We start from the raw sequence: 57,671 nt of genomic DNA, 5'->3' as shown, positions 1-57,671 counted from the left end.
TGTGAAAATTGAGAATTTCTTGTTTCATCAGGGTTTTCATTGTAGCATCTACCGATGAGAGAGGCTCATCGAGCAAAGTAATGGAAGCCTTTTGAGCCAAAGTACGCGCTAAAGCCACCCGTTGTTGCTGTCCCCCTGATAATTGTGTTACTTTTCGGTCTTTGAGAGTTGTCATTTGAAAAGCGTCTAACAAATGGGTGATATAAGTAAGATCTTTTTCTTTTTGGGCAAAGGCAATGTTTTCCCAGACAGTCATATTAGGGAAGAGTGCATAATCTTGAAACATTAGGGCAATATCGCGCTGTTGAGGTGGAAGATTGATGTCTTTTTCAGTGCGTAGTAATATTTTATCACCTATACGGAGGTAGCCGTAATCGGGTTTTACCAATCCTGCTAAGATGCGAAAAAAGGTAGTTTTACCTATCCCAGAAGCTCCCGATAAAAATACCAAATCGCCTTCGCGAAACGTTTTTTGTATCAATAAATCGGCGATGCCGTTGGAAGTGTAGAGCGTATGTGAAATATCAATTGTAATCATTAGAAGATTGTTTTCTTTTTATTGATGCTGAAAATAATCATCAGCAGGATAAACGAAATAGCAAATAGTATTAGGGCATATTGGTTAGCAAGATCATAATTGAGAGCTTGCACTTGGTCGTAGAGTTCGATAGAAGCTACTTTAGTTTCGTGAGGAATGCTACCACCAATCATCAGTACAATGCCAAACTCGCCAATACAATGGGCAAAGGTGAGTGCCAATCCTGTGATAATAGAAGGTTTGATATTAGGTAATAACACCCGCCAGAAGGTTGTCCATCGGCTTTTGCCTAAGGTGTAAGCCGCCTCTTTGAAACTTTTGGGTAAAGCAGTGAAGCCGTTTTGCAGAGGCTGAATCATAAAAGGTAGATTGGCAATGATACTAGCTATTACAATCCCCTCGAAAGTGAAAGCGAGTTGAATATCAAAGGTTTCATTTAAAAACTTTCCAAACCCTCGTGTAGGACTGATGAGCAAGAGAAAATAATAGCCCAATACGGTAGGAGGAAGCACCATAGGCATACATACCAAAGCCTCGAATATCACTTTTCCCTTAAACTTGCTGTAAGCTAACCAATAAGCGATAGGCAAACTAAAAACGAATAAAACGGCAGTAGTAATTATTGCCATTTTACCCGTTAGTAATAAGGTTTTTACAAATTCTTCCATTATTTTAATTCGTAACCGTGTTTTTTCCAAATAGGTTTTGCTTTGTCACTTAGCAAATAATCTAAAAAGGCTTGTGCAAGTACGGTATTCTTATCTTTTATTACTACACCAGCTTGTGCAATAGGGGCGCATTCTTCATTTTTTAGCACATAATAATTACCTTGTTTGCCTTTCATTTCAGGAGCTAAAATAGTAGAAAGGGCTACAAACCCCACTTGGGCATTGCCCGTAGAGACAAAATGTGCTGTTTGATTGATATTTTCGCCCCATACTATTTTAGATTCTATATTCTTGTATAAGCCTAATTTTTGCAAGGTTTCTACTGCATTTTTACCGTAAGGAGCTAATTTAGGATTTGCAATGGCTATACGGGTTATTTTGGGATTCTCTAAAGTAGCTTTAATCCCTTTTTTTACATTGAGAGTCATACTCCAAAGAGCAACTTTGCCATAGCAATACACCACAGATTTGCCGTGACCAAAACCTTTGTTAATCACTTCTTCTGGAAATTTAGTGTTAGCAGCTAAAAATAAATCGAAATTAGCACCATTTACTATTTGTTGAGTGAGCGTACCCGAAGCTCCAAATACAATATCTATTTGGGTGCCTTTGTGTGATTTTACATATTGTTGTTTCAGTTCTTCTAATACGTAACGCAAATTAGCTGCGGCGGCTACCGTAATTTTATCGGCAGCAAATGAGTGCGTATGAACGAATAACAATAATAGTAGTGTGGAAAGTGTTTTAAAAAGATGTTTCATATCAGAGTGGTTTTTACGTTATGTATAAAAAAGCATTTCGTTAATCAAAAAAATCAGCCTCCTATTTTTATCATACTGCGGTTGATAATCTTACTGTTATCAACAGTATTCATCTCAGTAAACTGACCACCTTTTTCTTTGTGCTTGCGCCATACGCCTTCTTTTATAAGGTTGCCTATATCTTCACCTGCCCTATAAAGACTCAGTAAATCAAATTCTTCCGCACCAAAGAGGCAGTTTTTCATCTTGCCATCAGAAGTGAGCCTTATGCGATTGCAACCACCGCAAAAAGCGTTGCTCATTGTAGTGATAAAGCCAAAACAGCCTTTGCTATCCTCGGAGAGTTTGTACTTACGCGATGTATCGTGTTTGTCGTCGTGGAGCTTGATACAAGAGTATTCTCGTTCAATAACCTGAAGCATTTCGTTTATTGGCATCACTTTGCCTTTTTCCCAAGAATTGCCGTAGAAAGGCATAAACTCTATAAAACGCATTTCAATGGGATAGTTGTGAGAGAGCATTGCCAGCGAAAGAAGCTCATCGTCATTCACCCCTTTCATAATCACTGCATTGAGTTTCACTTTAAACCCTAAGCTGATACTCTGCATTATATTGTCCCACACTTGAGGCAATAGGTCACGTTTAGTAATCTGCTTGAAGCGCTCGCTGTCTAACGAATCAATACTGATGTTTAAGAGTTGTACTTGGTTTTGTTGCAATAGTGAGAAGTATTTGTCTAACAATACCCCATTGGTAGTAACTCCTAAGGAGACCTGAAGGGTTGCTAATTTTTCGATAATTTCAGCAAAATCGTGTCGCACTAAGGGTTCGCCCCCCGTAATGCGAATTTTAGAAATACCGAATTGTTCTGTGAAAATTTTAGAGATGCCAAATATTTCATCACTACTCATCAGTTTAGAAGAAGAACTACTGCTGAAAGGTTCATCAGGCATACAGTACAAACAACGAAAATTGCAGCTATCCGTTATGGATAGCCGCAAATAGGTATGTTTTCGTCCGAATGAATCAATTAGATTAGTACTCATATTCTTCCTCTTTTTCGTTGCCTTTCAATAGTTTACCCGTTTTGATAAGTGGGATATAGCGGAGGAAGAAGAGCAAGCAAGCAAAAATCACTACTGAACCAATAGCCGACCAAGTAGCAAAAGGCATTACATCAATCTCGGTGTTGTACAAGTATAAGGCTTTGTTGATACTACCAAACAAAAGCCACATTTGTAAGCCTGTGAGCAAAATGTAAATAGCGATAATGAATACTAACATATCATTGACACGTGTGGTCACTTTTGATATGGGTTTCTTTCTGATTGCCATAATTTGTTAATTATTAGTTATTAATACTTAAGAATGTGCTTTGTGGTTGATTTGCTTTTCATAAGTGTAATCTTCCACAAATATTTTGTTGTCTTTAATTACCACACCCAATTGAGGTAGTGGGCGTGGTGGAGGACCTTGTAATACCTTACCATCTTTGGCATCAAAAAATCCGTGGTGGCAAGGGCATTCTATCATTTGGTGCTCGTGGTCATAAATCACAGCACAAGATAAGTGAGTACATTTTTGTTCGTACACGCGCCAATCGTTCTCAGCTAAGCGAATGAGCATATAAGGGTTTCTATGATCACCATCTACATAGAATGTTTTTTGTCCGCCTATTGCCAATTCTGAGGTGTTGCACACAAAATAATCCTTGATTTGTTTTCTTTTGTGAAAAAAGTTGAACACAGGAATAAATACACTTGCTACCGCCATAATACCTGAGAAAAGGGTAATCACTTTCAAAAAGTCACGACGCGCTACATAGCCTGCTTCTGTTTTTGAAATAGGAAAATCAGCTTTCCAATCGGGTATGTTTTTATTTTCGTCTCCCATTGTTTAATGTTGTTTTTTAGAAATTAGAATACTTTTATTTCTTCACTGCCCTTAGGCATCATTAGGTTTACTTTAGTAGTTACTACTTCTTCACCAAAGATAAACTTCTTAATAGGAGTACTATTAGGGCGTTTTTTAGCCACGTTTTCTTTGGTATCGAAAGTGAGCGCACCACTTGGGCAAACAGTAGCACACATAGGTTTTAAACCTACACTGGTACGATCGTAACACATATTGCACTTCATCATCAAAAGCGCATTTTGGTCGGGGATTTGAGGTACCCCAAACGGACAGCTGAGTACGCAGTTCGCACACCCGATACATTTAGAGACATCAGCGGAGTGCACTATGCCAAATTCATCTTTTACGATAGCATCGGCGGGACACACATTAGCGCAGATAGGGTCATCGCAGTGCATACACACCTGTACAGTGGTTTGCACAGTTTCACGTCTATCTACATAGTGAATATGAATCATTGAGGTTTCTCCATTGGTTTCGCATTCTGCACAAGCCATCTCACAAGAGTGACAGCCTATACAACGCTGCATATCCAAGAAGAACTCCATATCGTTGAATTTCTTAAATTGATCTGCCATTGAATTTTGTTTTTACTCTTTTGTATAGTTTAGATTTACTCTCTTAGTTAGGAATAGGGGTATCACCTTCAGCGAATAGCACATCACGACTGCGATAAGCGTATTCAGCTGAGTCCTTAGCTTTTTTCTCACCTGTTTTTTCTATTTTGCAGGCACATACTTTGAACTCAGGCATTTTGGAGATAGGGTCGAGCCCTTCAAGTCCCACAGTAAGCTGATTGATAGAGTTTACTCCTCCCCAGTGATAAGGTACAAAAATAGAATCTTTGCGGATAGTTTCCACTACATTAGCAGGGAATACAGCTGAGTTACGACGGGTACTGATACGCACTAAGTCGCCTTCTTCTATGCCGTATTTAGCTGCCAATTCAGGGTGTATTTCCATTAGAGGCTCTGGATAGATATCTACAAGTTTACCGATACGGCGGGTTTGAGTACCGCTGAGGTACTGACTTACCACACGCCCTGTTGTGAGCACTACTGGATAATCAGCATCGGGTTCTTCTACTGGTGGTTGATATGGCGTAGGGTTGAAGTGTGCCTTACCGTCATTAGTTTTGAATTTCTTATCTTCCCAAAGGCGTGGTGTACCTGGGTGATCAAGACTTGGGCAGGGCCAGAAAACTCCCATATTCTTTTCTACTTTTTCGTAAGTAATACCGTAGTAATCAGCATACGAACCTTTTGAAATATGGCGAATTTCATTAAATATATCCTCGGAAGTAGGGAAGTTAAACTTATCTTCTTGACCAAGGCGTTTTGCTAATTCTTTAAGAATTTCGATATCGCGTTTGGCTTTTCCTGGAGGGTTTACAGCTCCAGAAATACGTACTACACGTCCTTCTGAAGTAGTGGTAGTACCTTCTTCTTCTTCTTGCAAAGAGCCCGCTAATACGATGTTAGCGTGACGCAATGTTTCTGAGAGGAAGAAATCAATACCTGCATAAAATTCTAGTTTTTCTAAGGCACTTTTTACGTATTTGTTATTAGGTAAAGAGATGATAGGGTTGAAGCAGATAGAGAGTAACCCTTTGATTTCACCTTTGTTGATAGCATCAATAATCTCGTAAGCACTGAGTCCTTTACGCGGTAGTTCTGATTCAGGGATACCCCAGAAATCGGCTACTATCTGGCGGTGTTCAGGGTTTTCGATGTCGCGGTTACCAGGAAGCTGGTCGCATTTGTGTCCGTGCTCACGACCTCCTTGTCCGTTACCTTGCCCTGTGATAGTACCATAGCCACAGTAAGGTTTTCCAATACGACCTGTAGCCAACACTAAGTTGATACAACTCAATACGTTGAGTACCCCTTTGCGGTGCTGCTCAATACCGCGAGCGTGTACGAGGAATGAAGTTTTAGCTTTTCCCCACATCTCAGCAGCCTTGTAGATGAGCTCTTTAGGTACTCCTGTAATTTCTTCTCCCCATTCAAGTGTGCAGTGTTCTACTGTTTTAGCAGTTTCTTCCCAGCCAGAGGTATAGTTATCAATAAAATCGTGGTCTAACCAATCGTTGTCAATAAGTACTTTTAACATAGTACTCATCAACGCAGTATCAGTACCTGAACGCAACGGAAGGTGTACATCGGCAGTACGAGCCAACGGAATCACACGTGGGTCGATTACTATGATTTTTGCCCCGTTGTCGCGGGCTTCCCATATACGATAAGTAAGCACAGGGAAACATTCGGAGATATTAGCCCCTGTTATAATAATCACTTCAGCGTGAGCGAGGTCAGCCCAAGAGTTAGACGATCTGTCCATCCCGAAAGCCTTTTTGTTACCAGCCCCAGCACTTACCATACACAAACGTCCGTTGTAATCTAAGTTAGCTGTTTTAAGAGCTACACGGGCAAATTTTCCTACCAAATAACTCTTTTCAGTAGAAAGTGATACGCCTGAAAGCATTGCAAAAGCGTTTCTGCCATATTGTTCTTGGATACGCTTGATTTCGCTCACTACAGTGCTATAGGCTTCTTCCCATTCAATAGGTACAAATCCCACGCCTTCTACGCGTTTAATAGGTTGCAATAGGCGGTCGGGGTGGTTGTCTTGCATATAACGTTGAACCCCTTTTGGGCAAAGGCGACCCTCATTAAAAGGGAACTCACGCCAAGGTTCAAAGCCTACTACTTTTTTATCTTTTACTTTTAGCTTAATGCCACATTGTAATCCACAAAAACAACAGTGTGTTTTTACAAATTCATCAGCGGTTTGAGAGGCACGTGCTCTAGCGCTCTCTTTGGTCATATAGTGTTTATGAGGTCCCCATTTAGCTATAATTTCATCTACGGATACGGGTAACGTTGCCATAATCTTTTAGTGTTTTCTTTTAAAATTAGTGATATTAGGAATTAACCGAAGAAACTACCCGCTTCTTCACGGGCTTTGAGGTGTGCTTTGGCAAGCATACAGCGTTTGCCTTCAGGGCTGTACTCCAAATAGCTCATTCCCTTTTCGTTTTCTAATTTGAAACCGAGCTCTTTGGTTACTTCTTTAAGATCGTTAATCTGCATTTTGCAAGCGTATTCTTCTTTAGTGTGAGGACAAACTTGCATTCCTTCTTTAGCACCTTCTATGCGGTATACATTTGCCCCTATTTGAGCAGGACGCTGGAAGATATGGAAGAATTTACCAAAAGGAATCCACATTAGAAACATCGCTACAGTGATAGCGTGGGTAATAGCCATAAACTGACTCATTTTTCCTTCTAAAAATGAATAGTCAAACCAAATACCTAAACCGGTTACTGATACAATGATAAGTAGAATAAGTGGCACCCAATCGCGCTCAAACCACTGAGTAGCCATTTGCCCCTCGTCTATGAAACGACGGTGCATCATTATAGCACTACCTATAATAACCATTATAGCTGTCCAAACAAGGATGTGGAAGAGAAATAAAGCTACAATAGTACCGAGTTTGAACTCCATTACGGTGAAGCCCATAAAGTGGGTTTCATACATATCGGTAGTGCCGGGTACTAAGGTGAAGTGCATCCACCCAAAGGTAAGCCCAAAGGTTACTCCAAAGGAGATTAAGCAACCTACAGCTAATAAGAAGTGCCCTACCCAACGCATCTTGCCACGAGGCATAATGAACTTTTGAAGCAGTAAGTTCTTGAACGACAGTTTCCCATAGTTCTTCAACTGAGACCAATAGTTTCTACTGCGCAAAAGCTGCCAAGTGCGTTTCCAATACATTTTGGTAGGAGGGCGTTGCAACCATATCGAGTGACGGTAAGCAATCCCAAAGGTCATACTGATGGTACCAAAAAAGTATATCATCAGGGCGGCATCGTAGTTCTGCAAGTTTACAGAGCCTATCACGGTAATAGCTATTACTCCTAAAGTAGCAATAATAGCATTGCGAAATGCCTTTTTGTTTATTTTAGTAAAAATACGGAACATAAATTTTGTTTTACTCTAGGGGACAAAAATACGACTAAAAAAGTGAATTACAAATATTTCCAGTAATTTAGAATCATTCGTAATTCACTTGTTTTATGTAAGTTGTTGTAATATAAGGTTATTACCTCTTTTTTAACAATTTATTTAACTTGGTCTCTCACAACCTTTACGGGTATAGAAGTACCAATTTATCCACGTTGCAATCACGCATAAAGCAAATACACACCAAAAGAAAGGTTCCGAATTACCAAACCAAGCACGTGATTGAGGAATCATTATATTGAAGATAAAAGGACCAAAAGCAGCTACTGCAGCTGTCCATCCTATTACTCCTGCTGATTTACGTGGTGAAGCAGCAAAAATAGTAGGGTATTGCTTGAAAGTAGCAGCATTACCTACTCCTGTAAAGAAGAAAATCACCATAATGATAGTGAAGAACATCGGGAACTGGTCTGCTGAAGTAGGGGTAAGATAACCTCCCAAGATAAGTATAGCAAAGAGAATCGCCATTGCAATACCAGTGATATGGGTGAGGATAGCCCCTCCAAATTTATCAGCTATTTTACCAAAAAGCACACGCATTGCCGAACTAATTAGAGGTCCATAGAAAGCGTAATGCAAAGGCTCGAGAGTATTATCCAAAGGCACATACATATTTTTAATCATCAATGGGAAAGCCGCTGAAAGTCCTGCGAAAATCCCAAAAGTCATAATATAAGTGACAGTGCAATACCAAGTGTGTTTATCACCAAAAATATCCAACTGCTCTTTAAAAGAGGCTTTTACAGGGATACTCTTCAATGATACCCAAGCCCATATACCTACAAGAAATAACGGAATCACATAGATGAAGGCTACGTTCTCTAAAAAGATAGTTTTGCCAGTTGCTATCACTGTTTCTCCTCCTCCTAAGAAGGAAAAAATACTAAGGCTGATGACGATAGGAGAAAGCAATTGTACCAAACTCACCCCAAAGTTTCCTACCCCTGCTTGAATACCTAAAGCGGTACCTGATAGGCGTTTAGGGAAAAATAAAGAAGTAGAAGGCATATAGGATGAGAAGTCACCACCTCCTATACCGAGCAAGAATCCTATTAGCATAAAATAGCTATAAGATGATGAAGGATCCATTACGGCAAAACCTAACATCAATAAAGGGATAATCTTTAATAAAGCACTGATAGATACTACTTTTTGTGTTCCGAAGATAGGAATCAAGAAAGTGTTGAGGATACGCAAAAGCCCTCCTGCTAAACCAGGCATCGCTGCCAACCAAAACAATTGGTCATCAGTGAAATGAAACCCAATTTTAGGTAATTGTACCACTACGGCACTGTATAGAAACCAGCACGCAAACGACATTGTAAGCGCGATAGTAGTAATTGTAAGCGTTCTATTCGCTATTTTTTTTCCTGTGGAATGCCAAAACTGTTCGTTTTCAGGCTCCCATTGTGATAACCATTTACTCATTTTTATTAATTTGTCAATTTGTTGATTTGTCAATTAGTCAATTACTAATTATTCAATTTTATCTCGCAACTCTGGGGCTGCTTTTTTGTTTAGTTTATTGATAGTGCGGTGCATCCAGTAGAGACAGACAGCCGAAGTGAGGAATACAAAAATCCAAGAGCTTGTCCATAAACCTGTAAAGTCAAGAAGATACCCAAAGAGGATAGGTCCTATAAAACCTCCTAATCCACCGATGAGTCCTACCATACCTCCTACAATACCTACTTCATTAGGAAAATATTCAGGAATGTATTTGTATACCGCTGCTTTTCCAATACCCCACATAATACCAATGAGGATTACCAAGATAGTATATACCCACAAGTGTGCTTCAAATTTAATGAGTGTTTGTCCTTGGGCAAGCACTTCTTTTTTCTTCACTTGTTGGTTCTCTTTCACGAGGGCTTCTTGCCACGAATAACTTTTTGGGAAAATGTAGTTACCATCTTTAATTTCAGGTTTTTCTGTAAGTTGTATCACTTCACCTGTAGCAAGGGTAATAGCATTTCCTTCTACTTTTTCAACAGTAGTATTTTTCTTGGCTGCTACTCCTTTTCCTGGAGTAAGAATTTCCATTTTAGGCAACATCAAGAGTCCTCCTATGATAAGAGAAGAAAGTAATACCCAGTGCATTACGGCACGCGCACCAAATTTATCGGATAAGTAACCTCCAAGTGCTCTAATCACCCCACTGGGCAAGCTAAAGGCTGAAGCAAGCATACCTCCTAATATCAAGGTTGTGCTGTATACGTTGATATAGTAAGGTAATAGCCATTGTGAGAAGGCTACAAACAAACCGAATACTAAGAAATAGTACAACCCAAAACGCCATACACGAGTAGATTTAAGCGGAGTGATCATTTCGTGCATTGATTTAGGTGCTTGTGCAGCTTTTTTATTTTTGGTAAAGAACAAAAATATCAAGCCCATTAATAAAATTACACACCCGTAGATTATAGGTAGCCAACGCCATCCATCTAAGTTCTCATTGTTGTTAGTGAGCCATTTAAGTAGTGTAGGTGCTAAAAAAGTAGTAAGAGCTGCCCCTGCATTTCCCATACCGAAAATACCGAGTGCACGACCTTGCCAGTTTTTAGGATACCATACTGACGTAAAAGCAATCCCTACAGCAAAACCTGTTCCCACCATACCAAAAAGAATACTCAAAATGAAGTACATCCAATATGAATTTACGAAGTACATCAAAAAGAATGGGATAGCACAGAAGATAAGCAATGTACTAAACACGGGTTTCCCTCCGTATTTATCGGTGAGCATCCCCATCAAAGGGCGGAAGATAGAACCTGAAAGGATAGGCAATCCTAAGAGCCAGCCTGTTTGTACTACACTCCAATTGAAGATACCATTATCTACTAAATAAGTTACCAAAACACCGTTCAGTGTCCAGCAGGCAAAACAAATAGTAAAAGCTAAAGTGTTGAGCGTAAGCACAAAATGCGAAGTACGCAAAGAGGTTGTAGAATTCATTAATAATTAGTTTATTTATAAAAAGATTAAATTAGGCGGCAAATGTAAGTGTTTGAAAGAAAATGAAACTATGATAATTATCAGTTTGTGATAATAAAGTATTTTTTTATACGATTATTAATTCAACAACTTTTATAAAACTTCTTAAAAAGAAAAAATAACAGATTGTTAAAAATGTTAATTATTAATTGGAAATTGTCAATAGTTTTTTATCTTTGCCCCGATTTATATTCTCCTATAATGTATCTCCCATTATGAAATATACTTATACACTATTCATACTACTCTTTTTCAGTGTTTTAACAACTCAAGCTCAAGTAACTCCCACTACTACCGAAGGTACTCAAACCGAGACGACCGTGCGCAATGGCATTGGGCGTGTGGGGTTAGAGCAGCCTAAAAGTATTGTGCATCAGTATACCTATAACCCTACACTTGATCGCTATGTGTATACCGAACAACTTGGCAAATACGACCTTAGAACACCTATGTTCCTCACTGTAAAGGAATACGAGAACTTAGTTTTACGTGAGCGTATGAAAGCGTATTACGATGAAAAACTCGCAACTTTGGGTGATACAGCTTCTGGTACTATTGATAAGAAAAAAGCACAACGCAATTTGTTGCCTGAATTGTATATAAATTCCGATTTTTTTGAAAGTATCTTTGGGGGGCGCAATATAGAACTCACACCACAAGGGAGTGTAGGGGTAGATTTGGGTGTACGCTATACCCGTAATGACAACCCTGTGGTAAGTCCGCGATATCGTAGTTCTTGGGGATTAGATTTTGAACAGCGCATCAGTTTGGGGCTTACAGGGAAAATAGGTACAAGATTGAGTCTCAATGCACAGTATGACACTCAAGCATCTTTTGATTTTCAAAATGTCTTTAAATTAGAGTACTCACCCGATGAAGATGATATTGTACAGAAAGTAGAGTTAGGAAACATCTCTATGCCGATGTCTAACTCACTGATTACTGGTTCACAGAGTCTGTTTGGGGTGAAAACAGAACTGAAGTTTGGGCGTACAACTATTACTGGGGTATTCTCTGAACAGAAATCTGAGCGTAAAACGGTGAGCGCACAAGGTGGTGGTACCATTACCGAATTTGAATTTTCGGCTTTAGACTACGATGAAAACCGTAACTTCTTCTTAGCACAATTCTTCCGTGATAACTACGATCGCGCCTTAGAGAACTATCCTTTTATCAATAGTAAAGTACAAATTACTCGTTTAGAGGTATGGGTTACCAACCGCAATAGCCGTATGGGTAATATTCGCAATATCTTGGCATTGCAAGACTTAGGAGAGCCTAAAGAAGTAAATACCCGTTTGAAAGATAAGGCAGGTTCTACCTTTTTCAATGCTACTACAAATAATATGCCTACCAATGCTGCTAATAAATACGACCCTACCCGAATAGGAACATCTAATTCAGTACTTACCAATGCAATTCGCGATGTAGCAACGGTACAACAAGGTTTTGGAACAAATGCTTCGTATGTAAGTCAAGGTTATGACTATGCTATCATTGAAAATGCACGAAAACTTGAAGAAGGAGTTGATTATAAGGTAGATAATAAACTTGGTTATATATCTCTTGTTACAGCTTTGAGCAGTGATGAGGTGTTAGCAGTAGCTTACCAATATACCTATGGTAGCCAAGTGTATCAAGTAGGTGAGTTTGCTAATGATGGTATTTCGGCAACTACTAATCAGATTTATGGTGGCGGTAACAATGCTATTACCAATAATCTTTTAGTATTGAAGATGCTCAAAAGCAATCGTTTGAACGTGAATGACCCTATTTGGGATTTAATGATGAAAAACGTTTATTCGGTAGGGACAGCAAGACTTTCGGCAGAGGATTTTCGTATGAATATATTTTATTCTAATCCGTCGCCTATTAACTATATAGAAAAGGTGGATAATGTAGGTTGGCCTGCGAGTTTAGACGATCGTATTTTGCTCAATCTTTTTAATTTCGACCGCCTCAATAAATACAACGACCCTCAACCAGGGGGTGATGGTTTCTTCGATTACCTGCCTGGCATTACTATCGATGAACAGTACGGCAAAATCTTCTTTACTAAAGTAGAACCTTTTGGTAGTTTTCTCTACAACACTTTAGGAGGAGGAACAGATTACGGCAACCCTCTTTCTTACAACAACAATCAGAAAAAATACGTTTATACTTCGCTGTATAAAAACACTAAATCGCAAGCCCAAATGGACGGCGACAAGAACAAGTTTGTGATGAAAGGTCGCTACAAAGCCTCCTCACGTCGCGGCATATCCTTAGGGGCTTTCAACGTGCCACGTGGCTCAGTAGTAGTAACGGCAGGTGGACGTATACTTGTAGAGGGGATTGATTATTTGGTGGATTACCAATCGGGTACAGTGGAGATTATCAATGCGAGTTTAGAAGCCTCTAATTTGCCCATACAAGTATCAGTAGAGAACAACCTTATTTTTGGCGGACAGACCACGCGCTATATGGGTGTGAATGTGGAACATAAATTTAATGATAAGTTCGTTGTAAATGGAGCAATTGTAAATCTACGCGAACGACCTTATACTCAAAAAACAAGCTATGGGCAAGAGAGTGTGAATAATACAATTTTTGGGGTAGGAGCTACTTATTCTACTGAGTTACCTTTTCTTACTCGTTGGGTAAACCGTATTCCTACTATCAAGAGTGATGCACCTTCTAACCTCTCACTGCGTGGTGAGTTTGCTTATTTGAGAGCTAGTACCCCTAAAGCCGATGATTTTGATGGCGAAACAACTGTATATTTAGATGATTTTGAGTCAGCTCAAGCCACTATTGATATACGTTCACCTCTGGCTTGGAAATTAGCAAGTACACCTTTAGAGTTTGGACAAGGTAGTGGTACAGCTTCACGTACTCTTTACGGAAGTAGTCCTACCGATACTGATAACTTGCGCAATAGTTTTGGTCGTGCTAAATTGGCGTGGTATACTATTGACCCTGTGTTCTATTCTGCTCAAAAACCTTCAGATGTAAATAGCAACGAAATTTCTAAAAATAGTACCCGTCGTATTTTTGTAGAAGAAATCTTCCCTCAACAGCAATTAGCACAAGGGCAATCTTTAGTCCAAACTACGCTGGATTTGGCTTACTACCCTAATATAAAAGGACCTTATAACAACAGCCCTTCTTTCAATACCGAAAATAAATGGGGAGGTATTATGCGCGGTATGAGTTATTCAGATTTTCAAGAGAGCAATATAGAGTTTTTGCAATTTTGGGTAATGGATCCATATTATTCAGGTGAATATAGTGGTAATGGAGAGTTAGTTTTCAACTTAGGAAATATCTCTGAAGACGTTCTTAAAGACGGTCGCAAGCAATATGAAAATGGCTTACCTGGACTTTCGTCTACCGCTAGCACTAACCCAACTTCTTGGGGTAAAGTACCTGCCGCTCAATCATTAGTTTATGCATTTGATGAGAATCCTTCTAACCGCAGTTTACAAGATATAGGACTTGACGGACTTACAGATACTGATGAAAGAAATATTTATACCAATAACCTTGCTACTTCGCCTAACGACCCTGCAATGGATAACTACGAATATTTCTTGGCGCGTAGCGGAGGTATCCTCAATCGTTACTATAACTATAATGGTACTCAGGGCAACTCACCCGTAAATAATACCGATAGCAATAGAGGTTCTACAACCATACCTGATCACGAGGATATCAATGGTGATTATACGATGAATACTGCCAATAACTATTTGGAATACCGAGTGAATCTTCACCCAGGAATTAAAATTGATGATCCAATTAACGACCCTTATGTAAACGACATTCGTACAGTTTCAGTAGAAGCACCTAACGGACAACAAGTATCGGCTCGATGGATACAGTATAAAATACCAATTGCCAGTGGTAAACTATGGCGTGAAGGGGTTGGAACGATTATTAGTACAACTTCTAATACAACAGAACAGATAAGCATTATCAACTCAATGACCCATATGAGGATGTACCTTACTGGTTTCCAAAATGAGATGCTCTTGCGCTTTGGTACACTCGATCTCATTCGTGGCGATTGGCGTTACTACAACTATCCACTCAATGAAAATATTGGCGTTACTTCGGAAACTACTGTCGAAATCAACTCAGTAAACCTTATTGAGAATGAAAATCGTCAGCCTATTCCTTATCGTATGCCACCAGGGGTACACCGCGAACGTATCAATACCAATAATACCTTGGTAGAACAGAATGAACAAGCTCTTTCATATATAGTGCATAAACTGAGAGATCAGGACAGTCGTGCTGTGTATAAAGCCTTGCGTTTTGACTTGCGACAATACAAATATATCAAGATGTTCGTACACGCCGAAGCCTATAAAAAGAATCCCTTGACCGATAATCAGGCTGTGGCTTTTATACGAATAGGTACCGATTTTAACAACAACTACTACCAAATAGAAGTCCCCTTGCAGGTAACTCCTGCAGGAGCAAGTGCCGATTACCTAATATGGCCTAAAGAAAACGAACTGAATATCCCAATGGAAGTGCTCACTAAGCTCAAAGCTATTAAACTGAGAAGTGTAGGAGGACTGAGTGATGAAACGTATTACGATCATAATTTTAATGTAATTACTAGTCCTTACACTACTCCTCATATCGCGGGGCAAAACCGCTATGTCATCAAAGGAAATCCATCCTTAGGTAGCGTGCGTGCGGTGATGTTGGGAATTAAAAATGCATCGGGGCACCCCCTCAGTGGTGAATTTTGGTTCAACGAACTCCGTGTTGCCGAATTAGAAAATCGCGGTGGCTGGGCTGCCGTTGGTTCATTGGATGCTAATGCTTCTGAATTACTGAATATTTCGGCTACAGGACGTATGCACACTGTCGGCTTTGGGGCTGTAGACCAAGCGCCTAACCAACGTGCGCTCGAAAGTACCCGTGAGTATGACGTGATGATGAATATCAATGCAGGGAAACTCTTGCCTCCTAAGTGGAATATGCAAATACCCGTAGGTTTGAATCACTCTCAAAAGCTCTCAACACCAGAGTATGATCCTGTATATCAAGATATCAGATTGAAAGACCGCTTGGATGTTGCTCAAAATGAAAATGAACGTGAAATTATCAAGCGGCAAGCCGAAGATTATACCTTGCGACGCGGTATCAACCTTATTGGGGTGAAGAAAAACTTAGCTGAAGGGCAAAAGAACCATATCTACAACATCGAAAACTTTACTTTCAACTACGCTTATAACGAGAAAAACCACCGCGATTACGAGCTTAGTTATGAAGATGAGCAACAAGTACGTGCAGGCTTTATGTACAACTATACGTTTAAACCTACGACTGTAGAGCCTTTCAAAAAGAGTAGCAAATTTGCAGGCAAACGTTATTGGCAGTGGTTGGCTGATATGAATCTGAATATTTTGCCTACAAGCATTATGTTTACAGCAGATGTCAATCGTTCATTCACTAAGCAGTTGTTCCGTGATGTACATTTCGATGGTATAAATGCAAGTCAGCAACGTGCCTTGCCAGAATTGCAACAACGCAATTATCAAATGAATCACCAATACGCGATTAACTACAATCTCACCAAATCATTGCGCCTCAATTTTAATGCAACTAATAATAGCATTATTCGCAATTACTATAAATACGACGCCAATGGTGATATATCAGGAGTAGATAGAGAGGTATCGTTGTGGAATAACTTCTGGGATTTAGGGACTCCTGATCATTTCTTCTCTAAATTCCAAGTGAATTACGAATTGCCTTTTGCGAAGTTCCCTTACTTTGAGTTTATCCGTGCAAACTATACATATTCAGGTGATTTTGATTACCAACGCGGATCACAAACTCTCTTGCAGTTGGCTCGCCAAGAAGTGAATACCTTACAAAATGGAAATACTCACAACTTTACAGCGAATCTTACTTTCGATCAGTTGTATCGCTACTTGGGAGTTAAACCTACCCCAAGAGGTGAGAAGGCTAGCGTAGGTAAATCTCTTTTAACGATGATTAAAACCGCAGGTGTGAACTATTCAGTTACCAATGCTCGCACTATTCCAGGTTACACCCAGCAAGTAGGTTTCTTAGGAACTTTCAAACCTTCGGCAGGCTTTATGTTTGGTGACCAAACCGATTTGCGCTACGAAATGGCTAAACGTGGTCAGCTTACTGAATTTGCTGATTTCAACGACCAATATATCAGATCACAAGAAAAACAACTCTTGCTCACCGCTAATTTGCAACCAATCCCTGATTTGCAAATCAACTTAAAGGCTAATAGGCAATTTACAGAAAACTATACCGAAACCTTTGAGGTGCGCAATTTTGTATACAACAAATTAGTAGGCAATCAGGTAGGTAGTTTTAATATTTCTACTAACCTTATTGCAACGGCTTTCAATAAAATAGACGAATACAACTCAGCTGCCTTTGAACGTTTTAAAGACAACCGACTTACAGTCGCTCGTCGTTTAGCTGAGGCTCGCGGCTTGAATCCTTCATCGGTAGATGCCGAGGGTTATCCTATAGGATACAGCAAAAAAAGTCAGGCGGTGATGATTCCAGCGTTCTTTGCGGCTTATTCAGGTGGTAATGCCAGTGGAGTGTCTCTTGATGCGTTCAAAAATATTCCTATCCCTGAATGGAATGTGCGTTATACAGGCTTGATGCGTATTGAGTTTATTAAGAATACTTTCCGCCGTTTCTCATTGGCACACGGCTATCGTGCGAGCTATTCACTTAGTGAGTTCCGCACCAACTTGGAATATGAACCTGCAAACCCTAATAAAACGAATGTAGCAGGCGATTTTCTAAATGAGAAATTGTATTCTACGGTTACCCTTGCTGAGCAGTTCAATCCGCTTATCCGTGCCGATATGGAACTTAAAAACTCTATGAGTCTCTTGGCAGAGTTCAACCGCGATCGTACCATTTCTATCAGTTTAGACAATGATTATCTTACCGAAATCCTCAAACGAGAATATAAATTTGGATTAGGATATCGATTTAAAAACTTGACTTTTGTAACTCGAGTGAATGGTAATCTCACTACGCTGAAGAGTGATTTGGTGCTCAAAGGTACGCTTTCTTACCTCAATGAGTTTACCGTAATACGTAATATGGAAATATTTAACAACCAAGTAACTGCAGGACAAACCTCTTGGTTAGGTAATCTCACTGCCGAGTATGCCCTCAGTCGTAACTTATTGGCATCGTATTATTTCCAATACAATTTCTCTAAATCGGCTATTTCTACAGCCTTCCCTATGACCACTATCCGTACAGGACTCTCAGTGAAATACACCTTTCAATAACCCCTGACACCTGAAACCTGACACCTGACACCTGACACCTGAATAATGGATACTTATAAAACCATAGCTTCCTCTGTACAAGAGGTAATCTTTAAAGAGAAGAGTAGTAAATTTCTCGGCTATGCTTTTCCAGTTACCTCTGAAGAGGAGATAAAAGCGCATCTTGAGGCAGTGAAAAAGGAACATTTTTCAGCACGACATTGGTGTTATGCGTGGCAATTAGGTCATGGTACTAACCAACGCTATCGTGCTAACGATGACGGTGAGCCTAATAACACGGCAGGTATACCTATTTACGGGCAAATTCAGTCCTTTGAGCTCACTAATATACTAGTCATAGTGGTGCGTTATTTTGGAGGAATTAAGTTAGGTGTCGGCGGATTAGTACAAGCCTATAGAACTACTGCCCAACTTACCCTGCAAGAAGCCGAAATTGAAGAAAAACTCATTACCGAAGAGTTGCGTATTCGTTTTGAATATCCATTAATGAACAAAGTAATGCGCGTAGTAAAGGAGCAAAACCTCAATATCACCCAGCAGTTACTTACCGAAAATTGTGAGTTACACCTTACTATTCGCCAAAGTGATTATCAAAGAATGCAAGAGCTTTTTGAGAATATCTATGGAGTATTAATAGTTAAAGATTAACATTTTGATACCTCTTACTTGTTATTTGTTACCTAAAAAATGAATATAGCACTTTGTAGTTTTGGAATGAGCGGACGTGTGTTTCACGCTCCTTTTATCGCTCAACATCCTCATCTCAACCTTTATGCGGTGGTAGAACGCCATCGCTCAGAATCTCGTGAATTATATCCCAAAAGTAAATTGTATCGTTCAGTAGCCGAAATGCTACAAGACCCTTCGGTAGATGTGGTAGTTGTCAATACTCCCGTACAAACCCATTATGAATATGCCAAGGAAGCCCTTTTAGCAGGAAAACACGTATTAGTTGAAAAACCTTTTACAGTAACTGCTGAAGAAGCTCGTGCTCTTGATACTTTAGCTAAAGAAAAAGGAAAGTTACTCATGGTTTATCAAAATCGTCGCTATGATGGTGATTACTTAAAGGTAAAGGAAATAGTAAAAAGCGGTGTATTAGGCGAACTTAAAGAAGTAGAAATACGCTTCGACCGTTTCCGTGATAGTATCAGTGCTAAAGCCCATAAAGAAACTGCCGAGAGTGGGGGAGGAGCACTTTATGATTTGGGCGCACACCTTATAGACCAAGCCTTGCAATTATTTGGAAAACCTATAAAAACATACGCCGATTTGGGCTACCTTAGAAAAGGAACTCAAACCGACGATTATTTTGAAGTGATATGCTTCTATAACAATCAGTTGCGTGTACGTCTTAAATCTACAACCTTTGCTTTAGAACGCCAATGGGAATATGTGTTACACGGTACTAAAGGCAGCTTTTTGCAACAGCGTTTTGACGGACAAGAAACTGCTTTAGTGGCAGGAACTATTCCTGCTCCTACACCTTGGTTACCAAATATTCAAGAGCCTAATGGCATCTTGCATACGCTTGAAAATCGCACACTCACCACAGCCCAACACGGTAATTATTGGCAGTTTTATGAAGATTTCTATCAAGCGCTCATAGGAAAAAAAGAAAATCCTATACCCGCAAGTGAGGCTATAGAAGTAATTAATATCATTGATGAATTGGCAAATCGCCAAATTAGCTAATTTACAACCTTCCTTGTAAGAATTTCTTTACTTTTTTAGGATCATACCCTTTGCCGTCTTCTAAATCTTCACTTTTTTGAGTGAAGAGTACTTCACCTTTAGCACTGAGGATTAAAAAAGCAGGATAACCGTATTGTTCACCAGGGTTGCCGTACTTTTTAAGAGCCTTTTCGTTTTTGTTTTCAGGTGAATAGTTCAAGTGATAATAGATATATTTTTTGTTGAGAATTTGCTTTAGTTCAGGGGTAGTAGTTACTAAATGATTGAAACGCAAACACCACACACACCAGTTACCCCCAATTTGTACCAAAACTTTTTTACCTTCTTTTTTAGCTTGTTTCAACAACTGATTGATACGCATATCACCATCTTCTTCAGGGTGATAAGGTTGTTCATAACCAGCACGTTCTTTTTGTACTTCTTCGCTAGTTTGTGCATTTATAGTAGTTCCAGTCCAAATTAATAAAACTATAAAAATAAAATTATTCATAAAACAACATTTTTTGATGAGGTAAAAAATACAAAATTTATACCATAAACTGTTGAAAAAGATTTTTTTCATTATTTCTTTCATTTCTCACGCTCCTCATCATTTATCTGTATGTTTAATCATCTTCTATAGATAATGTTAATAAAGATAAAAGAGCAAATTTTGTATCTTTCTTATTTATACAATAGATGTGTAAGTTAGATAGAAAAAAGTTTTTACTAGTGTTAAAAAGATGTTAATTGTTTGTGTAACCCATTTGATTTTAAAATAAATATATTATTTTTGCGCGTGAAACCCTAAGTGTGTAATTTTACACACAAAGTTTCTTTCTCAGTAATTAGCATTTTTAAGAAATACATTCATAGCATTATGAAAAAGTTTATCATATTACAATGTTTCTTTTTAGCAACATTTTCTGTTGTATGGAGTCAGAATTATGTCAATTTCGGTATTCGTTATCAGAATACCATAAAAGGAGATATGATTGTGGTAGGTAACTCCATTCTCAATGTAGGTGATTACCCTGCTAATCAGGACTATAAGGGAACTCAAGGAGATAACTCACAGATAACTCTAAACTACACCAATGTAGTTCCTGAGACTGGAATTTTTAATTCTAGTTCAGCAGTTGTGCCAGACCCTAATCCTTCCTCTAATTGCAAGAAAGTATTAAAAGCATACTTGTATTGGGCTGCTGCTTATACTAAAGAACGCATTGATAATCAAACTAATCCTAAGTTAGAAAGATCAAAATTTAAAAATGTAAAATTTAAAGTAGGTTCAGGAAATTATATAGACATAGAAGGAGAAAAAGTATATGATGCTGATAATATACTTTCTGGTTCTGGTTTATATAATAGTCAGAGAGCTTATGTATATAGAAAAGAGGTAACTCAATATCTTACTTCCATAAACAATACTTATACTGTAGGAAATATTCAAGCTCCTTATGGTGAAGAAACTACAGGGGTAGGTTATGCTGCAGGTTGGACTCTTGTAATCGTCTATGAAGATTTAACAAAACCATCTCGTAATGTAACTATATTTGATGGTTTTTCAGTAGTTAATAGAAATAATAACCCTACTATTGATATTTCAGGATTCAAAACAGTGCCTACTGGTCCAGTAAATGCTAAAATTGGTTTTGCAGCTTTAGAAGGTGAATTGGGGATTACAGGTGATCGTCTTGATATGCGTAAAAAGAATGGAACTTTTCAATCTTTGTCAGCTCCTGGTCGTTCAGCAAATAACTTTTTCAATAGTACTATAACTGATGAAAATGGGGTTAATACAAGTCGTAATCCAGCTTCAGAAAATCTTTTAGGATTTGATGCAGGGATTTTTGAATTAGAAAATGGTTCTAAAGCTTTTTTAGGAAATAATGATACTTCTACTAAATTTAACCCTATTTCTACCCAAGATGCTTATTACCCCTTTATGTTTGCATTCAATGTGGAGGTGATTGCCCCCCATATTGTAATGGAAAAACGTGTCTTCAACGCAGCAGGCAAAGATGTAACAGATGATACTAACATTGCTTTTGGTTCTTCTCTTCGCTATAAAATCCGTTTTCAAAATATAGGTAATGACGATGCTAAAAATTTGGTAATTACCGATATACTCCCTAAAAGTCTACAAAACAAAGTAGTGAATGTTGATGTGCTTACAGGATCTAATATTACCAATAATTATAATCAAGCCACTCGTGAACTAAAATTTACTATACCTAATGAATTAGTAAAAAAATACAGTGCGCTACAAGAAATATCCTTTGGAGTAGAGGTAGCTAAAGATTGTAACGATTGGCGCGATCCTTGTGCCAATGTGATTGAGAATAGTGTTTCCGCTAGTTATAATGGTGTGGAGAATCCTTTGGCTAATGGTTATAAAACAAATAGCTTCCCTAAATTTGGAGCTTGTAACTCAGGCACTGAGGGACCTTCTCGCTTTACCGTAAATACTGATTTTACTAATTGTGCCTATAAAGAAACACTTACTCTCTGTCAAGCTAGTACAGTACTTACTGCTGCCGATGGCTTTGATAGCTATAAGTGGGAAAAAACAGCAGGAGCTAATACAGGACAAAGAGGAACCGATCGTTCTCTTACCGTTTCAGAAGCTGGTACTTATAAAGTGACCAAAACAAAAACGGGCTGTGCTACAATGTACGAAATCTATGAGGTGAAACCTAACCCTACCGAAGGTGATCACCCTATTCATAAAATGATTGAAAACAGACAAGTCAATGGGGAACTCTATACTTGTCCAGATACAGGGCAGTATTATCCTCAAGTGTATTTGTGTGGAAAAGAAGCTTCAGTACCTTTCAAAATTACTATGGCAAATGCCAAAAGTTATGTATGGCAGAAAAAGGCCAATTGTAATACTAATGAAAAAAATAGAACAAATGATTGTCCACCAAGCTTAGAAGTCTATGCTTGTAATTGGACGGATTTATATAAAGATGATGGTACAACTACCAATCGCTCTCTCTCTCAAGAAGGCGATTATCGCTTGGTAGTAACCTATGGCGATGGTGCTGGTAATTGTGTGGTATACTATTATTTCAAAATTACCAAAAATAATTTAGAAGCTAAAATTGAAAAGACAGATATTATCTGTACTACTAAAGGAAGTATTAGTGTTAAAGATGTGCCTGCTACTGGTTATCAGTTTGCTTTATTACAAGGAGTAACCACAATTACAAATTATCAAAACTCCCCTAATTTTGTAATCAATAATGAAGGTACTTATAAAGTGCTTATCAAACAAACAGTTACAAAAACTACTTCGGTGCCTTGTGTGTTTGAGTTCAATGATATATTTGTAAAAAAACGTGAACCTAAACTAAAAGTAACAGTTACTCCTATGGCTTGTGCCAATAATAAAGGAGGTATGCGTATAGAGCTTACCGATGCTCCTTACAAACCTTATAGTTTTGTGATACGTAAAGAGAATGTCGTTGGTGAAATCTATAGAAAAGATGTAACTGGAGCTGCTCTTCCTATTACAGTTGTAGAACTTACTAATCATTTTGATGCAGGTAGATATCGTGTGAGTTTAGAAAATGCTTATGGTTGTAATGTTACTGAAATAGTAGAAATTAACAAATTAGCCGACCTCAAAGCTACCGCTACAGTACTTTCACCTATAATGTGTGGTACAGGTAAGATACGTGTAACTGCAAGTGGAGGTACTAAAGGGCGTACCTATCAGTTTTCAAATGATGGGGTAACTTATTACAACAATTTCACTGGTAATTTCTATGACTTTACAGTAACGAACCCAGGCACTTATAACTTTACAGTGGTAGACCAAAATAATTGTAGTGCTCAGGCTTCGGTAGCTATACAAACACAGCCAGCCCCCACTTTTAATATTACTGATGAACTTACCGATTGTGGAGCGAGTGCTAAAATTACTTTCAGTGAACCTCAAAGTGCGATAAATTACACTTATGAATACAGTATAGATGGTAATAGTTTCCAATCAGGTCGTGAGTTTACTAACCTTATACCTGGTAAAACTTACACCCCTACTTTGCGTTATAAGTTTGGTACTGAAGCTTCTTGTACAATAACTTCTACACGCACTATGGGTATGGCCATTGGAGGTAACCTTATTGCCTCTGCTGGAGTAGAAAAGTTAATAGGATGTGGTACAGGAACTGATGAAGATAAAGCTTTGGTACGTTTCTCTAATGTACAAGGAGGTGTAAAACCTTATCAGTATAACTTTGGTGATGGGGTATGGACAACTACCCATCAACGTTGGTTATTACCAGGTACTTACAATCTATCTGTAAAAGATGCTATTGGTTGTGCTCGTACAAATCTCAAGGTGATTGTTCCTAATAAAATTACAGAACCTATTTTCAAATCTTCAATTACCTATGATTGTCAAGGAAGAGGTACAGTTACTGTTGAAAATAACAAGGGCACTTACTCTTATACTTATGAGGTAGATGGTCGCCCAGTGAATAGCAATACAATTAAAAACCTTCCTCCAGGTACACATACTATCACAATCAAATATGCTGATGCTAATCCTCCAAGCAAAAATGTACTCTTTCTAGAAGACTTTGGTACAGGACGTAATGGAGGTAATGAGTATATCAACAAGGCTTATTATTTAGAGTTACAAGATGGTTCAATGCCTAAAAATGGTTATGGTAGTCCTTGGTTTGATGGTTATAATCACGAAGGTACTCACCTTGCTGATGGTGAGTATGTGGTATCTCAAGCCTTAAATCCTAAAAATGGAGCGTGGTGGGCATCTACTGATCACTCAGGCTTACCACAAGGTCGTGTCTTCTTTGTAAACATTGGTAATGTATTAAAACATGAAGGAGCTATCCTCTATCAGCGACCTATGAAAGATATTATTCCTAACAAGGAAATCAAATTCTCAGTAGCCCTGATGAACTTATTAGATTTCAATGATTCGCGTTATCCAGGAGGTGCCCCTGACCTATCTATAGAATTGTATGCCAATCAAGCAGCTATCAATAATAATACACCACTTGTTTCAGTACGTATTGATCCACGCATTAGGGGTGCAAAGAACCGTAATGATTGGACTGTATTTGAACGTCCGCTTAACCCTGGTAATAATACTGAGCTCATAGCAGTAATTCGTTCACACAGTTTGGTAACTAGTGGTAACGACTTGGCTATGGATGATATCTATCTCTACCAAGAACCTGAGGCTTGCGGTTTCACTTATACCCTTACAGTAAATGTAGCTAACGACAAGGCTTTTGGTGTAGATCCATCTAGTGAGGTGATTACTCAGCCTAAGTGTAATGGAGACAGAGGGTCTTATCAAATTACATTAAAGAATGCACCATCTACTTATTATGTAAGTAAAGATGGGGGAGCTTTTGTAGCGATGACAGGTAATCTCTTTAGATGGATTAATTTAAATGGAGTTAGTCATACTGTAAAAATCCGTGCAGAGCAGAATAATGCTAACTGTGAGGTAACCCGCACTTTCACCATTGTAGATCCTTCGGTTATTACAGTTAGTGCATCTAATGTAATTTTAGGCTGTAATGGTACTACAAACATCACAGTTACAGCTACAGGAGGTACAGGAGTTAAGCAATTCTCATTGAGAAAAGGAGGCACAGTGTTGTATGGTTATCAAAATTCACCAGTCTTTACAGTAAATCAAACAGGTGCTTATACGGTATATGTACGAGACGCTAATAATTGTGACAAAAACACGACTGTAAATGTGTTGAGTGCTCCAACCCTTACCCTTACAGGTACTACCAATGCAGCGAATAACAATTATTGTTTACAAGGGGGTCAGAAAGGTAAAGTAGAGGTAGAGGTACGTACTTCCGATAATACGAGCACCGCACCTTATGTATTCCAACACAACGGAGTTACAAAAGCAACGCAAAATACGAATACTTATATATTCGACAATTTAAATGCAGGCGTTCACACTTTCACAGTAACAGATAAATATGGATGTAAAGCCACCTATAGTGTTGAAATTAAGAATCCACTTTCTATAGATGGTACGGGAGCAAGTGTTTCAAAGGATATTTCTTGTAACGCAGCCCCAGCTAACCAAGGAGAAATCACCCTTAAGGTAAAAGATGGTTATCCGCCTTATCGTTATGTTGTAAAACAAGGAGGAGGTATTGTACAAAATACCCAAAATGTAGTAGGCAATATAGTTACTTATAAAACAGCAACCTCAGGGTCTTATACCATTGAAGTGACAGACAGTAAAGGTTGTATGGTTTCAGGCAGTGCTACTTTGTTAAATGCAGTAGCGCCAATAGTAACAGTAAGTACAACAACAGTTGGTTGTTATGGAGCTAATAATGGAACTATATCCTTAACAATATCAGGAGGCAAAGCGCCTTATAAAGTATTCTTAGACGGAGTAGCTAAAGGCAGCCAATTAGTTTTCAACAACTTAGCTGCAAAAACATACGCTATAAAAGTAGTAGATGCGAACAATTGCGAAACCATTAAAAATGCTACTATAACACAGCCAGGAGCTCCATTAAAAGGTTTTGCGGCAGTGTCACAACTGATAGGTTGTGGAACGGGCACTAATAAAGATAAGGCAGAGGTACGTATTACCAATGTTTCAGGCGGTACAGCTCCTTATCAATATAAATTCAGTGGTAATTATAGTAATCTCAATAGCGGTTGGTTATCAGCAGGTACCCATACAGTATATGTAAAGGATGCCAATGGATGTGAGTTAGGAATGACTGTAACGGTAACGGCTAAGATTCCAGAGCCTATGGGTACTACCTATACCATTACAGGATATGATTGTAATGGTAATGCAACGGTACGCTTTATGGGACTCCCTACATCCTATAATTATACGTATGAGATAGGTGGCAAAACTGCTACGGGTACAACTGCTACCATTACGGGACTTGCTCCAGGAAATTACACAGTAACTATAAAATATAAAAATGCTAATCCACCAGCAGCAAGTATATTAATTCAAGATGATTTTGGAATTGGAGAAGATACTTGTAGTGCAAATGTAGCACCAGCTATACAATGTGGGCCTGGTATGGTGCCTACTCCAGGACGCTATGTAATAGGTTCTAATAGTTCGCTTTTTGTACAATCACATCTTACATATTGGTCAAATGCAAATGACCATACAAATCCTGCTAATAACAAATCAAGAATGTTAATGATTGATATTGGAAATGTAGGCAATGGAGATGTGTTATATCAAAAAACAGTAAATATAGATCCAAATCGCAAGATTAAATATAAAATGTTTGTGATGAATCTTGAAAAAGTAGGAATGTCAGGAGCTTTACCAGATATCAAAATTCGTTTGATAAATCCTGTAACTAATACTCAGATAGGTTCAGAACAAGATTATGGAACGATTGCAAGGTCATCAAATCCTAATGATTGGCACGAGTTCTCTGGGGAACTCAATCCAGGAAATATCAATCAAGTACGTATTGAAATACGTACTAAGAGTTGGGCAGGAGTTGGTTGTGATATGGCATTAGATGATATTTTTGTCTATCAAGAACCAAACTCTTGTGAGCAAGAGATCACCAAGCAGGTAGTAGTTCCATCAGGCAAAGAGTTTAAAGCCAGTGTAGTGAGTATCACACACGCTACTTGTAAGGGAGCACAAACCGGTAAGGTAACCTTCAAGATGGAGAACTTAGGAGGTGCGGGCTATCGTATTACCGAGGTAAATGGAGCGATACGTTCAGGAGCAGGTTATGCGACCGAGATTACCGCACCAACCTTCGAGGTAGATGGTCTTAGACCAGGAGTTAATACCATCAAGTTTACGAATCGTACTTGTGGAATAGTTCGTACGGTAACCATCACCGAGCCAGATGAACTTACCCTAACGGCAACTATTAGTGAGCCAGCGATGTGTTCAAACAACACCAAAGCACGCGTAACGCTTACAGCAGGCGGAGGTACGCCACCATATACCTATATCTATCAAGTAGGCAGCAATGTAACTACCCAAACAAGCAATGTCTTTACGGGAGTAGCGCCAGGTACGCCTACCTTTAGAGTGGTAGATAAGAATGGTTGTAGTACACAGCTCACAGGAATCTTTACGGTAACAACCCCTACCACCGTAGCCTTTACCACTTCGGCAACCACTTGTTATTCAAACAACAACAATGGAGAGATAGCGGTAAAAATCACTCAAGGTAACGGAGGTTATAAAGTAAAATTAAATAATAATGCAGCCATAAGTTTAGCAGCAGGCGCCACTACGCACACCTTTACGGGTCTTACCCAAGGCAGCTATAGTGTTACAGTTACCGATAGTTATGGTTGTAGTAGTGCCACACAAGTGCGTATCTACCCATCGCTTAACAGCACGGTGAAAGTAACAGACCAAAGTTGTAAGAAAGGTAAGATAGAAGTAACAGCTTCAGGCGGTAATGGCACGATAGAATTTGCTTATAAGAAACAAGGCGATCCAGCGCCAACTGATAGTGAATACAGTAGTACAGCAAGAAGCTTTGATGTACCTGATTTTACGGCAGCATCAGAGACTTGGATAGTATATGTACGTTCAGCAGCTTGTGTGAAAACCCACCAAGTAGTGGTGAAGAAAGCGGACAATGTAGCCTTTACAGCGGCGACAGTAACGCCTACTTGTCAAGGATCAGCAACTGGTAAGATCGTATTGGGTAATATCAAAGGCGATGGCAACTTCAAGGTAAGTTATGGTAAAGCAGGCACACCAGTGATAGCCAACTATACAGGTATTGCAGGTAGTAGCTATACGATTACCAATGTAGCGGCAGGCGTTTACTCAGTAACATTAACTGATAAATACGGCTGTAGCACAACCCAAAGCATCACCTTAGCCGATATGCCAGCACTAACAGCGAGCATCAGTGTATCAACAAGTGCTGGATGTTTAAAAGCAGGAAGCGCAGCAACACTCACTTTGAGTATGACCACTGAGTCTTGGAATGCCTATACAGCAGGTGGTAATCAAATATACTATAGCATTGATAATGGAGCTAGCTGGCATCCAATGCCAACGAGAGTTTACGATATAGGAGCTATATCAGGAGTAACAGAACCAGGTAAAACCATCCAAGTACGTTTTGCAACACGTCCTAATGCTACAGCACCTAATGTATGTACTACAGCAGCGATTGCTTATATAGTACCTAAACCATTAGCAACATTAAGTATAACGACTAATATCGATAAGTTCACTTATAACTGTACAGCGGCAGGTACACAATACTTTACAGCAACGGTAACAGTACCTACGGGAGTGGGATCAGATCCATTCTTATTCAATGTAAATGGAGGAGCTTATCTAACACCTACACCAGCAAATTCACGTATGTATGTGTTTACGGGCTTGGTAGTAGGACGTACTTACACCTTTGGAGTAAAAGATAAAAATGGTTGTGAAATTGAGGATACGCAAGATATCTATGCTAATGTAGCCACTCCAGCGATGACAGCAACATTGATAGCCAATCCAGCTTGTAACGGAGCAAGTAGCAGTCAGGCAACCATTAAGATCCACCGTAGCGCTTCTTATACAAGTGCTAGCACGGGAGCAACTCTTAACTGGACGATATATGAAAAACAACCAGGTTTAACAGTAGGTACCCCAATACATACAGGGTCAGCAGTAATGCCAGGAGTAGGACAAGATGCTACATCATTTACTCCTTCAGCAGGACCTTACGCTTTAGCACCTAATAAAACTTACTATGTGATAGTAAAAGAAGGTACTAATTGTGAGTGGGGTAGTAGAGATCTTTACATCAGAGAGATGGAAACACTTTCAGCCACTGTATCACAAACATCAGTTATTACTTGTAACAGTGATGGAGTATTAGAGGTACAAAATCCTACTGGAGGTGGCGGTACTTATCGTTACACCGTAACCCCAATAACAGCAGGAGTTACTTTTAGAGCACCAATAGTTACAGGTAGTTCAAGAGTACAGATAGTAAAAGATAACATAGCAACCCCAGCGATGCCAAGCTATCCAAGTGCTGCTTATAACTTTGGAGTAAAATTAGAAATGGAAGACCAATATGGTTGTAAAGCAGATTTAGGTACTTACACCTTTACGGTAACCCCAGCTCCAGATATTGCAGCTACTCCAATAGTAGGTTGTGCCGATGGTCAGTATACACTTACCATCCAGCCACAAGCTAAAACAGGAGCATCAGGAGCAGTAGCACCAGCAGCAGAGATTGCAGGCTATGAGTACTCTATAGATAGTGGTATCAATTATCAAAGCAGCAATGTATTTGGTAACTTGGTAGCAGGAGCTTACGATGTACAAATCCGTGATAAAGCTACAGGTTGTATAGCTACCAAAACGGTGAGCATCACCAATGCTTTAGAGGCAAGTGTAGCTTTAACAACTCCATTAGGATGTACAGGAGGAGCTGCTGGAATCACTGTAAAAGTAGACAATGGTTCAGGCGACTACGAATATACCTATACCAGTCCAGGAGGTACGCCAACAACCCCAGCTGCAATCCCACAAACAGCAGGCGAGTACAAAGTTACCTTCAATGTAACGGCAGTAGGTGTATATACAGTAACGGTAAAAGACAAGAACGCACCGAGCACTTGTAACACTTTCACAAGGTCAGTAACGGTAAATGCAGCCGAGAGACCAGAGATTACCACTTCGGTAAAATCAGTAACTTGTGCGGGCGGTAGCGATGGGGTGATCTACATCACCGAACGCAATACAGCAGCCTTAGGAGTAGCCTTTACTTATGCAGTACAAGGACCTGGAGGTGTAACCCCAGCAGTGGGTACTAACCGAGAGATAACAAATGTCAAAGCCGGTTTATACACCATTACTGTAACGGCTAATGGCTGTCAAAACACTTATACAGCTACGGTGAAAGAGCCTACTGCTCTTACCCTTAGCAAAACGCTTATAGAGAACAACAAACGCGAGTTTAGTTGTGGTAGTTCAGGAAGCGTACAACAAGCAGAAATCACAGTGCCAAGTGGTGCAGTACAAGGAGGAACATCACCTTATAGAATAGAGTACTTATATGGTACGGTATCAGGCACAGGCAATAGCTTTAGCATTGGTAATACCGCAGGAGGTATTGTAACCATCACCGCTATTGATGCCAATGGATGTAGCACCCAAACCTCAGTGGTTATTAAACCGTTCGAAGCCTTCGATGTAGATAAGATCGACTTTGCGGTAACCACTACAGGAACTTGTAACGCGAGTGAAACTATTACTATCAATGCTACACAAAGTTCAGGAGCACCATTTACAGGTCAGTTGTTGTACTATCAAGGTGCAACTGCCCCAGCGGGAACCCTTACCCCAACAGCAGGTGGCTGGCAAACAAGCAATAGCTTTACCATAGCCCCTAACAGAACTTATACGTTCTGGGTAGCCAATAGAGCGACGGGCTGTATAGCGAGCAAGTTGTACATCTCGCCTAATCCAAACAACTTTAGCATAGTAAACCCACAAGTGAAGAATGTAGGTTGTAAAGGAGCAAACAATGGAACAGCTACCTTTACCCTTAGCAATACAGTAAATGGTCACGCTTATAATGTAACGTTGAGTCCAGCAGGAGGAACCATAACCCCTGCGGCACCATTTACAGCAACGGGAACAACAGCTAGCTTCAACATAGCAGGTTTAGCACCAAATACCTATACAGTAACAGTAAAAGACAATAATACAGCTTGTGAACAAACCTATAGCTTCAAGATAGAAGAGCCAACATCGGCTATCACAGCAAGTGTTACAGTACATCAAGCCACTTGTGCGAGTGCCCCTACTTACAATAGTGGAGAGATAGCTATAGAGAATGTAACAGGAGGTTGGGGTACTTATCAGTACTATATAGGTCAAGCAGCCGCAGGTTTAGAAGTGTGGACAAATACAAGTGTACGTACAGGCTTAACCCCAGGAACTTATAGAGTATTGGTAAAAGACAACAACGGTTGTGCTACAACACTTAGCAATACAGTAACGATAGCTACGCCAACCACTATCAGTGGTACACTTACGGTAACCAATGCGAACTGTACTAATGGTACGGGCGCTATAGGAGTGAGAAGTGTAACGGGAGGTGAAGGAGCGAACTACTTGTATCAACTCATCAAAGATGGAGTTGCTCAAGGCGGAGCTCAAACCAGCACCGAGTTCCAAAACTTAAGTGCAGGTAATTACCAAGTAGCCATATCCGATTCTTGGGGTTGTACCACCACACTCACCCAATCGGTAACCTTGTACGAACCGGTAGAAGGAGTAGGCGTACGCTTTATCAAGCAAGTAACTTGTACCCCAGCAACGGGCGCAACCATTAGTGTAACCTATGCAGGAGGCGATTCACCAAGTTTGCGTTATACCCTTAAGAACGTAACTACAGGAGTGAGCACAACATCCACTACTAATGGATTTACTAATGTACCGGCAGGTAATTATGAAGTATCGGTATACGATGTGGCAACAGGTTGTCCTACCCAAACCCACACCTTTGCAGTAACCGATGCAGCAACAGTGAGCTTCACTTACACCACTACAGCAGTAAGCTGTAATGGCAGCAGTGATGGTAAGTTAAAAATTACCATACCAGGTACACAAACCCAAACCGATTATCAAATCAATATAGTAGGTAGCGGCGGCTTTACCCGCAGTGAAATGGTGAACACCACACCTAAGGACATAGAGTTTATAGCTATGCCAGCAGGTACTTACACGGTAACACTCACCTCTGCACGTAACTGTACAGCTACTCAAACGATAATTATAGGTGCACCAGCAGCCTTGATAGTGAGCAATACCACCACGGTAACCACCCACTATAAGTGCGATGCCGATAACAACGCTCAACAAGCGATTATCTCGGCAGTAGCCCAAGGTGGTACGCAACCTTATAAGTACAACTATCAAGTATTTGATGGAACAAACACAAGCACTTCAGGCTGGATAAACAGCAGTGTATACAGTCTTACCAGTGCAGGTAGTGCTACCCAAACAGTGATAGTGAATGTAGAGGATGCCAATGGTTGTAGAGCAGTCTATACTCCAATGGTAGTACCACCACTACAACGCATCAGCGCGGTGAATGCTACCCGTATATCAACTTTGAGTTGTAACCAATCCGAAACAGTGAACTTCACTATAGTAGGAGGTAAGAACCTCGGTTATGTAGTAGAGGTAACAGCCAATGGTAGTGTGGCAACGCCAACGCCATCAACACAAACCCTTACAGCAGGAACAAATGTAGCAACGGTACACTTCAATGCAGCAGGTTACTACACTATTAAAGTAACCGATAGAGATACAGGCTGCTATGCAACAGTATCTCACACTGTAAACGAATACAGAACGATGGAAGTAAGTGCTGCACAAAGCAAGCCAGTGAGCTGTGTGGGAGATAGCAATGGAGAAATCACAGTAACTTTCAGTGGTTATCAAGGTGCAATTACTTACCAAGTGTTCAATGCTACAACTTTAGCTCCAGCACCAGGAACTGCAGGAACAGTACAAACACAGATAGGTAGCGGAGCAGCAACAAGAACAATAGTTATAGGCGGTCTTGCCAAAGGTAGCTATGTGGTGAGAATGGTTCAAACAACTGCACCGAACTGTACAGTAACCAGTTCAGTGGTAATGGTATCCGAACCAGCAACCACTATTACCGCTACCCCAACAGTTACCGACCGCATCAAGTGTGGTATAGGTCAAACCGGAGCCTTTAGTGTAGAGACAACAGGTGGATGGGGTAATTATCAGTACCGATTACTTGTAGGAGGAGCACCTCATAGCAAGTATGGAACTTATACCAGCACAAGCCTCTTTGAAGGATTGGTATCTAATACCTATACAGTAGAGGTGAAAGATGAGAATGGCTGTGTGGCTACCCTCACCCAAGTAATGGCAGCACCAGCGCCAATAAGTGCCAATGTAACCCATACCGATGTGACTTGTTTTGGAGCCCGCGAAGGCAGCATAACAGTACAAAGCATCAGTGGAGGCAGCGGCAACTATACTTATGAGCTTAAAGAGTTAGGAGGTGCGATTGTACGAGGAGCACAAACCAGTACCACCTTCACCGGCTTAGATGCTCGTACGTATGTACTGAACATCATCGATGGTTGGGGTTGTGATGCCCAAGTAGAAATAACCATTGATGAACCATCAGAACTTGGAGTAGTAGCAAGTATTGCTAGTCCGCTTACTTGTAACAACCCAGCCACTGTATCGATTACTGTTACGGGAGGAACACCACCTTATACTTACTACCAAGTAGGTAATGCTACCCCATTGGCAGGCAATAGCATCCAGGTAGGTAACGGAGGTCAGCCATTAGGCGACTACGAGTTCTATGTAACCGATAGTAAAGGATGTAGATCTAAAGTATCAAATAAAGTAAGTATTACAGCCTTAGAAGCACTACAGTTACACGTAAATACAGAGGATGCCTTTGTAAAATGTAATGGAGAAAGTTCAGCGCGTATTACCTTCTCGGCAACGGGAGCATTGGGTAACTATCAGTACAAATTGTACAAATCAGGCGTACACTCAACTACGGCTAGTGCTACCCAAGTAAACGCGACCGACTGGGCATTTACAGGCTTGAATAAAGGTAAATATCAAGTAGAGGTCATCAGCGTAGACTGTACTGTATCGAGAACAGTAGATGTAGATGAATCACCAGCCTTTACAGTAGCAACAGCTACAACCGATATCACTTGTAACGCAATGCGTGATGGTACCATCTCAATGACGGTAACCGGAGGTGCAGGCGATGTACAATATGCTATCAGTCCTCGATTAGACCGATTTGTATCCGAAGGTTACTTCACGAATTTAGGTAGAGGACAGTATGTAGTAAGAGCACAAGATAAGAATGGCTGTTTTGTAGATGAAGTATTTACCATCCACGAACCCGATGTATTGAATGCAGTAATCCACAAACAAACCGATGAGGTATGTTATGGAGCAGGTGATGGTACAGTATCGATTACCATTACAGGAGGAACACAGTCTTATAGCACTTCAATTGATGGAGGCGCTTGGACAGTAGATAAGACCTTGTATACAGGTTTATCGGTAGGAGTTCACACCATTACGGTAAAAGATGCACGTTCTTGTACAACAGAAGTGCCAGTAACTATCAAAGAAGGAGTAGACTTGCAAGCTACAGCTACGGTAAGCTACGGTTGTGGTAACAATACAGTAGTGAACACCATTAATGCAACGGTGAATGCTAGCTACACAGGAGCGGTAAGCTTCAGTTTAGATGGTGGAGCGCCACAAAACTCAGGTAAATTTACAGGAGTAACAGCAGGGGTTCACAGCATCACCTTTACCCACCTCAATGGATGTACCACTACCCTTACAGTCAATGTAACGGCTTACAATAGTCTTACAGCCACCACAGCAACGAAAACCGATATGAGTTGTTATGGAATAAATGATGGTACGATAACCTTTGCGGTAAGTGGAGCAACTAATAGTTACACTTATACCATTACCCCAGAGGCAGGTACGTTCGATGGAGTAAGCAAGTATACCGGTCTATCGGCAGGTATCTATACAGTGAAAGTGAGATCTAATGGCGAGATAAACTGTGAATTAGAACAAAGCTTCACTATAGAGGAACCAGAGTTGTTGAAAGCAACAGCCTCAACAGTATCCGAAACTTGTTACCAAGCCAATGATGGTAGCTTGAGCTTTAGTATCCGAGGCGGTAGAGCACCGTATAACTTTACGATTAAAACAGCCTCAGGCACCACAGTAACCAATGGTACTTTAGCTACAGCAGGAGCGGTATATACACAAACCAATGTAGCAGGAGTTTATCTCTTAGAGTACAATGATGGTAACTGTTCACAAACCTTAGAGATAACAGTGCCAAAAGCACCAAATCTCGAGATGAATGTGAAGACGATGTTCAACTGTTCAACAGTATCGACTACTTATACTACAAGTTACTTGCGCATAGAGTTCCCATACGCTGATGAAAATCAGATAAGGAATATGCAGTACTCATTAGGTGGAGGACCAATGATAGCCTTTGATAGATATGAAGGTAAGTATGCTTATACGAGAACTATTCCAACGGGACAATACACCCTTACGGTACAATATCAATCTTATCCAGGAGCGCCATATTGTACAAAAGTATATGGAGAAACAGTAAGCTTGACCCGTTATCCAGGATTAGAATTAGAAGATAAGAGTGATCCACGATCTATCAATACGGTAAAGGTACAAGCCAAGGGAGGAAACTCAACGCAGTACATTTATTACTTCAATGGCTTTACCAATGGTACTAACGAGTATATGTTGCGTTCAACCGATCCAACCACACGAGTGGTAGGTAATAGAGTGTACAAAACAGTAGTAGTAGAGGTAACCGATGCTAATGGCTGTAGTTCAACGCTCACTATAGAGAAAGAGTATATGAAGTCAGTACCACCAGACTTCTTCACGCCAAACGGCGACGGACAGAACGATGGTTGGGATCCAGATAGATACCGCAGTTATCCAAATCTAACGGTAGACATCTACGATCGTTACGGACGTTATATCACCACTTTGCGTTCAGGACAAACTTGGGACGGTCGTTATAACGGCAAGGAATTACCAACAGGCGACTATTGGTATATCCTCAAAACCCACGAAGAAGGCGAAGACGACCACGAATATATGGGTCACTTCAACCTCTATAGAGCCGCTGATTAAGGTTGAATAAACTAGCAATAGCTAGACAAATACAAACAAAAAACTTCCCGTTAGGTCGCGACCTAACGGGAAGTTTTTTAATTAATAAAAGATTAATTTAATTCTTAGTTGAAGAAATAGAATCTGGTTGAGTATCAATATATTTCATACGTTCATCTAAGTCGTTGCCATATATATTGTTGATACGAGCGATAATACTATTGAATGTTTCTCTTAATAGAAAGATATTGTTTTTAAGCTCATTTTCGTTGAAATCAGGGTTGTTCTTAACATTATCAGCTAATGATTTAATTTGTGTTTGAAAGAGCCTAAAACGAGCTTTTACAGTAGGGACATTAATACGCTCTGGAAAGGTGTCGCTATTGAGTAGTTCCTTGAGAGCATCTTCTATTTGTACTAACCAAAAAAATACAGAATAATAAGAACTTTCTACATCAGAGTGTTCTCCTACAATCTTATCAGAAAATTTGCCTACTTGGTGAAAATGCTTTGCAGGAAGCTCTAAAATAGAGCGGTATAGTATCACATTGTCATTTTCTTTGGCATTTTCGTCTAACGAAAGTCTTATAGTGTAAGATGCTGATTTTTTAGGTGAGAAATCAATTTGGTAGCTGTACCAATCATCGGATAGGGTTATTCTCTTCACATTATTAGTAGAAGTACTAAGAGTATCAAGAGCTAAAGTTGCGGATAATTCATCATTTTCACCTTCTAAAAAATTTAGTTTTACATTGGGATAATTTACTTTTTTCAATACTATGGAAAAAGTGTAAGGAATATTGGCTACCAAAAAGCGATTCCATTGTAAAAAGCCTACTGCATTATTTTTCTTTTTTTCAAACCTAAAAACAGTATCTTTAGCGGCATCGGCTGGAGTTCTCCAATCGTGTTCTACAATACTATTGATAACTTCTGTTTTAGAATTGATAGGATACAAGCGACTGTATACTAACAAACTATCAGGATTAGAGAGCATCAAATCATCGGTGTTTTTTATCTTGGCAGGAGCCATTGATACGATAACCTGCATCAGTGATTGGAAATTCTTCCAGTGCTTCATATCTTCCTGAGCTTTAGGAGTTAGGTCTATGAGTTTAAATTCTTCAAACTCTATAGACTTTGTTTTATGAGTTTGCTTTTCTTTATCTGATTGATTTGTGTCATTACAAGAAATAACTCCTGAAAGTAAGAAAAGTAGGGCATAAGATGTATATTTCATAATTTCATATATTTAACTTTAAAACACCAAAGCCAGATTTACTTGCATAAATCTGGCTATCAGTGATAAATCTAAAACCTAAATGACTATTTAGCTAATTTATTGATATGTTTAGCTAAACTGCTTTTTAAATTCGCTGCTTTATTAGCATGAATAATATTTTTCTTAGCGAGCTTGTCGATCATTGAAACTACTTTAGGGAAAAGCGCTTTTGCTTCTTCTACATTTTCTAAAGCACGTAGTTTTCTTACGGCATTACGAGCCGTTTTGTGTTGATAACGATTGCGCAAGCGAGCTGCTTCGTTTCTTCTAATTCTTTTTAATGCTGATTTATGGTTTGCCATTTTCCTTTACTAATTTAATTTTAAAGTTGTATCTTTTAGATACGAATAGTGCATTTAGTTTAGTAGTCCGTAGGGGAATCGAACCCCTGTTACAAGGATGAAAACCTTGCGTCCTAACCCCTAGACGAACGGACCTTAAAAATATTTGTTTAACCGTTTAAAAAATTTAATTATGGCTTGTAGTCCGTAGGGGAATCGAACCCCTGTTACAAGGATGAAAACCTTGCGTCCTAACCCCTAGACGAACGGACCAGTTTAGTTTATTTATACATTGTTTCTCTCTCAATGCGGTGGCAAAAGTACTACTTTTTTTTATATCTGCAATTTTTTTTAGTACTTTTTTTTGGAAAAAGTTTAAAATATTTTATAAGTGTCTTATAATTAGTATTTTATAAATTCAATATTTTTCTTTATCAGTTGATGTTTTGAAGTGTTTTATGATAAATTGAGTAAGAAAATGAGGGTGTCTACCCCATCGGCGTAGTCCCATAGCTGGGGAGTTTGAGTCTTTCCAAAGGCTACTTCTTCAGTTATAAAATTGTGTGCAACTACACATTGTATCTTTTCAGCATCAGCAGTGAGTTTCTTTTTTAAGCTATCTACATCAGTGTAGTATTCGTAAAAAAGGGTAGCAATAGGTGAACCGTAATGCTCGTCTTCTTTTAGCAATAGAAATCCGTTTTCGAGGAGCTGGTATAAGCTCATTAGGTAGACGGCTTTGTTGTAATCGTAGTTATTGGCGTACTTTTGTTCTTGGATGATATCTTTGTAAGGATAAATTGCTTGAAATAGCAAGTTAAAATCATATCCCTTAGGAACAAAAAGTTTAGAGATGCTGCGGCAACCTAAACCATAGTACTGAAAGATGTCTTTACCTAAAGCAAAAAGCTGCTCAGGAGTTTCTCCTCCAGTGAGTACAGCTACTGAATGTCGGTTTTTTCTAATAATGTGTGGTTTCTTACCAAAATAATATTCAAAATAGCGGGCAGTATTGTCGCTACCTGTTGCAATTACAGCATCGTAATCGGTTACTTTTTCGTCAGTAAATTGTACAGAAGCAGTCCATTGGGGAGCAAAATCTTTTATTTTTTCAAGTAAATAGGGGAGCAGTACACGATCATCACTTGATAGTTTTACGATAGCTTGATGTCCTGCTACTAACACACATAATAAATCGTGAAAACCTACTAATGGCAGGTTGCCAGCCATTACTATCAATACTTTTTTAGCTGAAGTAGCCTGTGGTAATTGATACTGCGATAGCCATTGTTGTACATTACTTTCGCTGAGGGCTTCACTCCACGATGTAAAGGCAAATTCCAAATTAGCACGAGTAAACCAGCTGTTTTGCTGCTCAGCTTTTTCAAAAGCATCCTTAAATAATTTGGTGTTAGAAAATAAGTCTCCTAATTGTATAAGATTTTTTTTTACTTTTTCTTTTATCATCTCTTATTTCTTACTAGAACGATGGTACTATCCCAATACGCACTCCAAATTTAGGATTACGTACGCCATTTACATCGTTGAAATCGTTACGCCATACGAAATCTACTCGTATAAAACGGAAGTTGCCTAATCCTATATTTTCAATACCAAATCCGTATTCCCAATAGAGTTTTTCGGGCGAATTGAATATGATGTTAGTGATATTTGCTTGTTTGTTTTTATCGGAGAGAGTTCCGTAAGCAAATCTACCAAAAAGTACACTTTTAAAGCGTAATTTTTGCAAGAAAGGAATGCGGTTTAACAAGAAACCATCAAAATGGTGCTCAAAGTAACCATTAATATAGGTATCAGTGATGAAATCGTAGTAGTCTAAAAGTGCAAAAGTATTAGGAGCTGATGAATACGATTGGTTTGCAGGTGTAGGTGCTAAAGCAATAAGGGGTGCTGTACCAAACACTTTTCCAGCTTCTATATTGGCGTGAAAAATACCATAACCAAAGAGTGGAATGGGTTTATAAAGCATCATTTGGACTTTGTCATAATCAAACTTGCTGTTTATTACCCCATCTACCCCTTTAGAATATTTAAGGGTGTATATAGGGAAGAGTTTTTTGCCATAACGCTGTTCTACACCATAACCAAATACTTTTCGGTGAGGGGTGAACGAAAGCTGAGCTCCTGTATAGAAGTTGTCATACTCGTGAATTACATCTCCTGTTTTAGGATTTTGGTAGGCAATCAAGAAGTTTTCTTCACTTGCAGAAGAGAGTTTTTGGTAAGTACCAAAAATTGAAAACTGCAAATTAGAAATGATATTGTAATTGATTACCCCTTGTATCTTTTTGTTGCGAGTGAGGTAGTAATTCTCACCACGTGCAATGATAAAGTTAGTAGTCTTTTCAAAATTCAATTCGGTATCATCGTGCATTACAAAAGTGCCTAATTGTAGATTATCATTCTGATAACCAGCCCCAAGAGTGATACGCGGACTGTGAGAGAGGAGGTATTTACCACTGAATCCGTATTTAAATTGTTTGTCTCTCAACCCATAAGCACCATAAATGTAGGCACGAAAACGGTCATCAGTAGAGATAAATGAACGGAAGCCAGCACGCAAGCGCAATCCTTCTACATTGTTGCTTGAGAAAGTTTGCCAAAACCTACCAAATTGCATATAATTACCTATAGGAATATAACCTGAAGTTACCACATCGGTTACATCACCTATCATTTTAATGCGTTTATTGCTTCCTACCTCACGAATGAGGAGTTTGGTTTTGGTGAGGTCGGCTCCTCCTAAAGTATTGTTATCCCAATAAGCATCATCTTTATGAAACTGATCTTTAGCAGTTTTTACTACTTGCTGGTCATAAAATTCAGCAGTTTTAGCTTTGTTTAACAATATATCGGAATAATTGATATAGTTCTTTACATATAGACCTTTCTCTTCATCTTTTTTAGTGATTAGTGTAAAATCGCCTACCTGAATTTCGCGTTCGGGTAGATAAATACTATCGTTGGCAATGGTGAAGTATTTTTCAAATGAAAGTCCGCGTACTAAGTTGATATTAGTTTTAGGAGTGGTGTGCATTTGTATAGCACTCACTATGAAGGTTTTGGTATCTACATCAAACTGCCCTTGTAAAGCCAGATCTTGATCGTCACGAGGGAAGAAATTGATACGGTAGAATTGGCGATCATCTTTTTGAATAGTATCACTTAATACATAGAGGTACACACCATAACCAAATTCGGATAGAGGGCTCACAAACGGCTTGTTGAGTATCATATAAGTATTGTCGTAAATCTCGAACTCGTCAAACGATTGGCTCACGCGTTCCAGACCAAAACCTTGTTGAACAATACCTTGAGCACGTTCGGCTTCTATATCTACACGTTTTTTTCCTAACTGATTGTTACCATAAACAGTTTCTATTTTTTCGGTGAGATACATTGGGAGAGAAAAAGTTTCCTTGTACTTTTTCTCAGAGAGGATTTTTCTAATCGTATCGTATTCTTTGTTTAAGGCTTTTTTGAGAAAGACTGTATCGAGGTTGTTCACCCCTAACTCAGTAGTAATATGTTTTTTATACTGATAAGCTGTGGCATTTTGCAATCCGCGTTTCTTTTTGTTCTTCCAAATACCTTGCAAAACGGTATAGGCAGGGTTTTCTTTTTTAGAAAGAGCCTTTTTAGGTTTTGCTACAATAGTTACAGCATCTAATTGTTCACCTTCTACAAGTACAACAACCAATCCTTTAGTGTTTTCTTTCTCTAAATGGATTCTTTTAGTAGTGTACCCTATAAATGACACCTCTAAATCTCTTTGTTTTTTTTCGGAGTATAGAGAAAAACGCCCTTCATCATCAGTGTAAGCACCAATAGTAGTTTTAGGGAATAGCACATTAGCAAAAGCTATAGGTTGGCCATTTTCGTCGATTACTTTACCCGATACGTGTGTTTGTGACCATAGGTAAGAACCTAAGGGAAAAAAAGCACATAACAAGAGTAGTAAGAAGTGTTTTTTCATCGTATAGAAATTAAAATTAGAAGGCAAAAATACAAATAATTAGCAAATTAGCAAATTTGGCTCACGAATTTCCTAAATCCTTCCTCACCTTCAGGGGTATGTTTGAACACGCCGCAGTTTTCTAATACCTCACAGAAAGTATCGCCTATACTCTTGTTGATAAAGTCGTCTAAATTATCAATTGAGAGTGGAGTAGGGGCGAGGTTTATATAACGTTCTAACCATTGACTATGCTTTTGCAAAGTGGAGTCAGTGTTCATTTTAGTATATACAGAACTGAAGCTGTTACCTGTTGAAAGGGCTTCACTTAGCAATGTTTTGATACTTGCCATTTCAGTTTTCAATCTACCAGGTAAAATAGCTAAGCCCATCACCTCAATAATCCCAATGTTTTCTTTTTTGATGTTGTGCAGATGTTCATAAGGATGGAAGATTCCCATAGGGTGCTGGTTATCGGTGCGGTTGTTGCGCAGAGCCAAATCGAGTTCGTATTTGCCATTTTTGAAGCGTGCAACAGGGTTTACTGTATTGTGGCGCACACCCTCAGTATGAGAATAAATGCCTAATGACTCATCACTGTAGTTTATCCACGATTGCAGAATCACATTGGCTAAGGTGATGAGGCGGTCTTTCTCACCGCGTAATCGCAATACACTCATAGGCCAATTTACGATGCCTGCTTCCACATCTTCAAATCCTTTGAAACTCACACGTTCTTTAATGGTGGCTTTTTCCATAGGGAATACGTGTCGCCCACCTTGAAAATGGTCGTGAGAGAGGATAGAACCTCCCACAATAGGCAAATCGGCATTAGAACTTAAGAAATAGTGAGGGAATTGCTCTACAAAGCCCAATACGTGCTCAAAACAAGCCTTGTCAATCTTCATTGGCCGATGTTCACTTGAGAATACAATGCAATGCTCGTTGTAATAGATATAGGGAGAGTATTGGAAAAACCATTCCTCATTAGCTAAATCTAATTTAATAGTGCGCAAATTTTGGCGTCCAGCGTGGTTTACACGCCCCATATAGCCTTCGTTCTCTTTGCAGAGTAGACATTTTGGGTAGTTAGTGGCTATCACATCTTTTTGGGCAGCAATATCACGAGGGTCTTTTTCAGGTTTAGAAAGGTTGATAGTAATCTCTAAATTGCCATAAGGGCTCTCGTGTTCCCACAAGATGTTTTTGGCAATTCTATCGGTGCGTATATAGTTGCTTTGTTTGTTTAGTTCGTAGAAATATTGGGTAGCTTGCTCTTTACTACTTTCGTATTTGTGCCAAAAGTCGTTGCGAATTACCGATGTACGAGGTAATACCTGTCCCATTATCTTAGAGTTCAGCAGGTCGCGGAAAGTAAGCGTATCGGTAGAGAGGGTGCCGTTCTCAGCAGCCCATTCTACCAAGCGATCAAGTTCCTCAGTAGGGTAGACTATCTCGGCAGCTTTTTTAGCGATTTTTGCGGTTTCTTCTTCTGTAAACTCGGTATAACTATCACATCCAATGCTTTCTAAAACAGCATTAGTTACAAGTATACGATCGTCTTCCTTCACCAATCCGTGCAATATAGCATAGCTGATGAGGGTTTCTATTTCAATGTAAATATCCATTTTCAAACTAATTTCTAACTCCTAAATTTATAAATGGTTTCCTGTTTGTACACTTCTCCTTTTTCTAAAGGTTTTACTGCAAATTTAGGCTGATTGATACCATCGGGGAAGTCTTGCATCTCAATAGCTACTCCTACAAATCGTGGATTTTTAGCAGGTTTTTCTTTGGCAGTACATACCTTATCGAATACGGCTACATCATCTAAAAAGTTACCGGTGTAAATCACAGCCACGTGTTGGGTAGTATAGGCTTCCATAGTAATACCACTATGAGGAGAGTGTAATACTAATTGAGGAGCGCCATTAAGTCCGCTGTGGTTGAGTACAAAAGGGTGGTCGTAAGCGCGAGTGATTTCGAATTGGGGATGTACTTCAGCAATACCTTCGGCGATGACTTTTCCTTTGCGGAGATCGAAAGTAGTACCTTCTACAGCTATATAATTACCCGTAGGTATCAATCCTTCTGCTAATTCACAGATATTGTCAGCAGCGATTTGTAATACTTGGGTATCGCCATTCATTTCCATATCACCAGAGAGGTTGAAATAACTGTGGTTGGTGATATTCAGGTAGGTTTTGGCATCGGCAACGGCTTCGTAAGCAATGTGCAGGCTGTTGTCATCAGTGATAGTGTAAATCACTTTGAAATCTACCTTAGCAGGGTAGCCTTCTTCACCATCAGGACTTGTATAACACATTTCTAAGCCATTAGAGAGTTCTTTTACTTCAAAAACTTTACTGCTAAAACCCTCTTTACCACCGTGTAATGAGTTTTCACCATTGTTTTTAAAAAGGTGATAAGTTTTTCCGTCGATAGTAAAAGCAGCGTTATGAATACGCCCTGAAGTGCGCCCTATGGTAGCACCATTGTAGGCACCATTACCTATGTAATCTTCTAAATGAGCATAGCCTAATACTACGTTTTTCAGTACATTGTGTTTGTCTTTTACAGCTATTTCGGTAATAGTACCGCCTAAGTTCAAAACAGACACGCGAAAGCCGTTCGCATTCTGTAAGGTATATTGATAGACAGCCTGTCCGTTGTGAGTACCGAACAGGCTTTTGTTGATGGTTATCATACTTTGTCTTGTTTATAGTTTTTTAGCGCCATCGCTTACAGAAGCGATATAGAAATCGGCAGCATAACCTATTTTGTTTTTGTAAGCCTCGCCTACATTTTTAATGAAATCGTCTACTTTGTCTTTTTTAACGATGCTCACAGTGCAACCGCCAAAACCAGCTCCCGTCATACGTGAACCTACTACCCCAGGTTGTTCCCAAGCAAGGGCAGCTAAAGTATCGAGTTCTACACCAGTTACTTCATAATCATCACGTAGAGAAATATGTGATTGATTCATTAGTTTGCCAAACTCAGCTAAATTACCTGCAGAAAGTTCTTTTTGCGCTTTAAGAGTGCGTTGATTTTCATATACTGCGTGTTTTGCTCTTTTTTGGCGAATAGGACTCTTGATGAGGTCTTTGTTGGCTTCAAATTGTTCAATAGAGAGTTCTCCTAAGGCTTTGATAGGCAATTTAGTTTGCAATTCGGCTAAGGCTTCATCACATTCTGCACGGCGTTCGTTATATTTAGAATCAGCTAAACCACGACGTTTGTTAGTGTTGGCAATAACGATTACTTCATCTTTTAGCACTACGGGCACATAGTCGTATTTGAGGGTGTTGCAGTCAAGGAGGATAGCATTGTCTTTCTTGCCCATAGCTACCGCAAATTGATCCATAATACCAGAGTTTACCCCGATGAATAGGTTTTCAGTTTTTTTGCCTAATTGAGCCATTTCCACTGGGTCAATAGAAAGGTTGAAAAGGTCTTTCAGCACGATAGCGGTAAGCATTTCGATAGAGGCAGAAGAAGAAAGTCCTGCGCCGTTAGGGATATTTCCAGAGAAGAGAATGTCGAAACCAGAATCAATTTTCTGACCTGCTTCGAGGAACATTTTAATCACACCTTTAGGGTAGTTAGCCCAGTCGTGTTTTTTTTCATTAGTAAGTTCATCAAGAGTGAACTCCATAATGCCGAGGTCGGCAAAATTTTCAGAATACATACGGAATTTGCGGTCGTTGCGTTTTTTTACGAGACCGTAAGTACCTTTGTCAATAGCGCAAGGGAACACATTACCGCCATTGTAGTCAGTATGTTCACCGATGAGGTTCACACGTCCTGGTGCGAAGAATTGTTTTTCGGCAGGAGCACCGAAAACTTCTTGAAACTTTTGTTCTAAGTGTTTCATATAGTTTTTAATTTTAGTTATTATTTAGTCGTTATTGTGTGTTTGTATATTACATCAGAATCTAATTGAAATACTTTGCTGCAATCGTTTTCAACTCATTTTCTTTGTCCTCTAAACGTTGGAAAAGTACGAATTGATTGCGAGCTCGGATGTAATTTTCTTCGGGGTATGAGATTTTGAAATAGATATCATTGTTGAAATAATCGGCTAAAAAGCGGATGCCGATGATGAATATCATATATTTAGCTCCATCTACTATATGGGCCTTTTCAGAAGCTGTCATTACTGAGTTCATTACAGAAAAACCTTTGCAAAGGGCTTCAAAAAACTCAGTGTTGAATACAATTTTAGTATCGTCAGGTTCATTTTCTTCGGTAGGGCTTACCGAAGTACGTACCATATCACCAAAATCATACAACAAAATACCTTGCATCACTGTATCGAGGTCAATTACTCTAAAATCATCAGGGTTTTCTTTATTGATGAGTACGTTATTGATTTTGGTGTCGTTGTGAGTTACACGAATGGGTATGCGCTTTTCGTCTACTTCTTTTTGAATAAGGTCGAAAATCACTTTGTGTTGTTGTGCAAACTCGTATAGTTTTTGAGCTTTTTTCTTGCGGTCGAGAGTAGCTTGAGCGTAAGCATCTTCTAATTGTTGGAAGCGTAAATGCCCATTGTGGAAGTTAGGAATGGTAGCTTGCAAGCGAGAAGTATCAATGTTAGCAAAAGTTTTCATAAAAGTAGCAAAGGCAGTAGCGGCTTTTTCGGCTTGCCAAGGAGCTTCGATGAACTCATAGGAAGTATAACCTTCAGCAAAAGGGAATACACGCCACACAATAGCTTCAGCATTTACAGAATGACCGCCTTGTTTGGCAGACATCATTGGGAGGATTACGCGATTGTTAGGTTCAGTTTCCCAAAGCAGTTCGATATTTTTGATGATGCAGTCGGGGGTTTTGAACACATTGCTGTTAATTCCTTGAAGGATATAGTTAGTTTCAGTAGTTTTTACCAAATAGGTGCGGTTGATGTGCCCATTACCATAAGGTTCTACAGAAAGGATGTCCCCTTCTAAAATAAATTGATTGGCTATTTCTTTCATTGTATTTAAATAAGAGGTAAGAGATAAGAAGTGAAAAAACTTATTATCTCTTACAGGTTAAACATTTTATTAGAATTTATCGGGATAGCTACCTTTATCTACGAGTTTTTGTATTTCGTTTTGTACCAGAGCAAGATCTTCGTGATAGGTCATTCCAAACCAGTTATCGTGGTTAGGCAATACTTCCAATTTATATCCATAGTCTTTGATAGCGTGTTGTACAACCATAGGAATATAAAATTCTGCCTTAGGGTCATCTTTATGTTCGGCTACAAATTCTTTGAAATAACGGTCGGCTATATCCAATACTTCGTGAGTAAATCCCCAGAAGTTCATAGAAACGTAGGTACTTAGTGGGTACTCGGTGCCAGTAGCCTCATCAATAGCAGTAGTCTCACTATTTTTGCGCAGTTTGGTAGCTTCGTTGATGGAGAGTAGGTGGTGATTTTTATCTACTTCACAAATACCACGAGAGACAGTACCATTCTCACTTAAAGTGTTTTTGAGCAGGTAACCACCTGAGAAGAAAGTTTTTTCTTTACCAGCATTAAGAGCTTCATACATCAGTGTAAAGCCTTCTTTGCCGTAGTAATCATCAGCATTGATAATGAGGAAAGGGTTTTTTACGAATTCTTTCACACAGAGCATTGCGTGCCCTGTTCCCCAAGGTTTTTTGCGTTCAATACCTTTAGGATTATAGTCGTCTTGGTATACGTAAGTGATAGGGACATTATTAAAACGATTTTCAAGGTGTTGGCGGGTGAGATTATCTATTTCGTGGCGGATAATTAGCACGATATTATCGAACCCAGCTTGTAGAGCATCGTAGATACCATAATCAAACAAGGCATTCCCATTGTGTATATTTTCTAATTGTTTATCAGAGCCGAATCGACTTCCTAAGCCTGCGGCAAGAATCACTAATGTAGTCATTAAATTAATGTTTGTTTTTTTTAATTGCAAGGGCAAAGATACGAAAAAAAAAGTAATAAGCAATTTTTTTTGAAATATAGTAAGAGTTAGGTTTTTACTTTTATCTCTTATTTCCTAGCAAACAGAACTTTAACAATAATTTAACATTGTCTTATTTATTTAAAATTCAGTGATTTACAAAAAATGTATTGTTTAGGTAGTGTAAAATTAGGGTAACAGCATTGTGTAAATAGGAAAAAGATGTTATTTTTGTGGCGTTTAATGTATATATAAATTACACGTAAAATAATTATTACTTACAGCTTAAAAGTAAACAAAAATGAAAAAGTTTCTTACAGCAATTGTATTTTTAATCTTCACAGGGGCAGGATTTGCTCAATGTATTAATGTGCAAACTACGGCTATCAAAGGGAATTGTTACAGTGACAACCAGATAAAGGTAACAGCCCAAGATATGAGCCCTTATCCTTCAATTTGTTTGCCTTCTAGTGGTAAATTTATAGTAGAAATACAGGGGGAAGGAAAAGATGGTGAGATGTTTAGAATGAAACGTCCATCACCTTCGGCTCCTGCCGAATATACTTTCTATAACTTAAAAGTAGGAAAGTATAAAATTATTGTGCGCGATGAAGACACAGGAGCTTTTGATGAGCGCGAGGTAGATGCGGAGTCTAACTATAAGGTTATGAATATCCAAAGTTTAGAGACTTTAGCTCCTACTTGTGGGCAGAAGAATAATGGCGGAGTACGTTTTAAAATACCCAATGGGGGGATAGGTCCTTTTGATGTTACAATACTTGATGCTTCAGGACATAATGTATTACTACCTACACAAAGATTTGTGAGACCTTCAGGCAATGGCTATATAGAAATAAGAGGGACAAACTCTCATTCTATTAAAACTAATGCTACTATAATGTTGCAAGTAAAGGATATTACCTCTATAGGAGAAAAATGTGGTGAGACTCGTCGTTATCCTTCTATTGTAATACCTATAGAACAATATACGGTGGAATGTATCAACATCAAGATGTATGATAGGTATATGGGAATGCATAAAGATAATTGTGGTAAATACAATGGTAGATTTAGAATAGTGAGAGTAGAAGATGGTAATTGGATAAATAAAAATATTTTAGATGCAACAGCTCTTAAAAGCTACTTTAGTAAGCCAGGAACGGCCATAGTACGTTTCTTGAATTCTTCAAAACCACAAATAGATATATCTTCTACTTTTGATATTTATGGTTACTATGTGAGAGATTATATCTTTGAAAAAGGAGATGAAGTAGAAATTACTATAAAGGGGCCTAATAATACTATTGTAGAAAAGGTGCGTTTTAATGAGCAAATAGACCCACTATCTTGCCCTAGTTATAAAATGTTAACTACAAGTAATTATTCTTATAATCGCAATTGTGGCTTAGATAAGCGATTATATATTTACTATTCTATTACAAATTATCAGTATAGAAGTATGCCTAATTTAGATGGAGGTACGTACTCATATCAATTAGGTTGGACACATCCTCAAAATATATCCTATTTTACCTTAGAAAAATCTAATTCTGCTTCTGGACCTTGGACTCCTGTACCAATGGTCACCACAGCTCCTGGAGCTGGACAAGCCCATTGGACTAATAGTTATGTCTATTTAGATAAAGTAGGTGAAGGTTTCTATAGGCTTACATATAAAAATCCTAACAATTGTCACGGGCAATGTTCTGATATACGAGAAGTGAAATATCCTATATCTAGTACTCAAGATATCAATAAGATATGGGATAATATAGAAACTGGATATGGAATATATGAAGGAACGGGAGCTTTTAGAGTTAATTATTCAATTAATAATTTTGCTTATCCTTTGAAGTTTAAATTGGAAGCAGCTGATGGTTCGAAAACACTTTCCTATGAAGGCAAGATAAGTTTCTTTAATCGAGGTACACGTACTATCACTTTCCCATTAGAAATTACTACAACAGGAAGTGGCTACAACTATACAAATTTGCCTGAAGGAAATTACAAAGTTACCGTTACTGATGCTTGTGGTATAACAACCGATAAGATCATCTATGTACCAGGTATGCCTGCCTATAAGCCGGAATTGAAATATGAGAAAGATTGTGAGATAGCAAAAATAATTTATAATATAGGAAACCAAATTTATAAAGATCCTTATATTTATGTGTATTTAGAGCAAGAAGTAGAAGATGCTTATGGGAATAAAACTTGGAAAGAAATAAAACAACCTAGTGGTTTAAGTTATGTGAGAAACCATACCGGTGAGTTTGTGAATTTGCTCACAAGTAAATATAGAATCAAGACAACGGCTTTTTATTACAATGCTTTTCTTCGTCAGAAGTCAGGAACTATGTATCAAACTAGTGCAACAGATCCAACTGTTCCAAATAGTTCAAACTATCTTTATAAAGAAATTACTATTCCTGATCTTGTAAAACTCAATCCTGTAGTGAATCCTGTGGCTTGTCAACAAGGTAGTGCTACTGGTATGATTGCTGTGGATGTAACTGGACAAGAAGTGTATTTTCCACTTACTTTCCGCCTATACAAAAAAGCTACAGTTACTGCTACTACCTCTACTTTGCTAGAAACAAAGAAATATGAAGCAAGTGATAACAAATATTATCATATCTTTGAAGGACTTAATACAGGTTATTATCTTGTAGAAGTAGAACACCGTTGCCAAACTGTACCTAAAGATATAGATATAGATCTTTCTAATGCTTTCAATCCATTCTTGGTGATTGATCGCCCTGTACCTTTCTGTACAGGCAATCGGGCTCGTGTGAAGTTAGGACTTTCAGACCATATATTTGATATCAATTGGTTTAAGCTTGATGCTAATGGTGACAAAACTACTACTTACCCATTGGGTACGGGTAGTAGTTTTTGGGAAAATATTTATACTACTACTACTTATATGGCTGAATATACCTTGAAAACAGGAATAGGATGTAGTAACAAAACTACTTATACCAAAACAGCTACAGTAGTATTGCCACCTATAGACGAACCTCCTTTTATCAAGACTCCTTGTCCAAATAATATAGAAGTTACTGTAGATGTAGGGGAGTGTGGTAAAGCAGTACGTTGGCGTGAACCCGAAGCTTATCCTACTTGTTTAGGCGCAGTTACCACTACCCGCAGTCACGCACCAGGCTATGTATTCCCTATAGGAGTGCATACAGTAGTATATACCTTTGCTGATACGCGAGGTAATACAAGTAGTTGCTCGTTTACAGTTACGGTGAAATCTAATGCTTTGAAGTTGAAAACTTCACAACGCTATGTAGATACATCCGGTAACCTTATTACTCAACTTACTCCTAACCAAGCGTTTTTCTACGAATTAAACTATGAGAATGTAGGTTCTGAAAGTATCAAACAAGCAGTTATATCGGTAAAACTTCCTCAGAATGCTACCGTAATAACCAATGGAGAACCCGATCTCAATAGTGCAGGTGATGGCTCAAGTGCTAATCCATATCCACAAAAATCGTACAATGCTGTGAATAAGGCTTATGAGTTTGTGATAGGTGGCACATCAGGGTATCCTGAGTCTACTCTTAAGTTAGGTGATCCAAGTCGTACCATTCGTATCCCGATGAAAGTACAGGGCGATTGTGATAAACTGTTACAACCTTGTGCTAACTATTTGCAAACCGAATTTACGATCACTTACCAAGGTGGGCCTGCAGCTTGTCCAATTGCACAACAAGTAGATACAGGTGTAAGCTCTATTACTATTGATACCTCTAACTGCAACCGCCAAGAGACTTTGTGTGGTACAGGTATAATGACTTTTGAAGCAACAGGTAATTTTGCTACTTATCAATGGTATAAAAATGGAGGTATATTAACGGGTGAGATTCATCGCACTTATCAAGCTAATGGGCCTGGAGTGTACAAAGTAGTGAAAACAAACTCTTGCCAAGGAGTACAGGTGGAAACTACTGAAACTATTAACTATGAAGCACCCTCAAATACAACCGACCCTATTCGCGCACAAGCTCAAAATGTAGGGGTAACTTGTCCAGATAACTCGGTTTGGACAAGCCATTTCTACCTATGTCAAGGAGGTTCTAAAAATATTACTGTAAGCTACCAAAATACAGCTTTTGAATGGCAACAGTGGAATGGCTCTTGTACTGAATCTTCTTCTGATTGTAGAAATTCAGAAGACCAATGTTGGACAACTTTACACAACAATCGCACTTTTGTAGCCAATACAGCAGGTAAATATCGTTTGAGATTGCCAGATTGTAGCCAAAGTTTCTATTTTGAGGTATTCACAGCTGGACTTACAGGTTCACTTACCGATGAAATTCACGAAACTGATTTCACTCAAGGTTCTGTAAAACTTCAGCTCAGCACAGCTGGAGTAACCTATAAAGTAGAAATTTTCAAAGGAGGTGCTCCTTTCCGTACTGAAGTAATCAATACTAATGATTATCGTATCAATAATTTGTCACAAGGTACTTATGATATAAAAGTTACATCACCACAAATCCCTGGTTGTCAATACAACGGACAAGTAACTATCAACAAAACAAGCCAAATGAAGGTTACAGCAACCTTCAAAGGATTTACCTCTTGTAACAAAGCTAAGTTTGAACTTAAAGCTGAAGGAGGTGCTCCTACCTATCGTTTTTATATTTGGACAATAGATGGTCAACAACAATATACAGATATACCTACAGCTTTGGCAGCTCCTCATATCGCTATTCAATTGGCACATCAACCAAGTGTAGAGGTTGAAGTAGCAAATATCACTCGTGTAGGTGAATATGTATTCTTAGTAGGAGATACTCGTAATGGAGCTTTTGCCTTGTCTAATAAAGTAATTGTAGACCCTCCAAGTCCGCATACATTCACCTTTAGTGCAACTCAAGAAATTCAGTGTGAAAGTATACCTAATTCAGGAGTTATCAACCTTACCTTTGCACCAGGAACACAAAATCAAAATCGCACTATCAATCTTTATAAATTAGATGATACAGGAGCAAGAATAGGAGCTCCTTTTAAAACCAGTTCAGGAGGCTTGTTCACAGGTATTCCTGCAGGTACTTATGAAATAGAAATGTTATCACAAGTAGCTGGAACTACTTGTACATATATCAAGAAGCCAGTAGTGATACTTCCACCTCAAGCTCCTTTGCGTGCTTATGCAGGAGTGGTAGCCGATAGATCGTGTGATACAACAAACAACCAATACAAAGTATCAGTAAACAATGTTATAGGTGGTACACCTCCTTATCGTTATAGTTTTGATGGTGAAAATACTTATGTTACTAATCCTATAGGTTTTATTGGAGGTTCAAGTACTATTTATGTAAAAGATAGTAAAGACTGTCGTATTGAAATACCTATTACTACACAAGCGACTGTTGTACCTACTATAGTGTTGAGTCCTGTATTTTATAGTTGTGATAGTGGCTATGGTTCAGTAACTGTAACAGTTTCATCTACAGTAAGTCAAACCTATCAATACAGTCTTGATGGTAGTGCTAAACAAACTCTTGTAGGCAACAGTTTCAACCGCTTGTTGTCACCAGGAGTACATACTCTTACAGTGTATTACCGTCCAACTGATACCGCTACAACACCTAATGTACTCTTTACAGAAGACTTCGGTAAAGATGCTAACGATTGTTTGCCAGTTGCTAATACTTCTTTGGTATGTAACACTACAGGCAGTCTTTCAGATGGTAACCAAGTACTTACCAAACAAGTACAAGTAACTTCAAATCCTAATTGGCTTGCTACAGCCCCTATAGACCCTTCAGGAGGTCGTTACTTAGCTGTGGCAGGTAATGGTAATAATGAGGTAGTATATCAAAAGCTTCTTAAAGGAGTAGCTCCTAATACTGAATTTACCGTGAGTTTAGACGCTCTCAACCTTATTAGAACAGGAGTAACCGCTATACCTGCTCACCTCAATGTAGAAATAGCTAAAACTGATGGTACAACTCTACGCAGTAAGAGCTTGGCTACTATCAACAGCAATAATTGGACAAATTATAAAGTAACCTTTACTGAAACTGAAATGACTGGCTTTGCTAATGGAGAACTATTACTAAAAGTGGTGAATACAGCAGCTGCTACTTATGGAGGTTTAGGTAATGATTTTGCAGTGGATAACCTCAAAGTATCACAAGCTATCACTTATTGTGATTTGAAGGTAACTCAGCTAATCAATATAGAAAAGAATAAACAAATGCGTGCCGAGAAATTCGGTACCGAGAAGAATGTAAGTTGTATTGGAGCACAAGATGGTGAAGTTCGCATCAGGGTTATCAACCCAACATCTACTAATATTCTTTATTCAGTAGAAAGAACTTATACCACTACAACTACTTGGACACCTACAACCCTTGATGCTCAAGGAGTATTCATAGTTACAGGATTAGAAGCTAACCAAAATGGTGTAGTGAGTATACGAGATGCTAATAATGCTAATTGTGCAGTATCAGTGGCTTATAAAGTTGGAGAGCCTACTCCTATAGTACCAACAGTAGTATTTATGGATAAAGTAACCTGCTACAATGGCGGAGTTGCTAAGATAAAAGTATCGGCTACTGGTGGTAATGCTGGAGGTTATCAGTATAGAGTAGGTTTAGTAAGTGGAACTTTAGGTGCTTTGCAACCAGTAGCTCCACAAGTAAATCCTTGGGAAATAAGTAATTTAGCACCTGGTACTTATACTTTAGTAGTACAAGATAGTAAAGGTTGTACAACCGAGACTACTTTTGAAATCGTTAATAAAGCTACTCTTTCAGTTACTGCCGAGCCTACCTCTTATTGCTATGGAGATGCACAAGAGAAGAAAGTAGAGATTACAATAATTAGCGGTAATGGAAACTATAAAGTACAACGTGTAGGAGGTAATATTTATGCTTTCAATACATCAATTTTTGAATATCCTGATGCTCTTGATGCAGGTACTCATACATTTGTAGTAACTGATGGTTTTGGTTGTCAAACAACTGTAACTACTCAAATTTATGCACCATTATCACTCACTGTATCACCTACTCAAACACAATATGCTGATTGTAAGGGAAGCAGTGTAAACTATACTCTCACCGCATCTGGAGGTATCCCTACTGCACTTAAAGAATTTAAGTATAGTGTTGATGGTGGAGCTACTTTCCATACAATTGGTTCAAGTACCTCTCAGGTAACCTTTACCTATCCAGTAACAGTAGCAACCACAACTGAGTTCCGTTTCCAAGTAACTTATAAACCCGATGGTAGTGAGTGTAAACGTGAACAATACGTAACCTTAGCTTATGACCCACCACGTTTCTTAACCAATACCTTTACCACTACTCAAGCTACTTGTGGTAACAATAATGGTTCGGTAATTATCACACCAAGTGATTATTATGTAGGTACAGCTTCACATACCCTTAAAGTGGTGAATACTTTAGGAGTAACACAAACTCCTACAGCTTTAGCACCGGGTAATTATATAGCACACCTCACCGATGATCGTGGTTGTGTGGCTACTCAAGCCTTTACCATTACAGCAGCTCCTCAACTCACAGCAACAGCTACTGTAAGCAAACAAATGGGTTGTACCTCATCAGCTGCCGATTTAGCAGCGATTACAGTAACCCTTAATACAGGAGGTAGAGCACCTTTTGATATTCTTTTAAGAAATACCACTTCAGGAGCTCAAGTAAGTGAAACTTCTCAACTTAATAATGTTTCAAAAGTATTTGCAGGTTTGGACTATGGTAATTATGAAATTACGATTACCGATGCTAATAGTTGCCAAACACGAATGAATGTGGTGATCTTACCAAACTCTAATGTGATGTCTATCACTCCAGTAACCCCTACAGCTTGCGCTACTACAGGAGAGGTACGTATCACAGCAACTAGTTCACCTACCTTTACAGCATCTACTAATGCATATTTTGCTATATATCGACCAGGTATTCAAAACCCACCAGCGGGATCAGGAGCGAATATAGAGATTACAACTAATCCAAATGGAGGTACAGATGTATGGCATAAAGGAGTGGCTTTAGGTACTGGGGTAGGAGTAACTATAGGAGGTCTCACACCAGGGGTACAATACACTTTCATAGCTTATAATATGGTTACTAAGTGTCGTTACACCCAACAGATGACAGTACCTGTACCTACATACTCACAAATGTCGGTAGCGATAGATGTGAAGAATGTAAGTTGTGCAACTGGTAGCGATGGAACCTTCACCTTTACTTTAACAAATCCTCACGGAAGTACTACCCATATAGGTTATGAAGTATATCGTGAAGATAATCATCAGCCAATAGCAGGGGCGGTAGGTACAGTTTCAGCTCCATTCACTACACCTCAAGTAGCCAATGGTAACTTACCAGCAGGTAAATACTATGTAAAATTTACAGAAACTATTGGAGGTGTAGCAAGCTGTGTAACCTCAAAGAATTTTGAAATCAAACGTTCTCTCACTCAGTTACAAATTGCAGCTGTAGCTAGCAAAAAAGCTTCTTGTAATACTTTGGGTGAAGCGTGGTTGAATATTACAGGAGGTACAGCTACTTACACTTATGGTTACGTAGCTTCAGGAACAGCTTATAGCGCTGCGGTAATGACTCGTACTGTTCAAACTTCATCCTATATCAATATACCTGCGGGTAATTGGGATGTGTATGTACGCGATGCTTATGGCTGCTTGCAATCTACTACAGTTACTATTGATATTTTTGATACACCTAATATTGCAACAGTAACTACTTTGGCTTGTCAGGCTTACCATAATACTAATGGTAGAATACCAGTAAGGGTAACTCTTAACAAAATAGGTCAAGGTAACCACTATTATAGTTTAGATGGAGCAGCCGATAGACCTGTAGTTTGGACGATAGCCAATCAGGCATTCGAGTTAGAGGTAACTCCTTTGGCTACACACACTGTTGCAGTGAAAGATGTAAATGCTTGCGTGACTACAGCTACTTTCAGTACTACAGCTCTTATCACAGCAACAGCTACTATTAGTAGAAATAAAACTTGTGCAACCCCTACTGCCGATATCACAGTAACTGTGGCAGGAGGAACTGGTACTTATAGTTATACTTTAGAACGTTTAGACAATGGTATAGTAGCAGGAGCTATTATTTCACAAGATGTAGCTTTCCCTACACCTACTGGAGGAGTGATAACTATTGCAACACCTACTACTGAGGCTGCTACTTATCGCATCAGTATTTATGATGCCGAAACAGTAGATTGCCCTATAGTGAAAGAGGTAATAGTACGTGACCCCGATCCTATCAATTTAGCTAATGTTGTAGTACAACCTTATCACGAAAAATGTAATTTAGGTCTTACAGCTACTGGAACAGGTAGTATAGATATAGCAATGCCAACAGATAGTGATACTTATACCTTTAAGATTACTAGTGCTATTGATATCACTACTGGAAATAATGTAACAGTAACAACAACTCCTACTATTGTAGGTACTCATACAGCTACATTCACTCAGCTACGTGGTACAACTCAAGGAGTGAAATACCAAATAACAATTACTAATAGTACAGGTTGTGAGGCTTATGTAGAGACAATAATCACCTCTCCAGAG

General features: G+C 39.0%; 26 protein-coding genes and 2 tRNA genes (2 of these 28 cut by a window edge). 5 read left to right on the top strand and 23 right to left on the bottom strand.

Features of this window, described 5'->3' with window-relative positions; translation table 11 throughout:
* The 11 genes from CGC57_RS03125 to CGC57_RS03075 form a co-directional block, all read right to left on the bottom strand.
* Positions 1-538: the 5' portion of an ATP-binding cassette domain-containing protein gene (locus CGC57_RS03125; protein ID WP_095897919.1), read on the bottom strand. It extends 83 nt beyond the left edge of the window; only the first 538 of its 621 coding nucleotides appear in the window; it begins with the start codon at positions 536-538; its stop codon lies beyond the left edge, outside the window.
* Positions 538-1,206: a molybdate ABC transporter permease subunit gene (modB, locus tag CGC57_RS03120; protein WP_095897918.1), complete on the bottom strand. Its 669-nt coding sequence runs from the start codon at positions 1,204-1,206 to the stop codon at positions 538-540. Before modB ends, CGC57_RS03125 begins: the two co-directional genes overlap by 1 nt.
* On the bottom strand, positions 1,206-1,967 hold the full coding sequence (gene modA, locus CGC57_RS03115; protein ID WP_095897917.1) for a molybdate ABC transporter substrate-binding protein: 762 nt from the start codon (positions 1,965-1,967) through the stop codon (positions 1,206-1,208). Before modA ends, modB begins: the two co-directional genes overlap by 1 nt.
* Before the next feature lie 53 nt (positions 1,968-2,020).
* Positions 2,021-3,013 carry a GTP 3',8-cyclase MoaA gene (moaA, locus tag CGC57_RS03110; protein WP_095897916.1) on the bottom strand — a complete coding sequence of 331 codons (993 nt, stop codon included), beginning with the start codon at positions 3,011-3,013 and terminating at the stop codon, positions 2,021-2,023.
* Positions 3,003-3,302, bottom strand: coding sequence for a hypothetical protein (locus CGC57_RS03105; protein ID WP_040361641.1), 300 nt, complete (start codon positions 3,300-3,302; stop codon positions 3,003-3,005). Before CGC57_RS03105 ends, moaA begins: the two co-directional genes overlap by 11 nt.
* A gap of 27 nt (positions 3,303-3,329) precedes the next feature.
* Entirely contained in the window at positions 3,330-3,860 is a 531-nt protein-coding gene (locus CGC57_RS03100) for a QcrA and Rieske domain-containing protein (protein WP_002681062.1), read from the bottom strand.
* A 23-nt stretch (positions 3,861-3,883) separates the two neighbouring features.
* Positions 3,884-4,459 (bottom strand): 4Fe-4S dicluster domain-containing protein, encoded by a 576-nt coding sequence (locus tag CGC57_RS03095; RefSeq protein ID WP_002681026.1) that lies wholly within the window; start codon positions 4,457-4,459, stop codon positions 3,884-3,886.
* 43 nt (positions 4,460-4,502) lie between these two features.
* On the bottom strand, positions 4,503-6,770 hold the full coding sequence (locus CGC57_RS03090) for a molybdopterin oxidoreductase family protein (protein ID WP_095897915.1): 2,268 nt from the start codon (positions 6,768-6,770) through the stop codon (positions 4,503-4,505).
* 41 nt (positions 6,771-6,811) lie between these two features.
* Positions 6,812-7,867 carry a hypothetical protein gene (locus CGC57_RS03085; RefSeq protein ID WP_040361639.1) on the bottom strand — a complete coding sequence of 352 codons (1,056 nt, stop codon included), beginning with the start codon at positions 7,865-7,867 and terminating at the stop codon, positions 6,812-6,814.
* Between the two features lie 144 nt (positions 7,868-8,011).
* Positions 8,012-9,337, bottom strand: a complete 1,326-nt coding sequence (locus CGC57_RS03080; protein ID WP_040361637.1) for an MFS transporter — start codon at positions 9,335-9,337, stop codon at positions 8,012-8,014.
* A gap of 48 nt (positions 9,338-9,385) precedes the next feature.
* A complete protein-coding gene (locus tag CGC57_RS03075; protein ID WP_095897914.1) occupies positions 9,386-10,864 on the bottom strand; it encodes an MFS transporter in 1,479 nt (492 codons plus the stop codon).
* 254 nt (positions 10,865-11,118) lie between these two features.
* Between CGC57_RS03075 and sov the strand changes: the two genes are divergently transcribed.
* Genes sov through CGC57_RS03060 form a run of 3 tightly spaced genes read left to right on the top strand, consistent with a single transcriptional unit; the run spans position 11,119 to position 19,902 of the window.
* Positions 11,119-18,207 (top strand): T9SS outer membrane translocon Sov/SprA, encoded by a 7,089-nt coding sequence (gene sov, locus CGC57_RS03070; protein WP_095897913.1) that lies wholly within the window; start codon positions 11,119-11,121, stop codon positions 18,205-18,207.
* Positions 18,208-18,252: 45 nt separating this feature from the next.
* On the top strand, positions 18,253-18,855 hold the full coding sequence (locus CGC57_RS03065; RefSeq protein WP_095897912.1) for an IMPACT family protein: 603 nt from the start codon (positions 18,253-18,255) through the stop codon (positions 18,853-18,855).
* A 39-nt stretch (positions 18,856-18,894) separates the two neighbouring features.
* Positions 18,895-19,902 carry a Gfo/Idh/MocA family protein gene (locus tag CGC57_RS03060; RefSeq protein WP_095897911.1) on the top strand — a complete coding sequence of 336 codons (1,008 nt, stop codon included), beginning with the start codon at positions 18,895-18,897 and terminating at the stop codon, positions 19,900-19,902.
* A 1-nt stretch (position 19,903) separates the two neighbouring features.
* On the opposite strand, the gene CGC57_RS03055 is transcribed toward CGC57_RS03060, so the two are convergent.
* Positions 19,904-20,392, bottom strand: a complete 489-nt coding sequence (locus CGC57_RS03055; protein ID WP_095899450.1) for a thioredoxin family protein — start codon at positions 20,390-20,392, stop codon at positions 19,904-19,906.
* 369 nt (positions 20,393-20,761) lie between these two features.
* Here CGC57_RS03055 and CGC57_RS03050 point away from each other — a divergent pair, with 369 nt between their 5' ends.
* Entirely contained in the window at positions 20,762-36,616 is a 15,855-nt protein-coding gene (locus CGC57_RS03050; protein WP_095897910.1) for a T9SS type B sorting domain-containing protein, read from the top strand.
* A 97-nt stretch (positions 36,617-36,713) separates the two neighbouring features.
* Here the strand turns inward: CGC57_RS03050 and CGC57_RS03045 are convergent, their stop codons facing one another.
* The 11 genes from CGC57_RS03045 to CGC57_RS02995 form a co-directional block, all read right to left on the bottom strand.
* Positions 36,714-37,835, bottom strand: coding sequence for a hypothetical protein (locus tag CGC57_RS03045; RefSeq protein ID WP_095897909.1), 1,122 nt, complete (start codon positions 37,833-37,835; stop codon positions 36,714-36,716).
* An 86-nt stretch (positions 37,836-37,921) separates the two neighbouring features.
* Positions 37,922-38,179: a 30S ribosomal protein S20 gene (gene rpsT, locus CGC57_RS03040; protein WP_095897908.1), complete on the bottom strand. Its 258-nt coding sequence runs from the start codon at positions 38,177-38,179 to the stop codon at positions 37,922-37,924.
* Between the two features lie 63 nt (positions 38,180-38,242).
* Positions 38,243-38,314: transfer RNA gene (locus tag CGC57_RS03035), tRNA-Glu, on the bottom strand.
* Positions 38,315-38,359: 45 nt separating this feature from the next.
* A tRNA-Glu gene (locus tag CGC57_RS03030) sits at positions 38,360-38,431 on the bottom strand.
* 183 nt (positions 38,432-38,614) lie between these two features.
* Positions 38,615-39,625: an acyl-CoA reductase gene (locus CGC57_RS03025; RefSeq protein WP_370684727.1), complete on the bottom strand. Its 1,011-nt coding sequence runs from the start codon at positions 39,623-39,625 to the stop codon at positions 38,615-38,617.
* A gap of 13 nt (positions 39,626-39,638) precedes the next feature.
* Complete coding sequence (locus CGC57_RS03020) at positions 39,639-42,155, bottom strand: DUF5686 and carboxypeptidase-like regulatory domain-containing protein (protein ID WP_095897907.1); 2,517 nt, start codon at positions 42,153-42,155, stop codon at positions 39,639-39,641.
* 47 nt (positions 42,156-42,202) lie between these two features.
* Entirely contained in the window at positions 42,203-43,762 is a 1,560-nt protein-coding gene (locus CGC57_RS03015) for a UDP-glucose--hexose-1-phosphate uridylyltransferase (RefSeq protein ID WP_095897906.1), read from the bottom strand.
* Between the two features lie 14 nt (positions 43,763-43,776).
* The gene (locus CGC57_RS03010; RefSeq protein WP_095897905.1) at positions 43,777-44,841 is read right to left on the bottom strand and encodes an aldose epimerase family protein; all 1,065 of its coding nucleotides are present in this window, start codon (positions 44,839-44,841) and stop codon (positions 43,777-43,779) included.
* Positions 44,842-44,853: 12 nt separating this feature from the next.
* Positions 44,854-46,011, bottom strand: coding sequence for a galactokinase (locus tag CGC57_RS03005; RefSeq protein ID WP_095897904.1), 1,158 nt, complete (start codon positions 46,009-46,011; stop codon positions 44,854-44,856).
* 61 nt (positions 46,012-46,072) lie between these two features.
* On the bottom strand, positions 46,073-47,116 hold the full coding sequence (locus CGC57_RS03000; protein WP_095897903.1) for a phosphotransferase enzyme family protein: 1,044 nt from the start codon (positions 47,114-47,116) through the stop codon (positions 46,073-46,075).
* A gap of 69 nt (positions 47,117-47,185) precedes the next feature.
* The gene (locus CGC57_RS02995; protein WP_095897902.1) at positions 47,186-48,049 is read right to left on the bottom strand and encodes a nucleotidyltransferase family protein; all 864 of its coding nucleotides are present in this window, start codon (positions 48,047-48,049) and stop codon (positions 47,186-47,188) included.
* A gap of 319 nt (positions 48,050-48,368) precedes the next feature.
* Between CGC57_RS02995 and CGC57_RS02990 the strand changes: the two genes are divergently transcribed.
* A protein-coding gene (locus CGC57_RS02990) for a T9SS type B sorting domain-containing protein (protein WP_095897901.1) crosses the window boundary here: on the top strand, positions 48,369-57,671 show its 5' portion. Its footprint extends 2,544 nt past the window's final position; 9,303 of the gene's 11,847 nt are visible here — the first part of the coding sequence; the start codon lies at positions 48,369-48,371; its stop codon lies off the right edge, out of view.

Origin of the sequence: Capnocytophaga sputigena (assembly GCF_002302495.1) — a bacterium.
Taxonomy (GTDB): Bacteria; Bacteroidota; Bacteroidia; order Flavobacteriales; family Flavobacteriaceae; genus Capnocytophaga; species Capnocytophaga sputigena.
This window is presented reverse-complemented; position numbering and strand designations above follow the sequence as displayed.

Excerpts from the sequence above, each read along its gene's own strand:
- modB (WP_095897918.1), bottom strand. The coding sequence starts at position 1,206 with ATGGAAGAATTTGTAAAAACCTTATTACTAACGGGTAAAATGGCAATA.
- modA (WP_095897917.1), bottom strand. The coding sequence starts at position 1,967 with ATGAAACATCTTTTTAAAACACTTTCCACACTACTATTATTGTTATTC.
- CGC57_RS03055 (WP_095899450.1), bottom strand. The coding sequence starts at position 20,392 with ATGAATAATTTTATTTTTATAGTTTTATTAATTTGGACTGGAACTACT.
- CGC57_RS03045 (WP_095897909.1), bottom strand. The coding sequence starts at position 37,835 with ATGAAATATACATCTTATGCCCTACTTTTCTTACTTTCAGGAGTTATT.
- CGC57_RS03075 (WP_095897914.1), bottom strand. The coding sequence starts at position 10,864 with ATGAATTCTACAACCTCTTTGCGTACTTCGCATTTTGTGCTTACGCTC.
- CGC57_RS03020 (WP_095897907.1), bottom strand. The coding sequence starts at position 42,155 with ATGAAAAAACACTTCTTACTACTCTTGTTATGTGCTTTTTTTCCCTTA.
- CGC57_RS03050 (WP_095897910.1), top strand. The coding sequence starts at position 20,762 with ATGAAAAAGTTTATCATATTACAATGTTTCTTTTTAGCAACATTTTCT.
- CGC57_RS03060 (WP_095897911.1), top strand. The coding sequence starts at position 18,895 with ATGAATATAGCACTTTGTAGTTTTGGAATGAGCGGACGTGTGTTTCAC.
- CGC57_RS03025 (WP_370684727.1), bottom strand. The coding sequence starts at position 39,625 with ATGATAAAAGAAAAAGTAAAAAAAAATCTTATACAATTAGGAGACTTA.
- CGC57_RS02995 (WP_095897902.1), bottom strand. The coding sequence starts at position 48,049 with ATGACTACATTAGTGATTCTTGCCGCAGGCTTAGGAAGTCGATTCGGC.
- CGC57_RS03100 (WP_002681062.1), bottom strand. The coding sequence starts at position 3,860 with ATGGGAGACGAAAATAAAAACATACCCGATTGGAAAGCTGATTTTCCT.
- CGC57_RS03065 (WP_095897912.1), top strand. The coding sequence starts at position 18,253 with ATGGATACTTATAAAACCATAGCTTCCTCTGTACAAGAGGTAATCTTT.
- rpsT (WP_095897908.1), bottom strand. The coding sequence starts at position 38,179 with ATGGCAAACCATAAATCAGCATTAAAAAGAATTAGAAGAAACGAAGCA.
- CGC57_RS03095 (WP_002681026.1), bottom strand. The coding sequence starts at position 4,459 with ATGGCAGATCAATTTAAGAAATTCAACGATATGGAGTTCTTCTTGGAT.
- CGC57_RS03085 (WP_040361639.1), bottom strand. The coding sequence starts at position 7,867 with ATGTTCCGTATTTTTACTAAAATAAACAAAAAGGCATTTCGCAATGCT.
- CGC57_RS03005 (WP_095897904.1), bottom strand. The coding sequence starts at position 46,011 with ATGAAACACTTAGAACAAAAGTTTCAAGAAGTTTTCGGTGCTCCTGCC.
- moaA (WP_095897916.1), bottom strand. The coding sequence starts at position 3,013 with ATGAGTACTAATCTAATTGATTCATTCGGACGAAAACATACCTATTTG.
- CGC57_RS03080 (WP_040361637.1), bottom strand. The coding sequence starts at position 9,337 with ATGAGTAAATGGTTATCACAATGGGAGCCTGAAAACGAACAGTTTTGG.
- CGC57_RS03105 (WP_040361641.1), bottom strand. The coding sequence starts at position 3,302 with ATGGCAATCAGAAAGAAACCCATATCAAAAGTGACCACACGTGTCAAT.
- CGC57_RS03000 (WP_095897903.1), bottom strand. The coding sequence starts at position 47,116 with ATGAAAGAAATAGCCAATCAATTTATTTTAGAAGGGGACATCCTTTCT.
- sov (WP_095897913.1), top strand. The coding sequence starts at position 11,119 with ATGAAATATACTTATACACTATTCATACTACTCTTTTTCAGTGTTTTA.
- CGC57_RS03090 (WP_095897915.1), bottom strand. The coding sequence starts at position 6,770 with ATGGCAACGTTACCCGTATCCGTAGATGAAATTATAGCTAAATGGGGA.
- CGC57_RS03010 (WP_095897905.1), bottom strand. The coding sequence starts at position 44,841 with ATGATAACCATCAACAAAAGCCTGTTCGGTACTCACAACGGACAGGCT.
- CGC57_RS03015 (WP_095897906.1), bottom strand. The coding sequence starts at position 43,762 with ATGGATATTTACATTGAAATAGAAACCCTCATCAGCTATGCTATATTG.